Genomic DNA, 56,726 nt, shown 5'->3' on the forward strand with positions numbered 1-56,726 from the left:
GCCGGGCTGGTGACCACAGCCCGCCCTATGGTTCTGGGTCGATCGTCGGGCTGGGACTCGTGGCCACGGCCCCGTGGCTCTGAGTCGATCGCCGGGCGGCCGGGCTGGTGACCACAGCCCGCCCTATGGTTCTGGGTCGATCGTCGGGCTGGGACTGGTGACCACGGCCCCGTGGCTCTGAGTTGATCGCCGGGCGGCCGGGCTGGTTGGGCTGGTCGGGCTAGGACTCGTGGAGGCAGGCGGGCCAGCCTCGGCTGAGGAGGTCGATGACGATGTCGAGGGTGCGGCGCGGGTCGGGGGTGTTCCGCGCCAGGTCGGGGATCTGCAGGACGTAGCGCGCCAGGAGCCGCGCGGTGAGGTCGTCGGCGGGGAGGCCCGACTCCTCGGCGATGGCGGCGGCGAGGGCGTCCTGGCCGTTCGTCCAGGAGCGGAGCGCGTAGTCGCGCAGGTCCGGGGTGGCGCTCACCAGGTCGAGGACGCGCTGCTCCGCGGGCGTGGGGTCCTCCTTGAACGGCCCGCGCTGGGAGAGGAGGCCGCGCAGCGCGTCCAGGACGGTCTGGCCCGGCGCCCGGTCGTGGACGGCGTCGGTCAGGGACGCGATCCTGGCCGCCCGATCGCCGGGGAAGACCAGGCTGACCTTGCCGTCCGGGAAGTACTTGAACAGGGTCGCGATCGAGGTGTCGGCGGCATCGGCGATCTCACGGACACCCACGTTGTCGTAGCCGCGCTCGGTGAACAGCGCGACCGCGGCCTCGATGATGGCCCGCCGGGTCTGGGCCTTCTTGCGTTCGCGCAGGCCCGGGGGCCCGGCCGGGGCCGCGGACCGTGCGACCGCCGGGGCCCGGTCGGACGCCGGACGGCTCAGCTCGGGAGCGGGCCACCCGTTGGCCAGCAAGGTGAACGCGGCCTCGATCACGCGACGCGGATCGTCCTGCCCACGCGGCCGCAGCCGATCCAACGCAAACCGCGCAACAGCCCGCGCCGCAACCTCCGCCCGCGCCGCGTGATCCGTCCGCGCGGCGACATCGGGCCACGCCGTGTCATCCGTCTGCGCCGGGTCATGCGCCTGCGCGCCGAGATCCGTCTGCGTGGTGGCGTCCGTTTGCGGAGTGCTCGCGTCCGGGCCTCCGCGCGGCGAGTCGTCCGGGGCCGGGGCTTGCGGCTCTGTTTCGGTCAGGGCTTGGGCCAGTTCTCTCTCGTGGTCCAGCCACATTCGGTCGGCGTAGTCCTGGAGGGCCGGGGTGCTGGTGACGAGTTCGGCGAACGCGGCCGTTCGCGGGTCGGCGGAGCGTTCGCGGAGCCGGGCCAGTCGCCAGTCGCGCAGGGCGTCCAGCGGCGGGACGCCCTCGGGACGGTCGCGCACCGCCGACACCAGGGCGGCCCGGATGTCGTCGTCCCGGTCGAAGACCAGGGACTCCTTGGTCGGGAAGTGCTTGAACAGGCCGCTCGTCGACACATCGGCGGCCTCGGCGACGTCCTTGACGCTGACCTGGTCATAGCCGCGTTCGAGGAACAACTCCAGCGCGGCGTCGGCGATCGCCTGCCTGGTCCGTGCCTTCTTGCGCTCCCTGCGCCCCATGGTCGCCTCGGTCATGCCGCCAGTCTAGCGCTGCGCGCAGAACCACTCTCAGAGTAGAGTCGTTATAGTTTTTGAATGAGACCACGAGTATGCTCGTTTCCATTCTGCTTCGGAGGTGATCGGCCATGACGACGACGGCCGTACCGCAGGCGTTCGCCCGCACCGGACGCGAAATCCGCGTCATCTTGTTAGGCGTCATGCTGGCGATGCTGCTGGCGATGCTCGACAACGCGATCGTCGGCACCGCGATGCCCACGATCGTCCGGGACCTCGGCGGCCTCGACCACATGGCCTGGGTCGTGACCGCCTACACGTTGATGACCGCGATCTCCACACCGGTGTGGGGCAAGCTGGGCGACCTGTTCAGCCGCAAGACGGTCTTCCTGACCTCGATCGCGGTGTTCCTGGTCGGGTCGCTGCTGTCCGGGGCGGCCTGGTCGATGACCGCCCTGATCGGGTTCCGCGCGCTGCAAGGGCTCGGGGCCGGCGGCCTGATGGTCGGCGCGTTCTCGATCATCGGCGCGCTGGTGCCGCCTCGGGAGCGGGGCCGCTACCAGGGGATGACCGCGGCGGTCATGGCGATCGGCACCATCGGCGGCCCGCTGCTCGGCGGGATGGTCGCCGACCAGTTGAGCTGGCGGTGGGCCTTCTACCTCAACCTGCCGCTCGGCCTGCTGGCCTTCGGATGGTCGGCGATGCTCCTGGACCTGCCCGCGACCCGCCGGAAGGTCACGATCGACTACGCCGGGATCGGGGCGCTGGCGATGACCATCGGGGCGCTCGTCCTCGCGGCGACGTGGGGCGGCGTCCAGTACGCGTGGACCTCGGGACCGATCCGTGGCCTGGCCGCACTGGCGATCACGGGTGCGACGATGTTCGTGCTGGCGGAGCGGCGGGCCGCCGACCCAGTCATCCCGTTGCGCATGTTCGCCAGCCGCAACTTCACTCTCGCCTCCGCGCTGTCGCTGGTCACGGGTGTGGTGATGTTCGCCGGGGTGCTCTATCTGCCGCTGTTCCAGCAGACCGTCCAGGACGCGTCCGCCTCGTCGTCCGGGCTCCTGCTGCTGCCGATGATGATCCCGATCCTGTTCACGACGCAGCTCGTCGGACGGGTGATGAGCGGGACCGGCCGGTACAAGATCTTCCCCGTCCTGGGCGGCGTGGCGCTCACCGCGGGCGCGGTCTGGCTGTCCGCCGTCGACGCCGGAACCGGCCGCTTGGCCACGGGCGCCGCCATGGCGCTGCTCGGCCTCGGTCTCGGGCTGACCATGCAGCTGACCGTCACCATCGCGCAGAACAGCGTCGACATGACCGACATAGGCGCGGCCTCCGGCACCGTCACCCTGTTCCGCACGATCGGCGGCTCACTGGGCATAGCCGCGTTCGGCGCGATCTTCACCCGCTCACTGGACGGCCGCACCCCCGCCGCGGGCCCCGCCTACCTGGACGCCGTAGCCCACGGCACCGCGAAAATCTTCCTGGCAGTAGCCGCGGTGAGCGCCACCTGGCTGACCATCTCCTGGCTGATCACCGAACACCCCCTACGCACCGCCCCCGCCTCCAAGCCCGATGAGAGGCCCGCCCCGATCCCGATGACTCAGTCCGCTCGCTGAACTCTGTGCCTCGCCTCGGCGCCCCCGCCGGGGTTCAGGCGTGGAAGGCGTCCGACGCGGGAGTGCCCAGCGGGTCAGGGGGTGCCGAGCATTAGGGTTTTGCCGGTTTTGTAGAGGTGGGCGGGGACGCGGGCGGGGTCGAGCAGGTGTTGGAAGGCGACGCCCAGGTCGAGGGCCACGGCCAGGGCGGCGCGGTCGTCGGCGGCCAGGCCGTCGGTGGGTTCGAGTTCGCTGGCCATCTGGGCGCGGCGTTCGGCGTACCAGTCGGCGATGCGCCAGCCCGCGGCGTAGTCGCGCATGCCGTAGAGCCAGAACTCGACGAGGAGCAGGGCGAGGCGCCGGGGACGGTCGTCGGGGGCGTGGCGGGTGGGACGGTCGGTGGGGTCGGCGTCCTCCTCGGCGGTGCGGATCTCGTCGCAGACGTCGCTGCGGGACGGATCGCTGGTGAAGCGCTCCATCAGGGCCAGCAGCAGGTCGGTCTTGCCCGCGAAGTTGGAGTAGACGGCGCCCTTGGTGAGGCCCGCGGCCGACGCGATGTCATCGAGAGAGGCGCCGTGGATGCCGCGTTCCGCCCATAGGCGTTCGGCGGCGGTGAGCAGGGCGGTTCTGGTCTGCTCCCGGCGATCCCGGCGCGGCGGAGTGCCGCCGCCGGACGGGCGCGGAGCGTGGAGGCCCCCCGCTCCGGTCGAGTCACCCTCGGGCCGGTTGTCACCGTGGGTGTCCGTCATGTGCTGTTCCCTCCCAGTGTGGCCTTCGATACGTCCCTCGCCCCCTTGTACGGTCTTCTGAGCCCGGGGACTGGATGTTGTGCCGTGGTCGGTGGGCTGCATGTTGTGTTGTGGTCGGTGGGCTTCGGTTCTCCTGGGTCGGGCGTGGTCGGGGGACGGGTGACGCGGGCGTGGAGCGAGATTCTCTCTTCGGAATACACCGGGTAAGCATGGTCAGTCCGTCGGTTGCGTAATTCGACCTGAGTTGGAACGGTCCGGTCAGGTTGAGGTGTCAATGGGGGATGGAGACTGCGCTGGCGCGTGGGGCACATCACTCCGCAGGCTGCGTTACTTGCGGGTAGCCAAGAGAGGGCGGGGGGTCATACGCTGCCTGTATGGCATCCCCGACGGTCTCCGCCGAAGGCGCGGCGGAGCGCACGCTGCCGCAGACTCTGATCGACCGGCTGGTCTCGCACGTGGTGTCGAACGGCGCCGAGACCGCGACGATCACCGGGCCGTTCACCGGTGCGCCCCTCGCGACCGTTCCGCTGTCCAGCGCCGACGACGTCCGGAAGGCGTACGAGCGGGCGCGGGCGGCGCAGCGGGCCTGGGGCGCGCTGCCGGCGGCGGAGCGGGTCAAGCCGTTCCTGCGGCTGGCGAACGCGCTGGTCGACCGGCGCGCGGAGATCCTCGACGTCATCCAGCTGGAGACCGGCAAGGCGCGCCGCCACGCGATGGAGGAGTTCCTCGACGTGGCGCTCTGCTCGCTCTACTACGCGCGGCGGGCCCCGAAGCTGCTGAAGCCGCGGCGCAGGCAGGGCATGATGCCGGGTCTTACGCGCGTCCATGAGTTGCGGCACCCGAAGGGCGTCGTCGCGCTGATCGCGCCTTGGAACTATCCGTTCGCGCTCGGGGCGAGCGATATCGCGCCCGCGCTGATGGCGGGTAACGCGGTGATCCACAAGCCGGACACGCAGACCTGCCTGTCCAGCCTGTGGGTGCTCGATCTGCTGATCGAGCTCGGGCTGCCGCGCGATCTGTGGCAGATCGTCGTGGGCGACCCGGCCGACATCGGCGACCCGCTCGTGGAGAACGCCGACTACGTGTCGTTCACCGGGTCGACGCGCGGCGGGAAGGCGATCGCGGAGAAGGTCGCGCCCCGGCTGGTCGGGTACTCGCTGGAACTCGGCGGCAAGAACCCGATGATCGTCCTGCCGGACGCCGACGTGGAGCGCACCGCGCGGGGCGCCGTGCGCGCGTGCTTCACCAACGCCGGGCAGCTCTGCATCTCGATCGAGCGCATGTACGTTCACGAGGACATCTACGACAGGTTCGTCCCCCGGTTCGTCGAGCTGGTGAAGGGGATGAGGCTCGGCGCCGGGCTGGACTTCCAGGCCGAGATGGGATCGCTGACGTACAAGCGGCAACTGGACGCCGTGACGCGGCACGTCGACCAAGCCGTGGAGGCGGGCGCGACCGTTCTGGCCGGAGGCAAGGCCCGTCCGGACGTAGGGCCGCTGTTCTATGAGCCGACCATCCTCGCGGACGTCGACGGCGATATGGACCTGTGCGCCAACGAGACGTTCGGGCCGGTCGTCGCGGTCTACAAGTACCGGGACGAGGACGAGGTCGTCGAGCGGGCGAACGACACGCCCTATGGGTTGAACGCCTCGATATGGACGAAGGACCTGGCGAAGGGGCGCCGTCTCGCCGCCCGCATCCAGGCGGGGACGGTCAACATCAACGACGGGTACGGCGCGGCCTACGCGTCCTACGACTCGCCCATGGGCGGGATGAAGCAGTCCGGTGTGGGACGGCGGCACGGGTCCGAGGGGCTGCTGAAGTTCACCGAGGCGCAGACGGTCGCGAGCCAGCACATCATGGACCTGGAACCGCCGGGCGCCATCGGCTACGACCGGTTCGCCGACATGATGGCGACCGGGATCAAGCTCATGAAGAAGCTGCGGATCAAGTAGGGATCGCCCGTGAAGCATGACTTCGACGTGCTCGTGGTCGGGTCGGGATTCGGCGGCAGCGTGTCGGCGCTGCGGCTGACCGAGAAGGGCTATCGGGTCGGGGTGATCGAGGCGGGCCGCCGCTTCGACACGAACCCGTCCGGGGCGCCCGGGTCGCGGTATCCGGCGCTGCCCAAGACGAACTGGCGCATCGCCCGCTACCTGTGGGCGCCCGCGCTCGGGTTCACCGGCATCCAGCGGATGCACCTGATCCGCGGGGCGAAGTCGAGCCGGGTGCTGGTGCTGGCCGGGGCGGGCGTGGGCGGCGGCTCGCTCAACTACGCCAACACCCTGTACGTCCCGCCGGAGCCGTTCTTCAAGGACCGGCAGTGGGCGCACATCACCGACTGGCAGGACGAGCTCGCGCCCTACTACGAGCAGGCGAAGCGCATGCTCGGCGTCGTGCAGAACCGGACGACCACCGAGGCCGACAAGATCATGAGGCGTGTCGCCGACCGGATGGGCAAGGGCGACACGTTCGTCAAGACACCAGTCGGCGTGTTCTTCGGACGGGGCGCCGGAGTGGAGAGCGCCGACCCGTACTTCGGCGGCGCGGGCCCGCGGCGGCGCGGCTGCCTGGAGTGCGGCGAGTGCATGACGGGCTGCCGCCACGGCGCGAAGAACATGCTCACCGAGAACTACCTGTATCTGGCGGAGAAGGCGGGCGCGCGGGTGATGCCGCTCAGCCGCGTCACGTCCGTCAGGCCGCGGCAGGGCGGCGGCTATGAGGTCGACATCGTCCGGACGGGTTCGTTCGGCCGCAACCGCAAGACGCTCACCGCCGAGCAGGTCGTGTTCGCCGCCGGAACGTACGGGACGCAGAAGCTCCTGCACAAGCTGAAGGCGACGGGCGCGCTGCCGCGACTGTCGGACCGGCTCGGCGCGCTGACCCGCACCAACTCGGAGGCGATCCTCGGCGGCGGGCGCGCGAACGGCAAGCCGGGGCCCGACTTCTCCAAGGGCGTCGCGATCACGTCGTCGTTCCACCCGGCGCCGGACACGCACATCGAGCCCGTCCGGTACGGGCGCGGCTCCAACCTGCTCGCAGGTCTGCAAACCCTGCTCGTGGACGGTGACCGTCCGGGCGAGAAGCACAAGCCCCGCCTGCTGAAGTTCGTCCGCGAGGCGGTGCGCCGCCCGCGCGACCTGATGCAGCTCGCGGACGTGCGGCACTGGTCGGAGCGGACGGTCATCGCGCTGGTCATGCAGACCCGCGACAACTCGATCACGCTGCGCCCGAAGAAGGGCCCGTTCGGCTGGGACGTCCACTCGTCCGCCGGGCACGGCGAGCCCAACCCGACGTGGATCCCGGAGGGGCACGAGGCGACCCGGCTGATCGCCGACGAGATCGGCGGGATGGCGGGCGGCACCTGGGGCGACCTGTTCGACGTCCCGATGACGGCGCATTTCCTCGGCGGGTGCGCGATCGGCGACTCGCCCGAGTCGGGGGTGATCGACGCATATCACCGCGTGTACGGGCACCCGGGCCTGCATGTCGTGGACGGCTCGGCCGTCTCCGCCAACCTGGGCGTCAACCCGTCTCTGACGATCACGGCGCAGGCGGAGCGCGCCATGTCGCTCTGGCCGAACCGGTCGGAGGACGATCTCCGCCCCGCGCTGGGCGAGCCGTACCGGCGGCTCAACCCCGTCCCGCCGAAGAACCCGGCCGTCCCGGCCGACGCGCCGGGAGCGTTGAAGCTCCCGATCATCGACATCACCTGACGCCGCCGTCCCCGCTGAATCCGACATCGCCGCCGCCTCCCCGAACTCGACTCCTGAATTCTCGGCGGGGCGACGACGACACGGCACTAGAACGGGGTTCTGTGGAAAAGTCGGTGAGCTCCGAGCGCAGAACGGGCCGGGTGGGCCGGTCAGGCCCACCCGGCCCGTTCTAGCGGGGGTCGATCGTCGGCTGGACGGTCATGACCGTCCGGCCGGGGTGCGGGTCAGCTTCCTGACGCGCGGTATGCGGACCACTGGCTCTGCATGCGCGCCGTCTGGCCCGCCGTGAACTCGGTCATGCAGGAGTCGTAGCTGTAGTCCATGTAGTTGTGGATCGGGTCGACCCCAGGCGAGGTGCAGGTGTCGCGGCCGGTTGGGCAACCCGAGGCCGGGCTCTGCTCGGCGGGGGTGTCGGAGACCTCGTCTCCAGCGCCCGTGCAGCCGCCCTGGAACGTGTGGTACAGCCCCATCCAGTGACCCACTTCGTGGGTGCCGGTGTCACCTTCGTTGTAGTTGCCGAGAGTGCCGCCCGGGACGCTCTGATAGTGGATGACCACGCCGTCCATCTTGGGCTGCGAGCGGTAGCTGCTCGGGAACGTGGCCCAGCCGAGGAGGCTGCTGCCCAGGTCGGCGGTGTAGAAGTTGAGGTCCTGGGCGTTGCCGACATGCAGGGCGTTCTTCATGGCGGCCTCGTTGGCCTGCGGGTCGGAGAACCAGGCGGAGTTCTGCGTCCGCTTGATCTCGGCCAGGGTGAACGTCACGCCGCTGCCCGCGTAGGCGCTGTTCATGACGTCGATCTGCTTGTTCAGGGTCGCGTCGGGCACGTTGCCCGCACTTCCGTAGACGACCTGGAAGTGCACGCGGACCGTGATGGCCGAGGTCTTCTTGTTCCGCAGCTTGCTAAGACGGTTCTGGAAGTCCTTCTCCATCGCCGCTACCTGGGCGGTCCCAGGCTGGTTGGGCTCGACGGCGTGGGTTCCGGCGCGGACGCGGGCCTGGGCCGACTGGTCGGCGCACAGGTTGGACGGCGCCGTCGGCGCCGCGAGGGTGGCGGGGGCGGTGGGGGCGTACGTCGTGACGGCTGCGGCCAGACCGAGAACGGCCGCGATTCCGGCGCGTTTCATGAAACTCCTTGGGGGTGACGCGAGCGGGAGCGCGCGCAGGGGAGCGGAGTCATCGCTGGAACCAGCCTGGATGCGAACAACCAAGGCGTCTTTGGCAAACCTGAACGAATCAGGTCGCTCAACGCTGAATGCGGCACCCTAGCGCGGCGGCGTAGCGTGGCCCGCGTGGACGTCGACGGGGAAGTGGAACGGCTCCTGGCCGAATTTCGGGCACAGGCCGATCCGGTGCGCGCCGAGAGCGAGAAGCGCTATCTGAAGAGCGACTTCGTGCATATCGGCGTCACCGTCCCGGCCCTGCGGAAGGTCGCCCTGTCGGCGGTGAAGACCAAGCCGACCCGAGACGAACTCATCGCGCTGGCGCAGAAGCTCTGGGACGTGACAGACGAAGGCCGTCCCGTGCATGAGGCGCGCATGGCCGCGATGGAGGTACTCGCCAAGCGAGCGGCCCTCCTGGAGCCACCCGACATCGCCCTGGGTGAACGCCTTATCCGTGAGTCGTCGAGCTGGGTGTACGTGGACCATCTCGCCGAGAAAATCGTCGGCGGCCTGGTCGTCCGGTATCCCGACCTGGGGACGGTCCTGGACGCCTGGGTCAGCGACCCCTACATGTGGATACGTCGCACGGCGATGCTCGCCCTGCTCGCGGGCGTCCGTGCAGGGGCACCGGATCTGGACAGGATCGACCGGTTCGGGGACGCGCTCATCAACGAAAAGGAGTTCTTCATCCGCAAGGCCCTCGGGTGGGTGTTGCGGGAGTTGTCGAAGAAGGACCCTGAGTGGGTGGTGGCCTGGGTCGAGCCACGCGCGGACGTCATGTCGGGCGTCACGCTAAGGGAGGCAGTCCGAAGACTGCCTCCCGAAGACGCGAAACGCATAACCAGCCGTTAGGCGCGGTAGGCCGTCCACACGTTGTGGATACGGCCGCCCTGTCCGGCGGTGAAGGACGTCATGCACGTGTCGTAGCTGTAGTCCATGTAGTTGTGGATGGGGTCTTCGCCACTGGACGGGCACGTGTCCTTACCGGCGGGGCAGCCGTTGGTGGGGTCGCGCTCTGCGGGGGTGTCGGCGACGCGGTCGCCCTGCCCTCCGCAGCCGTCCTGGAACGTGTGGTAGAGCCCGAGCCAGTGGCCGACCTCGTGCGTGGCGCTGAATCCCTTGTTGAAGTTCTCGATGGATCCGCCCGGCATGCTGCCGTAGTGGATGGTGACACCGTCCATCTTGGGCTCGGCGCTGTACTTCCAGGGGAAGGTCGACCAGCCGAGGAGGTCGCCCCCGATGCGCGCGCTGTAGAGGTTCAGTGTGCTCTTGCCGCCCTGCCGCAGTCTCGGCTTGTACGTCCGCTCGTAGCGCTCGGGGTCGTTGAACCAGTCCGCGTTGTCCGTGCGGGTCACGGCACGCAAGGTGAACGAGACGCGGGTGTTCGCGCCTCCGTTCTGTCCGCCGTAGGACGCGTTCATCGTGTCGATCTGGCTCCCGATCGCCGCGGCGGACACGTTGCCCGACGAACCGTCGTGCAGCACATGGAAGTAGACGGGAATGGTGATGGGGGAGGCGCCGCGCAGGTCGCGTCCGGTCGACTGCCCACGCGGGTTCTGCTCGGGGGCGAGGCCGAGGCCGTCCAGGATGCGGTTGAGGTTCTGCTCGACGCTGGCGGCCTGCTCCAGGGAGAGGTCGTTGCGGTCCCTGACGTGCGGGCTGCCGGGCCGCAGGCGCGCGTTGGCGGGGGACACGTCGGCCTTGACGCAGTCGCCCGTGCGCGCCGCCTCCTGGCGTACCGCCTCCTGACGCACCGGGCGCGGGGGCGAGGCGGTGGTGGACGGCAGCGCCGGAACGGCGGCGGCGAGCAGGACGGTTGCGGCGAGCAGCTTCACGGCACTCCTAGGGAGGACGCTTGCGGACGGGAACGAAGTGAACACAGTGCGTTATCAACAGGTATCAGAGCGAAGTGCTGCAGCGAGTGTGATCAAGGTAAATGGATGCCGACCGTTATAGGACGATCGCACCATGTGATGGTCTCGTCCGAAGCGTGCTCATGGTCCGGCCCGGCGCCCGGCGGCCGGGACGCGCGCGACCGGTCGCAGGCGGGGGCCCCGTAGACTGGGGGAATCGTTCCGGCCCGTGCGAAAGGCGTTTCTTGGTGGCCGCAGACCAGTCCTTCGACACCGTTCTCGTCGTCGACTTCGGCGCGCAGTACGCGCAGCTCATCGCCCGGCGCGTCCGCGAGTGCCATGTGTACAGCGAGATCGTGCCGTCCACGATGACGGCGGCGGAGATGCTCGCCAAGCGGCCGAAGGCCATCATCCTCTCGGGCGGGCCGTCGTCCGTCTACGAGGAGGGCGCCCCCAACGCACCGGACGGGTTGTTCGACCTCGGCGTCCCCACGTTCGGCATCTGCTACGGGCACCAGGTGATGGCCCAGGCCCTGGGCGGGACGGTCGAGAACTCCAATGTCGCCGAGTTCGGTGGGGCGACCGTAGCGGTGACGTCCCCGGGCATGCTGTTCGCGGGGTTGCCGCATGAGCAGGCGGTGTGGATGTCCCACCGCGACTTCGTGAGCCAGGCGCCGTCCGGTTTCGAGGTCACCGCCAGTACGGACGTCACCCCTGTCGCGGGCATGGAAGACCGCGAACGTGGTTTCTTCGGCGTCCAGTTCCACCCCGAGGTCATGCACACCGAGCACGGCATGGAGTTGCTGCGCCGGTTCCTGTACGAAGGGGCGGGCTGCCGTCCCAACTGGACGATGGTCAACATCGCGGACGAGTCGATCGAGGCCGTCCGGCGGCAGGTCGGGACGAAGCGGGCGATCTGCGGGCTGTCCGGCGGGGTCGACTCGGCGGTCGCCGCCGCGCTCGTCCAGCGGGCCATCGGCGACCAGCTGACCTGCGTGTTCGTCGACCACGGGCTGCTGCGCAAGGGCGAGGCGGAGCAGGTCGAGAAGGACTTCGTCGCCGCGACCGGCGTGAACCTGCACGTCGTGGACGCGCAGGAGCGCTTCCTCGCCGCCCTCGACGGCGTCGCCGACCCCGAGCAGAAGCGCAAGATCATCGGCCGCGAGTTCATCCGGGTGTTCGAGGAGGCGGCCCGCCAGGTCGTCGGCGAGGACGCTGCCGAGCCGGTGGAGTTCCTCGTCCAGGGCACCCTCTACCCCGACGTCGTCGAATCGGGCGGCGGCACGGGCGCGGCCAACATCAAGTCGCACCACAACGTCGGAGGTCTCCCGGACGACCTCCAGTTCCAGTTGGTGGAGCCGCTGCGCACGCTTTTCAAGGACGAGGTCCGTGCGCTCGGTGAGCAGCTCGGTCTGCCGTCCGAAATCGTCTGGCGGCAGCCTTTCCCTGGGCCGGGCCTCGGGATCCGCATCGTCGGCGCCGTCACCAAGGAGCGCCTCGACATCCTCCGCGATGCCGACTTCATCGCTAGGACCGAGCTGAGCAACGCTGGCCTCGACCGTGACATCTGGCAGTTCCCGGTGGTCCTGCTTGCGGACGTGCGCTCCGTAGGGGTCCAGGGAGACAGCCGTACTTACGGCCACCCCATCGTGCTGCGTCCGGTGACGAGCGAGGACGCGATGACCGCCGACTGGGCCAAGCTCCCCTACGAGCTGCTCCAGCGCATCTCGACCCGCATCACCAACGAGGTGAGGGAGATCAACCGGGTCACGGTGGACATCACGTCCAAGCCCCCGGGCACCATCGAGTGGGAATGACGACATGAGCAAGGCCCGGACGGAAGCGTCCGGGCCTTGGCGTTTTCGTCGTCAGACGGTGGCGGGGGCCAGAGCTGCCTCTGCGTCGAGCGTCGCGGCGGCGGCGTTCACCACGGCCGCAATGCGAAGTGCCTCCTGCACGTGCTCACGGGACAGGCCCGCTTCCCGGACGACCTTCTCGTGCGACTCCAGGCAGCGTCCGCACCCGTTCACGGCGGACACGGCAAGGCACCACAGCTCGAAGTCCGTCTTGTCCACGCCGGGACGCCCGATGATGGACATGCGCAGCTTCGCCGGAAGGGTCGCGTACGTCTCGTCACCGATCAGGTGGGTGGCGCGGTAGTAGACGTTGTTCATGGCCATGATGGACGCGGCGGCCTTCGCGGCCTCGAACGCCTCCGCGGACAGGTGGTCCCCCGCCTCCTCGGCCAGTTCCCTGATGACGACCGTGCTCCGGGTGGCGAGCGCGCTGGCCAGGACGGCGCCCCACAGCTGCTGGTCGGTGAGCTGCGAGGTGGACGTCACCGAGCCCAGGTTGAGCTTGGTGTCCTTCGCGTATCCCGGGAGGGCGCTCTTCAGCGCGTCAACGCTCATCTTCGTCCGTCCTTTCCTGTGAATCCGTGCGAACGGCCGGTCACGAAGGCGCGTGACCGGCCGCTGTCGATCCGGTGATCGGGTCAGGCCCCGGCGCCTGCGAGGAGCTTGTTGGCGTCGAGCGTGTCCTCACCCTTGTTCCAGTTGCAGGGGCACAGCTCGTCGCTCTGCAGCGCGTCCAGGACCCGCAGGACCTCCTTGACGTTCCGGCCGACGGAACCGGCGGTCACCATGGAGAACTGGATCTCGTTGTTGGGGTCGACGATGAACGTCGCGCGCTGGGCCACGCCGTCCTCGGTGAGGATGCCGAGCGACTCGCACAGGTCGCGCTTGACGTCGGCCATCATCGGGAACGGGATCTCGCGCAGGTCCGGGTGGTCCTTGCGCCAGGCGAAGTGGACGAACTCGTTGTCGACCGACGCGCCGAGCACCTGGGCGTCGCGGTCGGCGAAGTCCTCGTTCAGCCGTCCGAACTCGGCGATCTCGGTCGGACAGACGAACGTGAAGTCCTTCGGCCAGAAGAACACGACGCGCCACTTGCCCTCGTAGGACTTGTGGTGGATCGTCTCGAACGCGTGCTCGGCGTCCAGCGAGACGCAGGCGGTGAGCTCGTACTCGGGGAACTGGTCACCGACAGTAAGCACGAATGCTCCTTCGTCATGAGTTGCGGGGCGCCTCCGCAGGTGAGGCGCGGGAAAGCCGCGTTTGCTCCGAGCGGCTGATGTCACTCAGCGTGCCCCGACCTAGCTGAAAAGAGAAATCAATCTGTCTCATCTCACTGATAGGCATTGCCTATCTGTGGCGCGCGCGACGCTGTGACCAGGGATGAGAGCGACTCATGACCGAGGGGCGCGGTTCGGCGGTAGATGCACATCACACTGATACGCCCAAAACGGACTTCTAGCTCCGTGGCGGGCAAGTGTAGCGCCTCACACGGTAAAGGGCGGCGCGACCGTGGCCGTGCCGCCCTTCGGCTCCGGGGCGGGTCAGTCGGTGGCCGGGACGATCTCCCACAGTTGGCCGTGCTCGGCGCCCGCGGGCTCCAGTACCGCCCTGTCCTCGTCCTGGGTCCAGACGAGATTCCGGCCGGGCAGTTCGATGACGTACCGGCCCTCGGCGACCCGCCGGATGGCCCAGGTCGTCGATCCCTCGTGGAGGCCGACCAGTCGGCCGTCGCGCACCACGGCGCGGTTGTCCGAGCCCACGTTGTCGATGGTGAACACGTTTCCCGTCCCGGTGATGCGCCAGACCTCGTGGTCGCCCGCGTGGCTGCGGTCGACGATGATCGGCGTGGGCGCGGACGGGTTGATCCCGGGGAAGTTCTTCGCCGACTCGCCCTCGTCGGCGTTCACGATCCGGTAGGTCTGCGGGGCGCGGGCCAGGGCGTCCGGGCCGCCCACGGCCAGGGCGCCCATCAGGATGAGGGCAGCGGTCAGGAGTCTTCCGGTGGTGCGTACGGTGCCGCGCATGATCGTCCTCCAGTTCCGGTCGGAGATGCGTCACCGCCCGACATTACCCTCTGTATTCAGATCATGACCCTGAGTTTGCCGAGGGTGACCAGGGGCTCGCGCCGGCGCTAGGGCGCCTCGGCCCCGCGCCCCTATGACGGGATGTCGTTTTCGTGGGGTGGTTCTATGTCGAGTACGGCCCACACGCATTTTCCTTCGTGTTCTGGGCGGCAGCCGTAATACTTGGACAGGGAGGCAATGATGCCTAGGCCCCACCCCCCTGGGTCGGACGCATTATCCGGAATGCGTTGGGTCGGCATCCTCAGGTCGGGTGCGGACGTCTTCGGTCTTTCCTGGGACGAGTCCCAGACCCCGATACGGAGACCCTCCTCCACGAGGGCCAGGCGGAGACTGATCGGTGCATTCGGGGTAGCGCGGACTGCGTTCGTCAGCAATTCCGATGCGACCAGGACCGCGTCGTCCACCGTGCTCTGGGGGAGCTCCCATTGGAGGGTCTGCGCCTCCACGATGAGACGTCCTTGCCGTGGCACGTCGGGTGTCGCCAGGAACCCGCGACGGAGTGCCAGGGGACCGGCGGACGTCCCCTCCACCAGGGCGCTCACCACTCGCACTCCCGTGCCAGGGCGTCCTGCTCAGCCATGAGGCCGCCCAGCGTGAACAGGTCGCCCGCGGTGAGCGTGGCGACCAGACGGCTGTCACGCTTCCGGATCGACTTGGGATTGCGGAGGTGCACCGTCCACAGGCCGTTCTCGCGGGCCTGATAAGGCTCCGCCCATCGCCCGCGCGGCGGCCCGACGGCCGGGAGGGGGTCCGTTTCGTCTATGAAGTCATCCTTGCGGAATTTGTCGATTCCCATTCCGTGATCGCCTCTGCCGTCGGTCATTCCCGTGATTTCCGCGCAACAGATTGACGGCGACGACTTATGGTTGTCATCATTGCCGCAGACATCAGAAAAACGAGGAAGTGCGGAGGTGTCCCGACCGTGGTCCGCCCATCCCCCGACCCGCACGAGTCCATCCATGGCTTCCTGGCTTACTACCTACGGTTCCTGCGCACTCGGCACAACGCGACCCAGGCCGACGTGGCGAAGATCCTGAGCTGTTCGATCGGCCAGGTTTCCAAGTACGAGTCAGGCGACAAGCAACTCGGCACGAACGAATGCAAGGCCCTGGACGCCGCCTGGAACACCGGCGGCGTCTTCAAGATCTGGCTCGGCTACGCCAAACTCGGCATCGACGCCAACGCCCCGTCCCGTCTTGACCGCTACCAGCGCAGGGCCACGCAGCACTGCATCTACTCCGGCAACGTGATCCCGATCCCCTTGCAGACGGAGGACTACGCGAGGAGCCTGCTCGGCGCGGGCCACGACGCCGGGCTCATCGAGGACATCGAAACCGCCGTTGGCCGACGGATGGAGCGCCAGGCGGCGATCTTGGACGGCCAGCCCGATCTATGGGTCGTCATGGACGAGGTCGCTCTCCGCCCAATGGGAACGCCTCAGGTCATGGCCGATCAGTGGGCCAGGCTGGTGGAAATGAGCAAGCTGCGCCACGTCTCCATCCGTATACTTCCGATGTCGGCTACGCCGCATACCGGCGTGGATGGTTCGTACTGGTGCTTCACGTTGCCGGGCCGTCGCCTGGCGGCTCATTCTGGAAACGCACTGGGTCTGGGTCGAGTTATCGACGATCAAACAGAGGCCGCCGAAGTCGCGACGCGCTTTCAGCGTCTTGCGGCCCGTGCGTGGAACGAAGACCAGTCGCGTGAGCACCTAGACCGGATGGGTGAGTCCTATGGCGGCTTGGCGCAAGAGTAGTTACAGCCACACTCACGGAACCTCTGACTGCGTGGAGTTGGCTGACCTGTCGCGGGGGATCGGCGTCCGGGACAGCAAGGACCCCGAAAGTCTGCCCTTGGTCGTGAGCCGGGAGCAGTTGGCCGTGTTGGTCGTCCAGATCAAGAACGGCGGCTTCGCCGCATCCTGAGCGTCGGCCCGTGATGGGCTGGGGTGGCGTGAGGGGTTGGGTGGGGCACGGGTAAAGTCGCTGGCGGGATGGCGAACAGTAGACCTACGGTGGCGCAGCTGCGGGCGTTTGTGGCGCTCGCGGAGCATCTGCATTTTCGGGATGCCGCTGCTGCGCTGCGGATCAGTCAGCCTGCGCTGTCCGGGGCCGTCGCCTCGTTGGAGGAATGCGTTCAGGCGCGGCTTGTGGAGCGCACGACGCGGAAGGTTCTGCTGACGCCCGCTGGGGAGCGGGTCGCGCGGCAGGCGGAGGTCGTGCTCTCCGAGTTGGACCGGCTGGTGGACGAAGTCAACGCGGTCCGGGGTCCCTTGGTCGGGCCGTTGCGGGTGGGTGTTATTCCGACCGTTGCGCCTTATCTGCTGCCCGTGGTGCTGCCCAGGCTCGCGAAAGAGTTCCCTGATCTGGAGCTTTCGGTGCGTGAGGAGCGGACCGATCCGATCGTCGCGGAGCTTCTCGCGGGGCGGCTCGACGTTGTCGTGCTGGCGTTGCCCACGCCCGCGGCCGGGGTGACCGAGCTGGCTCTCTATGACGAGGACTTCGTGCTCGTCGCGCCCGCCGACTTCGACCTCGGCGACCTGGAGCGGCCGGACGGCGTGCACCGGGAGGCGCTGTCGCGGCTGGACGTGCTGCTGCTCAACGAGGGCCACTGCCTCCGCGACCAGGCTTTGGACGTGTGCCGGGACGTCGGCGCGCGTCCGGCGGCGGCCACGTACGCGACGAGTCTCGCGACGCTCGTGCAGCTCGTGTCGGGCGGGCTCGGGGTGACGCTCGTCCCGGAGACGGCGCTGCCGGTCGAGACGCGCCGCGCGCCTCACCTGGGGCTGCACCGGTTCGCGACGCCCGCGCCGTTCCGGCGGATCGGGCTCGGCTTCCGGTCGGCGTCGCCGCGCGCGGACGAGTTCGGGACGCTCGCCGCGAGCATCCGGTCCGCCGTCGCGGAGGCGGGGATCGCGGAGGGCGTCCGGCCCGCCTGAGCCGGTTTTTCGGACCGCGCGGACGTTCAGCGGCCGGTAAAGCGCGGGCATGCAGGGTCAAGTCTGCGTCAGAGGACGGCCTGGCAATCGCGATGCGCTTTCGGGTGACCACATCGCGTCATCATGCTCGTGGGGCGAGGAGGAGGCCCCATGTTCCCGAAGCTCAGCGTCGTGGTCCCGTTCCACAACACGGAGGAGTTCTTTCAGGAATGCCTGGAGTCCCTGGCGGGGCAGACGCTGCACGACCTTGAGGTCATCCTGGTGGACGACGGTTCCACCGACAACGGCGCGGTTCTCGCCAAGGAGATGTGTGCGCGGGACCCCCGTTTCCGGCTCGTCACGCGGGACAACGAGGGGCCGGGCCCAGCGCGCAACGCCGGGGTGCGTCAGGCGAAGGGGGAGTACCTCGCTTTCGCGGACGCCGACGACATCGTCGAACGCGACGCCTACGCGCGCATGGTCGGATCGTTGGAGCGGACGGGGTCCGACCTGGCGTCGGGCAACGTCCACCGTATGGACGCCGACCGGACGTGGCAGTCCCACCTGCACGACCGCGTTTTCACCGACTCGTGTTCGCGGACGCACGTGTCGTCCAAGCCGCTGCTCATGCGCGACCGGACGCCCTGGAACAAGGTGTACCGGCGTGACTTCTGGAACCGTACCGCCCTGGAATTCCCCAGGGGCTACTACGAAGACCCGCCCGTCACGATGCGCGCCCACGCGCTGGCCCGTTCCGTCGACCTGCTGAGCGAGGTCGTCTACTACTGGCGCAAGCGCCCCGGCTCTATTACCGAGGACCGCTACGACTGGGACAACATCACCCAGCGCCTGGCGTCCGCCCGTGTGTTGCGGGACGGGATGGCCGAGTACGCGCCACGGCTCCTCAACGCCTACGACGAGCACGCCCTCATCCCCATCGAATTGCGTGTGCTGTTCGAGGCCCTGCCTAAGACGGACGACGAGAACCGCGAAGAACTCGTCTCCATCGGTGCGGACCTCGCGCGGAGGGTCTCCCCGCGTGTGTTGAAGGGGTTCCCGGCCGTCACACGCCTGCAACTGCACCTGTTGTGCAGGGAGATGCTGCCCGAACTGCTGGAGGTGCTGCGGTTCGTCCAGCTCAAGAAACCCGGGGACGCGCCGCGCGTAAGGCGCGGTCTGCGGCGACGCTGGTACGCCGAATATCCGTTCTTCGAGGACGAGGAGCGGGCCGTCCCGCGCCACGTGTACGACGTGACGGCCGAGTTGCGACCGGTCGCGGCGATCGACCGGTCGGCGTGGGTGGACGGACGGCTCCGCATCGAGGGCCACGCCTACATCCGGCACCTGGACTCCTCCACCGAGGACGGGTCGCGCATCCGGGTGTGGCTGCTGGCGTCGAACAAGCGGGGGTTGAAGCGCGTCCCGGTCACGCGGGTGCGCAGGCCGGACGTGACGGCGCGGTCGCGGCAGTCCGCGGTGTCCTACGACTGGTCCGGGTTCGTCGCGGACATCGACCCGGCGACGCTGCGCATGTACGGGCGCTGGCGGGACGTCGACTGGGTGCCGTGCGTCGAGATCGTCAACGGCGGGACGCGGCGGCGCGCGCGCTTCGGCAACCCCCGGCTCACCTCCCTGCTGTGGCCGCGCGACCGGGAGTGCGCGCCGGGCGTCCGCGTCCAGGGCGTCGCGGGACGGCACCGGTTCGTGCTCCAGGTCAGGCGCACAGCCGCGGCCATCACCGGCGCCCGGGTGGAGGACGGCGAGCTGTGGCTGGACGGCTGGAGCCGCGCCCCGCTGAGCGAGCGTCCCGAGATCATGGCCGCGCCGAGGGCCGGCCGGGGCGCGGTGACCGGGCCGATCGAGCCGGTCGGCGGCGACGGCCGGTTCCGGGCCAGGCTGCCGCTGGACAGGCTGAGCCTGCGGCCCGGCGACTGGGACGTCACCCTCCCGGGCGGCATCAAGCCCTACCTGGGCGAGGACGCTGCGGGCGCCGCCTTCGCCACCGCGACCGGCAAACTGGAATTGGCGAGGTCGCGGCGGAGCACGATGCGGATCGTCGTCCGGGAAAAGGTTCTGGTCGTCGATGAGATGTCGTGGTCGTCCGATGGGGCGCTGCTTCTCGGCGGGTCGTGCGCCGATCCGCTGGAACGGCCGGAATCGCTGATCCTGCGGCGGCGGCGGTCGTCCGAAGAGCACACGGTCACCCTGCATTGGGCGGGCAGCCGGTTCGCCGCCAAATTCTCGCCCGCGCGCATGCGGGTGCTGGGGCAGACGCGCCCGCTCATCTCCGGCCGGTGGGACGCGGCCACCGTGATAGACGGCCGGGAACGGCCGGTCGTCATCAGGCGGCACACGCTCCGCGACATTCCCGAGCCGTTCGAGGCGGGCCTGCACATCGTCACGATCCGCGCGCAGCGGACCGACCAGTTGCAGTTCCTGGTCGAGACGGCCCTGGACGACGACGAGCGCGGCGCCTACGCGCAGAGCCGGATCCAGTCCGGGCATTACCGGCGGCACCGGAACCTTCCCGTCCGCGAGCTGGCCGTCTTCGACGCCTACAAGGGCCGCCAGTTCTCGTGCAATCCGCGCGGCATCTACGACGAGCTCCGGCGGCGCGGCACGGACCTCGAATGCGTGTGGGTCACCGAGAACGGCCAGTTCGGCAAGCCGGTCGGCGCGCGCACCGTTCTCGCCGGGTCGCGGGAGCACTACGAGGCCCTCGCCCGCGCCCGCTACATCTTCGGCAACTGGTCGCAGCACGAATGGTTCGTGAAACGCGACGACCAGACGTACGTCCAGTGCTGGCACGGCACGCCGCTGAAGAAGCTCGGCTACGACGTCAAGCAGATGCCGTACAAACGGACCGAGGGCGTCGACTGGATGGAGTACGACGTTCCGCAGTGGGACGTGCTCCTCTCGCAGAACACCTTCTCCGTACCGCTGTTCCGGCGCGCCTTCGGCTACAACGGCGAAATCCTGGTCAGCGGATATCCGCGCAACGACGTGCTGAGCAGCCCGCGGCGCGCCGAGATCGCGGCGGCGGTGCGGCAGCGGCTCGGCGTTCCGGAGGGGAAGAAGGTCGTCCTCTACGCGCCGACGTGGCGGGACGACTTCCACCACGCCATCGGCAAGCGCGCGTTCCGGCTCGAATTCGAGCTCGACCGGTTCAGGGCGGCGCTCGGACACGACCACGTCCTGCTGCTGCGCACGCATTACCTCGTCACCGACAAGCCCAGGCTGCGGCCCGGCGACTGCGTCGTCGACGTCTCCGTCTACCCCGACATCTCAGAACTGTTCCTCGTCAGCGACGTGCTCGTGACGGACTATTCGTCGGCCATGTTCGACTTCGCCGCCACCGGGCGGCCGATGGTGTTCTTCACCTACGACCTGGAGCGGTACCGCGACCACGTGCGCGGTTTCTATTTCGATTTCGAGGCGGAGGCCCCGGGGCCTTTGCTCGGCACCACGCAGGAGGTCGTCGACGCCCTGCGCGAGCCGGTCGCGCTCGACGCCGGGTTCCGGGCGGCCCGCGCCGCCTTCGCCGCCCGGTACTGCCCGCACGACGACGGCCAGGCGGCCGCCCGCGTGCTGGACCGGGTCGTCCGGTCCGCCCACTGAAAGAACCCCATCACGGAGCCACAGTGTCACCTCAGCGCAACCCCGCCAAGATCAGCGTCGTCGTCCCCTTCCGCGGTACCGGGGACCATTTCGAGGACTGCCTGGAATCGCTCGCCGGGCAGACGCTCCACGACATCGAAGTGCTCCTGGTGGACGAGGAACCCGACGATGGCGCGAAACGGGACGGCGCGAAACGGGGAGGCGCGAAACGGGGAGGCGCGGACCTGGGCGGCGCGTCCGTCGCGGAGGAATTCGCCGAGCGGGACGAGCGGTTCGCGCTGCTCCGGGCGTCCGGTGAACTGTCGGCCGCCGACACCGGTGCGGAGCAGGCGAAGGGCCGCTATCTCGCCTTCGTCGAGAGCGAGGACGCGCTCCCGCCATATGCGTGCGAACTGATGGTCGGCACGCTGGAGAGGACGGGTTCCGACCTCGTCGGCGGAAACGTCATGTACGTGGACGGGAACCAGGCGCGCCCTTCTCCGCTGCACGCCGTGCCCTATGCCACGACGATGGAGAAGACGCACGTCACCCGCCATCCCGCCCTTCTCCAGGACAGGACGGTGTGCAACAAGGTCTTCCGCCGCGTTTTCTGGGACGCGCACCGCTTCGACCTTCCGGCGACGACCCAGGACGCGCTCACCGCCGCGCAGACGCAGGTTCTCGCCTCGGCGGTGGACGTTCTCGACACGACCGTCTATTACCGGCGGGACCGCACGGGAACGGCGACGCGCGCCCGGTACGACCCGGCGGAGATCACCGAGCGGATGAGCCTCATCACGGCCGTCCGGAAATTCCTCGGGGACCACGCGCCGGAACTGCTGTCCTTCCACGACCGGTACGCGCTGGATCTGGACGTCCGCGCGCTGATCCTCGCCCTTCCGGAGGCCACCTGGCAGGAGCGCGAGCGCCTCGGCGAACTGGGCGCCGCCTATGTCGAACTCGCCGGGCGTACGGCCGCCGCCGGACTGGCGTCGATAAGGCGGCTGGAGACGTATCTGCTCGGTGAGCGGATGCTGCCGGAACTGCTGGAGGTGGTCCGTTTCGAGGAGGCCGGTCTTAGGAACGTTCCGATCGTGCGGCGGGGGCGCGTCCGCCAGCGCTGGTACGCCGAGTACCCGTTCTTCCACGGTGCGAAGAATGACGGTGTGGAACGCGACATTCCCGCGGACGTGTACGACGTCACCGACGAGATCCGCCTTTTCGCGGACGTCGACCGCGTCGAATGGGACGTCGACACCCTGATCGTCGAAGGGCACGCGCATTTCGACAGGTTCGACGTGTCCTCGGTGAGCGATTCCCGGATCCGCGTCTGGATGCGCGACGTGAAGACCGGCAAGGAGATCCGGCTGCCGGTGGAGCGGATCGCGTGCCCGGAGGCGACGATCCGCTCCGACCAGCCGTCCGTCTCCTACGACGAGTCCGGCTTCTCGGTCCGGGTGGAGCCGGAATACCTCCTGGACGGCGACGAATGGCGCACGGCGACCTACGAATTGTTCGTGGAGGTGACCGCGCAGGGGCGCAAGGCCGTCCAGCGGCTGCCCGCGACCGCCCCGGCCGTGCGCTGGACGTCCGCCCGCCAGGTGGACGAGCACGTCGCCGTCCAACCGGCGGCGGGGGAGGACGACGTGTTCGTCGTCCACGTGAAGCGCGCCAAGGCCGTCGTCACCCGCATCCGGCGTACCGGCGACGTGCTGGAACTGTCCGGATGGACCCGAAGGGCACTCGGCACCGGGGCCGCCGTCGTCGCGGCGCGGCGACACGGCGGCGGCGGTGCCGAGGTTCACGGGGAGGTGACGTTGCGCCAGTCGTCCGTGCTGCGCATGGCGGGCGGCACCGGATTCGACTTCACGGCCACGTTGCCCATGCAGTCCCTCGTCTCCGTGCCGGACGACGTCGGAAATCCAGGACGACCGCATCTGCGCGACCTCATCGACTGGGACATCAGGCTCACGGGCGAGGGCGGGCCGATCCGGCTGACCGTCGCCAGCAACGTGGCCGCCGTCCGCTACGTCCTTCCAGGGCGCGGACGTGAATTCGCGTTGACCCGCACCGCTTTCGGCAACCTGCGTGGGATCGAGCGCAGTGTTCGTCCCGTAGTGACCAAGGCGGAGTGGGACGAGCAAGGGCTCCTCACTCTTTCCGGTGACTTCGCCTGCCCCAAGACCAAGCCGGACTACTTTGTCCTGCGCCGCCGGAGGTCCGGGGACGAGCACCGTGTGCCCGTCACCTGGGACGGCCTCCGCTTCACCGCCGCGTTCAACCCCGCGACGATGACCGTGTTCGGGACCGACCTCCCGCTGAGCACCGGAACGTGGGACGTGCTGGCGCGCGCGCAGACCGGCGAGGTGTCGGTCGTGGTCGAACGGGAGAAGATATCCCGCCTCCCTGAGTGGCACCGTGCCGGAACACACGAGTTCGAGGTCGGTGTCCACCAGAAGGACGCGCTGTTCCTGCGCAGCCGTCCTGGTCTGGACGAAGACGAACGTGGTGCGCGCGCTCAGGTGCTCCTCCAGCAGCACGACTATCCGGTGTATCTGCGGAGCCCGGTCGCTGATGTCGCGGTGTTCGACAGTCACGGCGGTACGCAGTACAACTGCAACCCCAAGGCCGTCTACGAAGAACTGATGCGCCGCAAGCCGGAGTTGGAATGCGTGTGGATTTCCCAGGACGGGCAGTTCGCAGTGGACGGAAAAGCCAGGACCGTCCTGTCCGGGAGTCGTGAGCACTACCGCGCTCTCGCCCGCGCCCGTTACATCGTCACCAACCATGGGCTGCCGCCGTGGTGCGTCAAGCGCGAGGGGCAGACGTTCGTCCAGACGTGGCACGGCACGCCGTTGAAGCGTCTCGGCTACGACCTCAGGGACATGCCCTACCGGCGCACGGAACGGTTCGACCTGGTGGAGCGCGAGGTGGCGCGGTGGGACGTGCTGCTGTCCCCGAGCCCGTTCGCCACCCAGACCATGCAGCGCGCGTTCAGGTATGAAGGCGAAGTCCTGGAGACGGGATATCCGCGCAACGACGTCCTCAGCACGCCCGAATGGGAGAGCGTCGGGGGTGAAATCCGTAAGCGTCTCGGAATCCCTGACGGGAAGAAGGTCGTCCTCTATGCGCCGACCTGGCGCGACGATCGGTTCCACGCGCCTGGCGTGCAGGGATTCTCCCTTGAGCTGGACATCCGCACGATGCGGGACGTCCTAGGCGACGACCATGTGCTCCTCATTCGGGCGCACCATTTCGTCACGGACAAGGAGCGTCACGCAGGGGACGGGTTCGTCATCGACGTGTCCCGTTACCCCGACATCGCCGAGCTGTACATGGCGTCGGACGTGCTGGTCACGGACTACTCGTCCGCCATGGTCGACTACGCCATTCTCGGACGTCCGATCGTGGTGTACGCCTACGACCTGGAGCGCTACCGCGACCATGTCCGCGGCCTCTACCTCGACCTGGAGGCTGACGCGCCCGGACCGGTCGTGACCACCTCGGCGGACGTCGCCGACGCCGTCCTCCAGGCCCCGGACGGCGAGGACCGCTACGCGGACGTCTACGACCGCTTCTTCGTGAAGTACTGCCCGCACGACGACGGGCAGGCGTCGTCGCGGGTCGTCGACCGCGTATTCGGCGACGTGCTCGGCGGGTGACCCGCTTTGACACGCGCCGGGACGTTCCCCAACCATCGGGAGAGTGACTTCCGGAGCCGCGATCGGTGACCTCGTCCGCGCGTCCAACGACCTGACCGCCCGCTGGGCGCGGGACGCCTGCGACGGAACGACGACCGTGCTGTCCGGGGCGGGGGCGTGGCCGCTGCTCGCGTTCCTCGCCGCCGCCGCGCGCGAGCCCGGGCGAAGCGAACTCCAGCAGGCGGTCGGGGTCGACGCCACCGGAGCGGAGCGGCACGCGCGCGACCTGTTGGCCCTGCTTGCGGGCGGGACGGCCGCGACGGCCGCGCTCGGCGTGTGGACGCTGGCCGACCTGCCCGTCGAGCAGTGGTGGCGGGATGCCGTCCCGGCCGACGCGCGCGGCGAGCTGACCGGCGACCCGGCCGCCGACCAAGCCCGGCTGGACGAATGGGTCACGCGGAACACGGGTGGTCGGCTGACCGGAATGCCGGTCGAGGTGCGGGACGACACCGGCCTGATCCTCGCGACCGCGCTGAGCATCGCCACGCGCTGGCGGGAGCCGTTCGAGGACGCGCCGCTCGTCCCGGACGACGGCCCGTGGGCGGGACGCGACCGCCCCGCGGCGGGCCTGTTCGTCAGCACGCCGGAGGTCGACCGCCTCGCCCTGGCCGAGACGACCCCGGCGGGCCCGGTCACGCTCCTGACCGTGCACGGCGAGGACGACGTCGACGTGATCCTCTGCCTGGGCGAGCCCGGACGTCCTGCGGGCGAGGTCGTCGGCCACGCCTTGGCCGCCACGGACGGGCGGTACCCGGCGAGTCAGGGCGCTGAGCTGGTGGAGAAGGCCACGCCCGGTGTGCGTGTTCGGACGATCGCCGCGTTCGAGCCCGGGACCAGGCTGAACGTCACCGCTGCGCGGTTCGATGTCGCGGCTTCGCATGACATGCTCGCCCGGGCTGGGGTTTTCGGACTGGCCACCGTCTCCACGCCGGACCCGCGCGGCCATCTCCCTGGGATCAGCCCGGTGCCGCTGGCCATCGCGCAGGCCGTGCAGGACGTCAACGCCACGTTCAGCGCCGAGGGGTTCCGGGCCGCGGCCGTCACGGCGATGTCCGCGGCGGTCATGGGCGCGCCGATGGCGGAGGCGCGGGCGCTGGACGTGCGGTTCGACCGGCCGTTCGGATTCCTCGCCCGGCACCGTCCGAGCGGGCTCGTCCTGCTCGCGGGATGGGTCGCCGAGCCGCAGGACTGGCCGGACGGCACCGTCTGATCACCCCGGGCGGCGGGCGCGGGCGAACAGGCGCGTCCCGGGCCAGCCGGATACTGGTGGGCATCGTTCCAGCACGGCCGACAGCCGCAGCACCTCGTTGACCAGCGGATGCAGCGGCGCCAGGTCCTCTCGCCGCGCCGTGCGGTGCCTGCGGAGGCGTAGGACGGGACGCAGCAGCACGCCTCGGCTCCACACCCGCTCCACGACCAGCCCCGCGCCCTCGATCAGGTCGATCAGCGCGCGGCGCGAGTAGCGGCGGACGCGGCCGAGCGCCACGTCGTGCGCCGACCACAGCGCCATGTCGCACGCGACCGACACGAGCGCCGTCCCGCCGGGACGCAGCACGCGGGCGATCTCGGCGGCGGCGCGCTCGTCGTCCTCGACGTGCTCCAGGACGTCCAGCGCGAGAGCCAGGTCGTACCCGGCGGACGGGAGCGGCAGGTAGCGGGCGTCGCCCTCGTACGCCTCCACGCCGTGCGCGCGGGCCAGCTCGACGGCCGCCGGGCTCATGTCGATCGCCGTGGCGTGCCAGCCGTGCTCGGCGAGGACCCGGCAGGACGTCCCGGCCGCCGCGCCGATGTCGACGGCCGTCCCCGGCACGCTGAACCGGAGCAGCTCCGCGGACAGCGCGTCGCGGCGCGTCCGGTACCACCAGTTGCCGTCCTCGATCCGCGCGATCCGGCGGAGCTCGATGGTGTCCACGGGACAAGCCGACGGCACGCGCGGCGGCGCGGGCCACCGACGCCGCCGTCCGGCGGCGGATCGTTGACCCGCGCTTTCCGCTCTCTTCGGCCGGGCGTCAGCGGCCGGGCGTCAGCGCCAGCGGCGCCGACCGGCGCGCCGCCTGCGCGCCAGGAACCGGACGGCCAGCAGCACCGCGACGACCCCGCCGACCGCGGGCACCGCCCGCTTCGCGACCGAGGGGCCCGCGACCTCCAGCAGGTCGATCGCGTCGTCGTCGCGGGCGACGCGCAGCGGACGCTCCCGCTTCCGCTCCACCGGCTCGGGTTCGGGCTCGGCCTTGCGCTCCGGCGGCGTGATGTCGGAGACGGGGGCCAGGGTCTCCGAGGTGGCCGGGCCGGGCTTGTCCGCGGGCTTCTCCGCGTCCACGGCCTTGGCCTTGCCCTTGGCCTTGTCGTCCTTGGCCTTGTCGGCGGGGGGCTCCTCGGCGGGAGCCTCGTCCGCCGGTGCCTTCTCGGCCTCTGCCTTCTTGGCCGGGGTCTTTTCGGCTGGAGTCTTTTCGGCCGGTGCCTCCTCGATCGGAGTGGGGGTCTCCGGCGGGGCGGCGGCCTCGGGTGCGGTCTCCGTCTTGGGCTCGGCCTTCTTGGTCTCCGCCTTGGGCTCGGCCTTCTTGGTCTCGGCCTTGGGCTTGGCCTCGGGCTCAGGCTTGTCGGGGGATTCCAGTTCCTCCGCCAGCGCCTTCGCGAAACGGGCGATGACCTTGGAGCCGACCTCGGACAGGATGTTGCGGCCGAACTGCGCGGGCCGTCCCGTCACGTTCAGCTTCGTGTGGACGGTCACCCGGGTCGTGCCGTCCTTCTCCTCGTGCAGCTTCGCCTGGACGGTCGCCGACGCCGTCCCCGAGCCGCGCGCCTCCTTCGCGGACGCCTCCAGCGTCACCGTCCGGGCCGACTCGTCCGCCGACACGATCCGCGCCGTGCCCCGGTAGGTGATGGTCATCGCGCCGACCTTCACCTTCATCCGGCCCTTGTACTCCTCGCCCTCGACGGAGTCGAGCGTCGCGCCCGGCATGCACGTCGCGACCCGCTCCACGTCGAGCAGCACCGACCAGGCACGCTCCACCGGCACGGGGACGGCGAAATCGTGGTCGAGCTCCATGATCGTTGTCCTTATCGTCCGGAGAACTTGCCCGTCACGCGACCTTACGGCGGTGGCCGGGCAGCCCGCCAGTCGGGGCCGGGCACCCGGACGGGTACCCGGCCACGCGACGTGCAATCAGGCCGCGGCGGCCGCCGCGAGCGCCCGCGCGGTCAGCACGGTCGCGAGATGCGACCGGTACTCCGACGATCCGTGCAGGTCAGACGGCGGCTCCGTGCCGTCGGCGGCGCGCTCGCCCGCGGACCGGAATGAATCGTCCGAAAGCGGACGGCCGCGGACGGCGTCCTCCACCGCGCCGGCCCGGACGGGCGACGGCCCCATGTTGGTCAGCGCGACGCGGGCCTCCGCGACCGAGTCCCCGTCGCGGCGCACCGCGCACGCGACGCCGACGATCGCCCACGCCTGCGCCGTCCGGTGGAACTTCTCGTAGTGGACGCCCCAGCCGGGCCCGAGCTTCGGCACCCGGACGCCGACGAGCAGCTCGTCCGGCTCCAGCGCGGACGTCATCCAGTCGACGAAGAACTCCGCCGCCGGGATCTCCCGCTCGCCGCGCGGGGACCGGACGAGGAGCACCGCGTCCAGCGCCAGCGCGACGGCCGGGAGGTCGCCCGCCGGGTCCGCGTGCGCCAGCGAGCCGCCGAACGTCCCGCGATGCCGGACGGCCGGGTCCGCGACGGTCTCCGTGGCCCGCGCCAGCAGCGGGAGGTGCGCGCGGACGAGCGGGTCGCGGATCACCTGGTGGTGGGTGGCCATCGAGCCGATGACCACGGCGTCGCCGTCGTCGCGGATCTCGCGGAGCGCCGCGATCCGGCCGAGGTCGATCAGCGCGTCGGGGATCGCGAGCCGCAGCCGCAGCAGCGGCATCAGGCTCTGCCCCCCGGCGAGGACCTTCGCGTCCTCGCCCGCGTCGGCCAGCGCCCGGACGGCCTCGTCGACCGAGCGGGGGCGCGCGTAGTCGAACGCGGCGGGGATCACTGGGCACCTCCGGCGGATCCGAGGCCGCCGCCCGCGCCGGGCTCGGCGGTGTCCGGTTTCCGTTCGGCGCGGATGGCCCGCCAGACGCGCTCGGGCGAGCACGGCATCGGCACGTCCTTCACGCCGAAGGGGCGCAGCGCGTCCACGACCGCGTTGACGACGGCCGGGGTGGACGCGATCGTGCCCGCCTCTCCGACGCCCTTCACGCCCATCGGGTTGGACGTCGCGGCCGTCTCCGTCCGGTCGGTGGTGAACTCCGGAAGGTCCGCGGCGGACGGGACGAGGTAGTCCGCCATGGTGGTCGTGGTCAAGTTCCCCTCCTCGTCGTACACGGCCTCCTCGAAGAGGGCCTGCGCGATGCCCTGCGCCAGGCCGCCGTGCACCTGCCCCTCGACGATGAGCGGATTGACGACCTTCCCTACGTCGTCCACGGCCACGTACTTGCGGATCTTCACCATTCCCGTCTCGGTGTCGACCTCGGTGGCGCACAGGTGCGTGCCGTGTGGGAAGGAGAAGTTGTCAGGGTCGAATGTGGCGTCGGAGTCGAGCGAGGGCTCGATCCCCTCTGGCAGATCGTGTGCCGCCCATGCGGCGAGCACGACTTCCTGGATCGTTTTGCCCTCCTGCTGGACGCCGCGCACGCTGAACCGTCCGTCGGAGAACTCAAGGTCCTGTTCGGCGGCCTCCAGCAGATGCGCCGCAACCTTGCGCGCCTTGTCGACGACCTTCTCGCACGCCGAGTACAGCGCGACCCCGCCGACCGCGAGCGAACGCGACCCGTAGGTGTCCATTCCCCTCGGGGATATGGCGGTGTCGCCGTGCAGGACGCGCACGTCCTCGAACGGGACCCCGAGCCTGTCCGCGGTGATCTGCGCCCAGGCCGTCTCGTGGCCCTGCCCATGCGCGGACGAACCCGTCACCACCTCGACCTTGCCGGACGGCAGGACGCGCACCGAAGCGTGCTCCCAGCCGCCCGCCCCGTACGACAGGGAACCGAGGACACGGGACGGGGCCAGCCCGCACATCTCCGTGAACGTCGACACCCCGATGCCGAGCTGGACCGGGTCGTTCCTTTCACGACGTTCGGCCTGCTCCGCGCGGAGCTTGTCGTACTGGAAGAGTTCCAGCGCCTTGTCCGTCGCCGCCTCGTAATTGCCCGAGTCGTAGGTGAGCCCCGCGATCGTGTCGTAAGGGAACTCTTCGTGCGCGATCCAGTTGCGCCGCCGTACCTCGATGGGGTCGAGGTCCAGTTCGGCGGCCAGTTCGTCCATGATGCGCTCGACGGCGTAGGTCGCCTCTGGACGGCCCGCACCCCGGTAGGCGTCGGTCGGTGTCTTCGTGGTGAAGACGCCGGTACAGGTGAACGAGTACGCGTCCATCTTGTAGATGCCGTTGAACATGAACGCGCCCAGCAGCGGGATGCCCGGCGTGACGAGCATCAGGTACGCGCCCATGTCGGCCAGCAGATCCACCTTGAATCCGCGGATTCGTCCGTCGCGCTCTGCGGCGAGCGTGAGCCGCTGTATCTGGTCGCGTCCGTGGTGGACGGTCATGTTGCCTTCGCTGCGCGACTCCGTCCACTTGACGGGACGTCCCAGCCGCCGCGCCAGCAGAAGGGCGAGGACTTCCTCCCCGTACACCTGGAGCTTGGAGCCGAAGCCGCCGCCGACGTCCGGTGCGACGACCCGGATACGGTGCTCCGCGATTCCGGTGACGGTCGCCAGCATCAGCCGCAGAATGTGCGGGATCTGCGTGGCGGAGTACAGCGTGAAGTCGTCGGCCTCCGGCACGCACAGCACCGACCGCGGCTCCATCGCGGACGGGATCAACCGCTGCTGGACGTACTCGCGTGCGATGACGACGGGTGCGTCCCTAAGTGCGGCGTCGATGTCGCCGTTCTCGAACACCCACGTGTAGGACTTGTTGGTGCCGAGCTCCTCGTGGACGAGGTCGGCCCCGTCCGCGACGGCCTCGTTCATGTCGACGACCGGCGGCAGCGGCTCGTAGTCGACGTCGATCTCCTCCAGCGCGTCGGCCGCCGCGTACTTGTCGCGGGCCACCACGCACGCCACCGGCTCCCCGACGTACCGGACCTCACGCACCGCCATCGGCGGGTGGTCCGGGTGCTTCATGTCCTCGGTCACGACCCACGCGCAGGGCAGCGAGCCCTGCTCGTCGGCGAAGTCCGCGCCGCTGAACACCGCGACCACGCCGGGGCTCCGCGCCGCCTCCGACGTGTCCACGCGGGTGATGCGCGCGTGCGCGAACGGGCTGCGCAGGAACGCCACGTGCAGCGTCCCGGCCGGGGCGAGGTTGTCGGTCCAGCGCGTCTGGCCGGTGATGAGCCGGGCGTCCTCCGACCGCTTACGCGGCGACCCGACCTCCGCCCTACCCTCCTGCACAGTCACGGCCTGCTCCTTTCCTGGGGCGCGACCCCCAGACCCCCGGGAGGGCGACGCCATGATCCTCGCTTCGCTCCGGTCATGACGTCACCTCCCGCTCGGCCGGCTCGCGCATCTCCTTGGCGGCGCGCCGGACGGCCTTGACGATGTTCTGGTAGCCGGTGCACCGGCAGAGGTTGCCCTCGAGCCCCTCCCTGACCTCGTCGTCGGACGGGTCGGGGTTCTCCCGCAGCAGATCCAGCGATGCCATGATCATGCCGGGCGTGCAGTAGCCGCACTGGAGCGCGTGCTCCTCGTGGAAGGCGCGTTGCATCGGGTGCGTCGTCCCGCCGGCGCCGAGGCCCTCGACGGTGGTGACGTCGGCGCCGTCCGCCTGGACGGCCAGCACGGAGCAGCTCTTCACGCTCTCGCCGTCCAGCAGGACGGTGCAGGCTCCGCAGTTGCTGGTGTCGCACCCGACCGGGGTACCGACCTTGCCCAGCCGTTCGCGCAGATAGTGGACCAGTAGGAGGCGAGGTTCGACGTCGTCCTCGTACGTCGCGCCGTCGACCTCGACACGGATACGTGGCATGCGTTTCTCCCAGGGACGTCTCGGGGTGGACAGAGTCCGTTCTACGGAGAGACGCCCCTGGGGAGGGGCACGCTGATCCGGCCAAGTCATCGAGGCCACCTCCACGGAAGGCGACCATACGAACCTATGCCGGGGTTGAATTCTGTACTAGTCCTCGGCCCGCTTATTTACCGAGGTGTGCCCAACTGCTGGAGGCTTCCGCACGCGGCGGAGAACCGCCAGGTCAGACCGCGTCCTTCGGCGCGCCGCCGTGGGCGAGGAACAGCGCGCGGGCCGTGTGGTCGCCGTAATCGCCGTCCGCCGAGAGCTTGTCGCCGTTCTCGTCGCGGTGGTCCTTCTGGAAGTCGACGACCGTGCTCTTGGTGTCGCGGCCGAACTCGCCGTCCACGTTCAGGCTGGAACCGAGGCCGTTGAGCGCGTCCTGGAGCCATTTCACGCGGCCCCCGCTGGACCCCTCGCGCAGGACCGGCGACCCCCACGGGACCCGGACGCGCCGCAGCGCGACGGTGGACTGGACGTCCCAGAACGTCGGCCTCGGCGGCGCGGACGGTCCGTAGGCCGGACGCCCGTACCCCGCGATGACCCCGGCCGCCCGGACGCGGCGCTTGACCGCGTCGTCGGTGTTGGCCTCGATCGTCTGGAGCCGCCCGCCGCCGAGGACCTTCTCGACCACGCCGACGTGGTCGACCGCGGAGATGCGGTCGGTCGTGCCCCAGTCGAAGAACACGATGTCGCCGGGCTTGGCCCTGTTGACGTTGGCGGTCGTGCCCGCGTGCCAGCGTCCGGCCTTCTTGAAGTCCTCGGCGTGCCAGACCGTGTAGGCGCGGTCGCCGCCGAGCAGGACGGCGGCCGCGTTGCCGCTGTGCCGCGCCCAGTAGGTGACCGCCATGTCGCACCAGGACGCCGACTCGAACTCGGACCCGTGCCTGTCCGCGTACTCCCTGGTGATCTTGTTGGGACGGCCGGACAGACCGAGCGACTTGCGGGCCTCCTTGATCATCCCGGTGGCGCTCATCCGGCGTCCTCCTCACCGGACGCGTCGTCCTCGTCGGCGCCCGCGCCGCGGAAGACTCCGTCCGCGTCCGGGGCGCCGTACAGCTCGGTGAGGATCTCCTCCTCGTCGGGCTCGGTCGCGCGGTGGACGGCGGGGTTCACGTCCACCTCGTCCATATGGGCGGCTTCTGTCGTGTCTGTACGGTTTTCGGGGGTCATTGCTCCTCCTGGAGCGTTCCGCCTTGTCCGCCCCGTTCCGTGGGCGGCTCTCAACAGACGGTAATGGCCGCACGTCAAGGTATTCCGGGTTTCGCCGGAAAACGTCCTCGTTTGCTGGTCCACCGTTCCCGCTGGGTAAGGCGGGGGTCATGGCCCGTTCATGATCGGCCGACATCGGGATTTTCGGAGGGTATGGGCCATCGCATGGTGTTCTTCTCGTCCCGACTGGGATGTCTGGGATCACTCGCGGTGACCCTCGTTCTCACCTGGATCGCGTTCCTGATCCTGAACCGCTGAGGGGTCAGCGGCGGGGGACGAGCGTCTCGGTGTGCAGGGCGCGGCCGTCCAGGTCACGCAGCCGGACGGTCAGCGTCGCCGCGTCCCCGTCGATCTCGACCTCGCCGAAGAACTGGAAGCCCTCGGCGGGGGACGTGTTCGCGTGCGGCGGCGCCTGGACGAACTTCGCCACCGGACCGAACGTGCCGTCGAGCTTGTTGGGACCGAACGCGCCCGCGTTCAGGGGGCCCGACACGAATTCCCAGAACGGATCGAAATCCTTGAAAGAAGCCTTGGCCGGGTCGTAGTAATGCGCCGCCGTGTAGTGGACGTCCGCGGTCAGCCACACCATGTTGCGGACGCGGTGCCGCCGCGCGTACGACAGCAGGTCCGCGATCTCGCGCTCGCGGCCGAGCGGGACGCCGTCGTCGCCCTGCGCCGCCGCCTCCTGCGCGGTGCCGTCCGGGACGACCAGCCCGATGGGCAGATCGGCCGCGATCACCTTCCAGGTGGCGCGGGAGTTCCGCAGTTCGTGCTTGAGCCAGGCGGACTGCTCCCTGCCGAGCAGACCGTCCCGCTGGGTGGGTGACGTGTTCGCGTCGTTCGGCGACTTGTAGGTGCGCATGTCGAGCATGAAGACGTCCAGCAGCGGACCGTAGGAGACCTTGCGGTAGAGGCGTCCGCCGCGCGCCGCGCGTACGGCGGTCGGCGTGTACTCGAACATCGCGCGGCGGGCGCGGGCGGCGAGGACGTCCACGCGCTTCTCGGTGTACTGCGGGAGGTCGAGGATCTCGCCGGGGTACCAGTTGTTGAGGGTCTCGTGGTCGTCCCACTGGTAGAGCATCGGGACGTGCGCGTTGAACGCCCTGAGGTTGGCGTCCTCCAGGTTGTAGCGGAACTGGCCGCGATATTCGGCGAGGGTCTGCGCGACGGCCGATTTCTCAGCGGTGACGATGTTGCGCCAGGTACGCCCGTCCGGGAGCTTCACCGTTTCGGTCAGCGGGCCGTCCGAGTAGACGAGGTCGCCGCTGCACAGGAAGAAGTCGGGGTCGACGCCGGACATCGCCTTGAAGATGCGGTAGCCGCCGAACTCGGGGTTGATGCCCCAGCCCTGCCCGGCCAGGTCGCCCGACCAGACGAACCGGACGTCGCGCGCCCGCGTCGACGCGGTGCGCAGGCGTCCGGCCACCGGCTCGGACGCGAGGCCGCGGTCGAGGTCCGCCAGCCGCACCCGGTAGTGCAGCTCCTCGCCGGACGGCAGGCCGCGCAGGAACGCCTTGCCGGTGAGGTCCGTGTCGGGGGTGAGGACGGGCCCCGGCAGCGTCCGCGCGTCGCGCAGGTCGGGACGGCGGCCGACCTCCACCAGCATCCGCGCCGGCCGGTCCGACCGCGCCCACACGACCGCCTCGCGCGCCGTGACCTCGCCGCTCTGCACGCCGTGGGTGAGGCGCGGGCGCCCGCCGCGCAGCAGCGCGGGGGCCTCGCGGCGGCCCGGCAGCGCCGCCGCCGGGCCGCCGGTCAGCAGGGCGAGCGCCGCCCCGCCGGTCGTGACGAGCCCGCCGCGCAGCACGCCGCGCCGATCGAAATCCCGGTCCGTTCGACGGTCCATCGGTCCCCGCCCCTTCGTCAGGCCCCTTGATCAGGGTGTTCCTTGATCCGCTACCGGACGCATGGTCCGCGCGCGGGGCGGCTTCCGGATGGACGCGCGGTGATCGGCTTGACAAGGTTCGGTGACCGCGTGTCTCCTTGTACGCATGTTCGCGCGCAATCTCTCCGAGAGCCCCGTGGCCCTGGGCCGCGTGGCCAGCGCGCTGTGTCCTTCGTGTTGTCGCTGAACCCGCTCTCCCTTTCCAGCCGACATCCGTACACGAAGGACCTCCGATGGTTCCCGATCTCACCATGCGCGGCCAGGACGATCCGCACGGCCGCGTCATCGCCGCCCGCCCGCCCACCGTCGGGCAGCTCGCCGTCCGCGTCAGCGACCTCGCCGGACGTCCCGGACCGTGGTGGCGGCTCGTCCGCTTCGACGCCGCGGGCCCGGTGCACGTCCCGCTGGACGAGGCGACGTGGCTCACCACCTGGCCGCCCGGTTCCGGCGCGACCGTCCACGCCCAGGTCGGCACGCTGATCGCGGGCGAGCTGGCGGAGGTGACGATCGCGGAGTGCGGCGTCACCGAGCGGCCGTTACGGGCCAACCGGGTCAGGGTGCACGCGGGCCCGCACACGCTGACGAACCCCGGCCCGGCGTTCGCGGTCAGCCTGCACGCGGGCGGGACGCCCCCGGCCGTCCCGGCTCAGCGGTCGTCCGCCAGGTAGGGGGACGCCGCCTCCCGCCCGATGACGGGCAGCAGCGCGAAGTAGGTGAGGGACGGCAGCAGCGACGGCAGCTCCGCCGCCTCGCCCGTCTCCATCTGGACGTGGATCGCGCTGGAGATCCCGCCGACGATCGCGTCCACGACGGCCACCGGGACCTGCTCCTTGGAGAGGGACGACCCGCCGCACTCGCCGGGAACCGGGCGGGGGGCCGGGCAGGGCGGGGAGAAGAACGTGCGGAAGCGGGCGAGGTTGTCGATGCGCGCCTGCCTGACCTGCGGGCCCGCCGCGTTCACCTCGACCAGCGACGCCCGCGCGAACCTCGGCTCCCGGGCGAGGAGGGCCAGCATGGTGCGCAGCGCCGCGTGCACGCCGTCCGGCCAGGTCGGCGCCGCCTCGTACGCCTCCGTCATGCGGCGCAGCAGGATGCCCATGCCGCGCTCGTACGCGGCGAGGAAGCATTCGTCCAGGTCGGCGAAGTGGGCGTAGAACGTCTTCTTGGTGACGCCCGCCGCCTCGGTGACCCGGCTGATCGTCGTGTGCCCGAACCCCCGCTCGGACACGACCTCGACGAAGGCGTCGATGAGCCGCTCGCGCTGGATCCCGGCGACGGTCTCGGGGGACAGCCCGTGCCGTCCCGGCTTGATCGCCCGCCCCGGGTCGAGCGCGGACCGGGAGCCGGGCAGCACCTCGGCGCCCTCCGCCTCCGCCGCGCCGGGCCGACCTGACATCACACCTCGTTCCCGCCGGTCACTTGCCGTCGGGGTCAGGCTACTCGGCGTCGACGCGGCGCGGCCGGGCGGCCCGCGGGGACGTCAGCGGAGGTCGCGGCGGCGCCCGCGGGTCAGCACCCGGACCGTCCCGACCAGGCCGAGCCCGATCAGCACCACCGGGACCAGGACCGTCGCGCCGAGCGGACGCCCGTCCGAGAGGCCGTCGGCGAGGAACACGCCCGCGAGGGCGAGGAAGAACAGCCCGGTGACGGGCCCGGCCGGGTCGAACCGGCGGCGCCCGCCGCGCGCGGGCTCGCCGTGTTCGGGGTCGCGGCGCGCGGGGTCGCGGGGGTCAGCCACGGCGCACGTCCACGTCCCCGACCTTCCCGCGGATCCGCAGGACGATCACCGGCGGCTCGCCGGTCCCCCTGACCTCCGGCTCCAGCGTCTGGACGGCCCTGGCGTACGGCCCGCTCGTCGTCCGCTCCCCGATCCGCAGGTCGCCGAGCGAGATCCGGGCGTCCAGCAGGACGCGCGCGGTCGGTGGCACCGTCACCCGCAGCCCGCCGAGCGCCACCCGGGCGTCGATCGAGACCCGCTCACCGGCGGCCATCGGCAGCGCGGTGAGGTTCAGCTCGCCCTGCCCGACGCCGACCCGGTACACCTGGTTCGTCTGCGCGACGTCGGTCGGCCGCCACTCGATCTCGCCGTACTCGGCGTTCCTCGGCGCCTCGCCCGCGACCGACGTGGACAGCAGCGCGAGGGTCAGGACCGTCCCGGCGGTGGCGAGGCCGCGGGTGCGGACCCAGCCGCCGAGGACGAGCCCGAACCCGATGACGGCGAGCGCGGGCGCCATGACGATCAGCCAGGAGTCCGGGGCCGGGTACCGGTCGGCGACCGGGATCATCGCGGCCCCGGCGGCCATCGCGGCGAGCAGCGCGATCGCGGTGACCGGCGAGGCGCCCCGCTCGCCCCGCCGCCGCTTCACGGGGCCGCGCTCCACGGCGGGCTCCGAGGCGGGCTCCACGGCGGGCTCCGCGTCCGCCCGCGCCTGGGCCTCGGCCCGCGCCGTCCCGTACGCGGCCAGATCGATCATCCCCCCGGGGAGGACGCCGGGCGGCGTGTCCGCGGGCGGCCCGTCCTTGTAGAGGGAGACGCCGCCGGCCGGGACGGACTCCGAGCGCGTCCCCCAGGCGGCCGGCTCCGGCGGGTGCCCGGTGAGCCGCTCCGGCACCGACCGCGCGGCCGCCACCAGGTCGACGCCGCGCGAGCGCGCCACCAGCAGCACCAGCCCGCACACCACCAGGACGGCGATCGCGTCCGCGGACAGCCCGCCGAACACGCTGAACACGACGCCCGCGGCCAGCAGCGCGCCGAGGATCGAGAGGACGGCCTGCGCGTCGAACCAGCGCTTGAAGAACTGCTCCGCGAGCGACGACTCGCCCGGCTTCCCCGGCATCAGCAGCACCGCCGCGACGTAGAGCAGGACGCCCTGCCCGTGCGCGAGGACGAGGACCGCGAACCCCACGCGGAAGACGACGGGGTCGATGCCGGAATACCGGCCGAGTCCGGTGCACACGCCCGCCAGCACGCGGCGGTCCGCGTCGCGCGCCATCCGGTCGTAGGTGGTGGCGTGTCCGCCGCCGGCGGCGGTGGCGCCCGTTTCTGTTCCGGCCTGTCCGGTGTCCATGCCAGCAATGGTGGCGTGCCGGGCCCGGCCCGGGGTATCCGGGAGGTCCCTGATCCGACCCTGAGCCAAGCCGGGGGTCCGCCCCTGATGCGGATCACCGGCGGCCGTGTGACGATCGGTGACGTGGGAGAACCTTGGGAAGGGCGGCGATGAGCGAGGAGGCGGCCGGACGGCCGGGCGGAGCGTCGGCGGCGCCCCCGCCCGCGCCCGCCGCGCCGGTGCCCGGGCCGTCCGACCCGCCGCGCCGGCTGGAGCGGGCGGCGGAGGGCAAGCTCGTCGCGGGGGTGGCCCGCGGCCTCGCCGGGCACCTCGGCGTGGACGTGCTGATCGTCCGCGTCGCGTTCGTGCTGCTCACCATGGCGAGCGGGCTCGGCTTCGCCGCGTACGCCGCGTTCTGGCTGCTCGTCCCGAAGGCGGAGCGGCCGGAGCAGGAGGCCGGACGGCGCACCGGACGCGACTGGGGCCAGCTCCTCGCCTACAGCGCCGTCATGCTCGGCCTGGTCGCGCTGCCGTGGGGCGCGGGCGGCGGGCTCCTCCAGTTCGCGCTGTGGCCGTTCGCGGTCGGCGGCGTCGGCGCCGCGATCCTCTGGCAGCAGGCCGACCGCGACCAGCGGCAGCGCTGGACGCTCCCGCTCCGCCAGCGGTGGCTGCGCAGCCTGCTCGGGCTGCTGCTCGTCGTCGGCGGCATCGGCGGCTTCGTGGCGCAGAAGGTGGAGGCCGCGCAGGCTCGCTCGGTCGTCATCGCGATGCTGATCATCCTCACCGGGGTCGCGGTGATCGTGACACCGTGGGTGGTGCGGCTCTGGCAGGACCTCGACGCCGAGCGGCACGAGCGCATCCGCTCCCAGGAGCGCGCCGAGCTGGCCGCGCACATCCACGACTCGGTGCTGCACACGCTGACCCTCATCCAGCGGAACGCGCACGACACGCGGGAGGTGCAGCGGCTCGCCCGGTCCCAGGAGCGGACGCTGCGGACCTGGCTCTACCAGCCGCGCGCCGACCCCGACCAGACGTTCGCCGCCGCGATCCGGGAGGTCGCGGGGGAGGTGGAGGACGACCACGGCGTCCCGATCGAGATCGTCTGCGTCGGCGACACCGCGCTGGACGAGCGGCTCGGCGCCGCGCTCCAGGCCGCGCGGGAGGCGATGGTGAACGCCGCGAAGTACGCGGAGGCGCCGTCGGTGTCGGTGTACGCGGAGGTCGAGGGCGACGAGATCGCGATCTTCGTTCGGGACCGGGGCAAGGGGTTCGACCTGGACCAGGTCCCGGACGACCGGATGGGCGTCCGGGGGTCCATCATCGGACGTATGGAGCGCAACGGCGGCAAGGCCACCGTCCGCACCGCGCCGGGCGAGGGCACGGAAGTGCGTTTGGAGATGAAGAAATCGTGAGCGGAGCGACTCGCGGGAGGTCGTCCCCCCTCGAAGGAGCACAGCATGAGTGAGGCGTTGAAGAAGGTCGTGCTGGTGGACGACCACCAGATGTTCCGGACGGGTGTCAAGGCCGAGTTGGGCGGCGGGGTCGAGATCGTCGGGGAGGCGGGCGACGTCGACGAGGCCGTTTCGGTGATCAAGGCGGCGCGGCCGGACGTGGTGCTGCTGGACGTCCACCTGCCGGGCGGCGGGGGGATCGAGGTGCTGCGGCGGCTGCACGGGTCCGTCCCGTCGAAGTTCCTGGCGCTGTCGGTGTCGGACGCGGCCGAGGACGTGATCGGCGTCGTCCGGGGCGGCGCCCGCGGCTACGTCACGAAGACGATCTCCGGGCCCGAGCTGACCGACGCGATCGGACGGGTCGCGGACGGCGACGCGGTCTTCTCGCCGCGGCTCGCGGGCTTCGTGCTGGACGCGTTCGCCGCGACCGACGTCCCGGCCGTCGACCCCGAGCTGGACCAGATCACCCAGCGGGAGCGGGACGTCCTGCGCCTGATCGCCCGCGGCTACGCCTACAAGGAGATCGCGAAGGAGCTGTTCATCTCGGTGAAGACGGTCGAGACGCACGTCAGCAGCGTGCTGCGGAAGCTGCAACTGTCGAACCGGCACGAGCTGTCGCGGTGGGCCGCCGCCCGCCGCCTGGTCTGAGATCGACTCGCCCGAGGCCAACAGTGACTAATGCCCACTGCACTTCCGCTGGTAAACCTGTATTTGGACAAGTGTGAGCAAATCGTCATATCCGATTCTGGTCATGATGATCGTTGAGCGCGCCGGGGTGTGCAACAGTCCCTCTTCATGACGTATCCACCGCCCGGTAATAATCCGCCGCCGGTACCCGGCCAGCCGGATCTGAGCAAGCAGTCGCCCTATTCCGCGCCGCCGCCCCCGCCGCCTCCGCCCATGCCCGGCGGCCCCGGCGGAGGGTCCGGCTACGGCCCGCCGCCGCCGTCGCCGTCGCACGGCGCGCCGGCCGGCGGCAAGACCAGCGGGCTCGCGATCGCCGCGTTCGTGACCGGGCTCCTCGGCTGCTTCGGCATCGTCGGCCTCGTCCTCGGGTTCGTCGCGCTGCGGAACATCTCGCGGACCGGCGCGAAGGGGCGCGGGCTCGCGATCGCGGGCATCGTCCTGTCGTGCCTGTGGCTCGTCGGCGGCATCGCGATCTACGCGCTGCGCGGGGACGGCTCGTCCACGACCGGCGGGAAGTCGCCCACCACGTCCGCGACGAAGCCGCAGAAGATCGACGCGAAGAAGATGAAGGCGGGCGACTGCATCAACGACGACCAGGGCTCGTCGAACACCACCGCGACGGGCGAGCCGGTCGAGGTGGAGAGCGTGAAGATCGTCCCGTGCAACGGGCCGCACGACGGCGAGGTGATGGCCGTCTTCAAGCTTCCCGACGGCGGCATGCCCACCGACAAGACGATGGCCACGGTCGCCTCGGCCCAGTGCAAGCGGCTGATGGCGCCCCGGATCAACCGCGACCCGGCGCGGAACGGGCTCGCGACCTCCTACTACTACCCGACCGCCGACTCGTGGCGGGCCGGTGACCGCGAGGTGACCTGCGTCGCCGTGGCCGCCACCGAGGGCAAGAAGCTCACCCGCAAGCTGCACGCCTGACGGCCGGGCCCGCTGGGCGGCCGGCCCGCCGCCCCGGTCCGCGGCCGTGACCCCGACCATGACCGCGACCCCGACCATGACCGCGACCATGACCCCGACCGCGACTACGACCACGGCCGTGGGCGATCACGGCCGTGAGGTGCGGAGCGTTCCAACGACCATGGCCGCCATGTGCTCGACCGTCGCGACGCCCGCCTCCATCGTCGGGCTGTCGCCGCTGCACACGGCGACGAGGAAGTCGTGGTCCGGGCCGGTGATGCGGCCCACGCTGTTCACCGCCCAGCCGTGCCCCTGGTGGTAGACGGGCGTCCAGCCGTTCTTGAGCGCCACCCGCTCCCCGGGGCGCGCCGCCGCGCTGACCCCCCACGCCTGCTCGCGCAGCACCGAGCCCATCAGGCCGAGGATGTAGCCGCGTCCCGGCGCGCCGATCGGGCTCGTCTCCGACACCAGGGTCCGCAGCAGCAGCACCTGGTCGGACGGGCTGGTCAGCGACGAACCCCATGACCCGGCGAACGGCGTCGTGTCGCGCAGCCCGAGCCGCTGGTTCGCCCGCCGGACGCCGTCGCTGCCCCCGGCGGCGGAGTACAGCGCGTCCGCCGCCGAGTTGTCGCTCTCGCGGATCATGTGCCCGGCCAGCTCGCGCTGGTCGCCCGGCAGGCTCCGCCGCCCGCCCTGCCGTTGCAGGACGAGGCTCGCCAGGATGTCGACCTTCATGACGCTCGCCGTGACGAAGTCGCCCTTCTCGTTCTCCCCGAAGGACAGCCCGGTGCGCAGGTCGGTGGCCATGACCCCGGCCTTGCCCGGACGTCCCCCCACGTACGCGCGGACGCTCTGCCGCAGCGCCGCCGCGTCGAACGGGCGCAGGTTCGACATCGCCGTCCCGCGCTTGGCCGCCGCCGCCCGCGCCGACTCCGTCGCGCCCGCGACGACGCCCTCCCGCTCCGGCTCGTGCGTGACGACCCGGTGGGCGGTGACGCCCAGTGCCGTGGCGCCCGCCGCGACGGCGAGCACGATGATGTGACGTCGCATCGATCCCCCCGAATTCGTGCGACTTCCCCGGTGAGGGGTGGTGCCGGACGGGCTAGAGCGCGCCCGGAAGGCGGGCCGGGCAGCCCGGCTCGCAGCGCTCGGCGTGCAGCGCGACCCGGCGCGCGTAGGCGCGGAGCCTGCGCCGCAGCACCGCCCGCGTGAACGGCCCGGTGCCCGGGAACCCGTCGAACGCGCCGCGCCAGCGGATCAGCGTCGTCCCGGCGGCGTGCGGTTCGAGGGTCACGTCCGCGCGGAGCCCGCGCGGCGGCGGCCCGGTCAGCACGACGTAGCCGTAGTGGCGGGGCGGGTCCCAGGCGACGACCTCCTCGCGGCGCGGCCGGACCCGCCGGACGGCCCCGATCCCGTTCGGATGCTCGGTGCCCGCTTCCTCCCGCCGCGCGGCCCGCACCCAGAACCCGCCCCACTCGTCCCAGCTCTCCGCCACGCAGAGGTGCTTGAAGATCACGTCGGGCGCGGCCCTGGACGTGGCGGTGGCCTCGATCTCATGCGGCATGACGACCCCCCGTGTCCTGTCACAGAGGGCCACATGCCCGGACTGGGGACGATTACGGCATGTGAGGGAATGTATTTGGACCGTGAGGTCTCAATACTGGTTCAAGCCGTTTCATGCGTAATCTTCACGCGGTTTCGTCAAGCGGTGTCGACGACCTGAAATGCCTCGGCGAGGCGTCCCTCGGGGAACCCCGCGGCGGCGGCGTTCGCGGACAGCCAGCCGCGCAGCATCGCCGGCAGGCCGTCGCCCATGTGGGCGGTCTGGCTGGCGTGGGCGCGCAGCGCGTTCAGCTTCCGGTCGAAGTGCGCGGTGATGTCGACGTAGTGGTTCACGGACGGGCCGCCGCTCAGCCAGACCTCGCGGGCCGTCCAGGCTTCGAGGCCCTCGTCGGCGAGGAGCTCCGGGAAGGCGTAGGGGTTGCGCGCGTCCGGGTAGACGGCGTCGAGCGCGGCCGAGCCCACCGCCCGGTGGTCGGGGTGGCTCGGGTGGATCCGCTCGTAGTTGCGCTCGGGACTCGGCATCAGGACCCGGTCGGGCCGCACCCGGCGGATCTCGCGGGCGATGTCGCGGCGCAGGTCGAGCGTCGCCTCGACCCTGCCGTCGGAGTAGCCGAGCCAGCGGACGTCGCCGACCCCGACGCACTTGGCCGCCGCGCGCTGCTCGTCGCGGCGCAGCGCCGCCATCTCGGCGCGGGTGACGTCGTCGTCGAAGCCGCCCGCGTCGCCGTCGGTGACCATGAGGTACACGACCTCGATGCCGCGGTCCGTCCAGCCCGCGATCGTGCCCGCCGCGCCGAAGTCGACGTCGTCGGGGTGTGCCATGACTACCAGGATCCGCCGCAGCTCGCCGTCGTCCAGAACAGTGGTCACGGCTTCAACGATAAAGTCTGTGAACAGTTCGCGTGACCGGCCCCCCGGCCTGGCCGACGCCACCGGCGATGTGCGCACTATCTGGTGTTTCGTAGGAAGATCGGGGATTAGGTCTGGGATGCTGGCGTTAGCCAGGGTAGAGCTGAGACATGCGCAAACTCATCAACGCCCCGGCGGACGTGGTCTCCGACGCGCTGCGCGGCCTCGCCGCCGCGCATCCCTCGCTGCGCGTCGATCCGGGGAGCGGGACGGTCGTGCGCGGGGACGCGCCGCGCGCCGGGAAGGTCGGCCTGGTGTCGGGCGGCGGGTCCGGGCACGAGCCGCTGCACGCCGGTTTCGTCGGCCACGGGATGCTGGACGCCGCCTGCTGCGGCGAGGTGTTCACGTCCCCGGTGCCGGACCAGATCATCGCCGCGACGATGGCGGTGAACGGCGGCGCGGGCGTGCTCCTGATCGTCAAGAACTACACCGGCGACGTCATGAACTTCCAGCTCGCCGCCGAGCTGGCGGAGGACGAGGACATCGAGGTCGCGACCGTGCTCGTCGACGACGACGTCGCCGTCGAGGACAGCACGTTCACCGCCGGGCGGCGGGGCACCGGCGCCACCCTCTTCGTCGAGAAGATCGCGGGCGCGCTGGCCGAGGAGGGCACGGCGCTCGACGCCGTCGCCGCCGTGGCGCGCGAGGTGAACGAGCGCAGCCGGTCGTTCGGGGTGGCGCTGTCGTCGGTCACCGTTCCCGCCGCCGGGACGCCGACGTTCGAGCTGGGCGAGGACGAGATGGAGCTCGGTATCGGCATCCACGGCGAGCCGGGCCGCGAGCGCGTCGGGATCGGCACCGCGACGGAGATCGTGGACGCCGCGCTGACCGCGATCGACGCGGACATGCCGCTGTCCGGCTCCGAGGTGCTCGTGCTCGTGAACGGCATGGGCGGGACGCCGCTGATCGAGCAGTACGTCGCCTACGCGGCGGCGGCCGAATGGCTCGCCGGGCACGGCGCGACCGTCGTCCGGCCGCTGGTCGGACCGTACGTCACGAGCCTGGAGATGGCGGGCTGCATGATCAGCGTGTGCCGGGCGACGCCCGAGCTGGTCCGGCTGTGGGACGCGCCCGTCGAGACCCCCGGGCTCCGGTGGGGACGATGAGGAGCGCCGACCTCGCGGACTGGATCAGGCACGCCGCCGAGCTGGTCACCGCCGACGCCGACCGCCTCTCCCGCCTGGACGCGGACATCGGCGACGGCGACCACGGCCACAACCTCGACCGGGGCTTCCGCGCCGCCGTTGGAGCGCTCCCCGGCGACGACGTCCCACCCGGGAAGGTGCTGATCGCGGCGGGGCGGGCGATCGTGTCGAAGACGGGCGGCGCGTCCGGCCCGCTCTACGGGACGGCGCTCCGCCGCGCGGGCAAGGCCCTCGGCGACGCCGAGGAGGTCGACGCCGCCGCCCTCGGGGCCGCGCTCCGCGCCGCGCTCGACGGCATCCAGGAACTCGGCAAGGCCGAGCGGGGCGACAAGACGATGGTCGACGCGCTCGGCCCCGCCGCCGACGCCTACGACGCGGCGCTCGCGGACGGCTCCGGCCTCGCCGGATGCGTGCGCGCCGCCGCCGACGCGGCGGCGAAGGGGGCGGAGGAGACCGTCCCGATGCAGGCGCGGAAGGGGCGGGCGAGCTACCTCGGGGCGCGCAGCGTCGGGCACCTGGACCCCGGCGCGGCGTCCACGGCCCTGATCCTGGGCGCCCTCGCGGACGTCACGGGGGAGGGCTGACCGTGGTCGGGATCGTGATCATCTCGCACAGCCGCACGCTCGCGGAGGGCGTCGCCGAGGTGGCCCGCGCGATGGGCGTCGGGCAGGCCGTCGTCGAGCCCGCCGGAGGCGACTCCGAGGGCGGGCTCGGCACCAGCATCGACCTGGCCGAGGCCGCCGTCGCGGCGGCGGACGGCGGCGACGGCGTTCTCCTGCTCGCGGACCTCGGCAGCTCCGTCCTCACCGCCCGGACGCTGATCGAGGACGCCGAACGCGACGACCTGCTCCTCGCGGACGCGCCGCTGGTCGAGGGCGCGGTGGCGGCCGCGTCCATGGCCGCGACCGGCGCGGACCTCGCGACCGTCCACGCCGCCGCCGAGTCCGCGTTCGAGCACCGCAAGACGCGCTGAGCCGAGGCGGTCAGCCGTCCGGCCCCGGTTCCGGCAGGAGGTCGCCGAGGACGGACGGCGCGCCCGCCGTCGGGTCGCCGCGCACCTCGTACACGCGGGGCTCCCCGGCGGCGTCGGCGCCGGAGACGGTGATGCGGTAGGCCGGGAGGTCCGCGCCGATCTCGCCCTCGTCGCCGCGCTCGCGCGCGGCGGCGAGGGCGTCGACCGCCGCGCGGACGCGCCCGGCCCGCGCGGCGGGAAGGTCGGCGGTGTCGTACTGCGCGACGACGGTGTCCCGGCCGGTGAAACCGCCGGTGCTCTCGACCTTCACGCGCATTCCGCCCGCCGCCTTCCCACCATCTCGACCCTGTGCTGCTCGACCCTGTGCTGCTCGACCCCGTGCTGCTCGACCCTGCGCTACTTGAACGCGCGGCGCAGCTCGTCGAGTTCGCCTCGGAGGATGTCATCGTCCTCCAGCGGGCCCCGCTTGGCCAGCCGCTCCGGCGGGACGAACTGGTACTCGGGCATCTGCATCGTGCCGCAGCAGCGCGACCTGTCCTGCTCGGCGCGCAGGCTCGCGGACAGCTCGTCGTGCGCCTCGACCTCGGTGACGTCCTGCCCGTCGCCGGTGTACTCGGCGTCGGACATCCGCATCACCCCGCTCATCAGGTCGGTCAGCGGGGTCGGGGCCGTCGTGATCTCGCGGACGGCGAACCGGTTGCGGATGAACGTCCGGTAGATCGCGGGGTCGCCGCGGCCCGCCGAGACCTGGAGCAGCTTGTTCGCGACGTCCACGTACCTGGCGCCGGTCGCCGGGGACGCCACGATCGCGTCGAACAGCAGCCGGCACAGCCGCGCCGCCACGTCGATCAGCACGATCGTCGGGTCCTCGGTGCGCCGCCTGCGCCCGAGCTCGAACGCGTAGACGTCGGCCAGCACGTCGTACACCGCGCCGGTGAACACCTGCGAGATCGCGTGGACCTCGTTGCTGACCTGGCTCAGCGTGAGGTCGTTGTCGGCGTTGCGGAGGCCGGTCGACATGCCGAGCGCCCTGCCGAACTCCTCGGCGAGCGCGGGCAGGAACGACTTGTCGTGCAGGTTGGCCTTGGTGAGCGCGACGAACGCCTCCGCCTGGTCCGGCTGCGCCAGCGTCAGGAAGATCGCGGTCAGGTCGCCGAACGACTCGTGCAGGCCGCCCGTCTGCGGCGGGTTGCCCGCCGACAGCCAGCCGGGCTTGAGCCCGTCCAGGATCGCGTGGCCCGTCTCGTGGGAGACGATGTCCAGCGACCGGCACGTGAACACCACGTTCGACGGCGGCTGGCCCTGCGGCGTGAAGAAGAGGAACTTCAGCGCCTTGGACGTCCTGGTGTAGAACGCGTTCGCGCCCGTCCCCGCGTGGGGGAACACCGTGATGCGGTCGGTGTTGCCGTTCACGTTCCACGCGAACGGGATCGGGTTCCCGCCGTTGTGCCTTTCGTACATCGCGAGCGTCTGCCGGACGACCGCGAAGGCGTGCGCGCAGTCGAACTGCGGCGTGTTGGGCGTGAAGATGAAGTCGCCCCCGGCGTTGCGGGCGACCGGCGTGACCCCGGACAGGTCGGTCTGGACGCGGGCGTCCGCCGGGCCGTTGAGCACGACCGTCGGGACGAACACCGGCCTGACCCCCAGCTCGGTCACGGACGGGTCCTGCTTGTAGATGAGGAACCTGTGCCCGGTCGGGGTCGGCACCGGGATCGGCACCGGCCGCTCGACCGGACGGGTGTCGGCCTCGGCCGCCCCTTCGACTCGGAACCGCGGCGCGAGCCGTCCGGCATGCGCTTCGGGGACCTCCGTTCCCCCTGCCGGACGGCCTTGCGATAGGTGGGACTGCTCCTGGTGGACCGTCATCGACTCCACCTTTCCCATCACCGTGCGTGGACCCCTGCTGGCCCTACGCGGTCGCGGGAGGGCGTGCGGCACCGAAGTGATCCGGTCGTGGAAGCTCCGGGCCGTCGCGTCCCCGGCGCGGGACGCGAACCTCTCCCCTCGATTCACGCTCCGCTGGTCACAAGACCGAGTCAAGCGGGAAAGGGGTTTCCTGACCCGGTTGTCCTCATCCGGACTGGTGACCTTGGTGGACGTCCTGCCACGCACGAGGATCGGCGGGACGCCGAAAACGTCGGCCGCGCGCCGTAGACTCGCACATGATGTCGAAGACCGAAGCCAACCCCTTGCTCGACGGCCTCAACCCGCAGCAGCGCGAGGCCGTCCTGCACTCCGGCGGCCCCCTGCTGATCGTCGCGGGCGCGGGCTCCGGCAAGACGCGGGTACTCACGCACCGGATCGCGCACCTGCTCGGCGAGCGCGACGTCCATCCCGGCCAGATCCTCGCGATCACCTTCACGAACAAGGCCGCGGCCGAGATGAAGGAGCGGGTGGACGCCCTGGTCGGGCCCCGCTCGCGCGCCATGTGGGTGATGACGTTCCACTCGGCGTGCGTGCGCATCCTGCGGCGCGAGGCCAAGCGGCTCGGCTTCCCGACGACGTTCTCGATCTACGACCAGGCCGACGCGAACCGGCTGATGGCGCTCGTCTGCCGCGAGCTCGACCTCGACCCGAAGCGGTACCCGCCGAAGTCGTTCAGCGCGCAGGTGTCGAACCTGAAGAACGAGCTGATCGACTACGAGACGTTCAAGGCGCGGGCGTCCACGCACATGGAGCAGACGCTCGCCGAGGCGTACGAGATGTACCAGGCGCGGCTCCAGCAGGCCGGCGCCATGGACTTCGACGACCTGATCATGCTCACGGTCAACCTGCTCCAGGTCTTCCCGGAGGCCGCCGAGCACTACCGGCGCAGGTTCCGGCACGTCCTCGTCGACGAGTACCAGGACACCAACCACGCGCAGTACGAGCTGGTGCGCGAGCTGACCGCCCCCATCTCGGTTGCCGGGGGGTCTGGGGGGGCGTCCCCCCAGGAGGAGCAGGTGGAGGGGGTCGGCGCGGCCGAGCTGTGCGTCGTCGGCGACGCCGACCAGTCGATCTACGCGTTCCGCGGCGCCACGATCCGCAACATCCTGGAGTTCGAGCGCGACTACCCCGACGCGACGACGATCCTGCTTGAGCAGAACTACCGCTCCACGCAGACGATCCTGTCGGCCGCGAACGCGGTCATCGAGCGCAACGCCGACCGCAAGCCGAAGAAGCTCTGGTCCGACCAGGGCGAGGGGCACAAGATCGTCGGCTATGTGGCCGACAACGAGCACGACGAGGCCGCGTTCGTCGCCCGCGAGGTCGACCGGCTGTCCGACGACGGCGAGGCCCGTCCGGGCGACGTCGCCGTGTTCTACCGCACCAACGCGCAGTCCCGTGTCTTCGAGGAAGTGTTCATCCGCGTCGGGCTGCCGTACAAGGTCGTCGGCGGCGTCCGGTTCTACGAGCGCAAGGAGATCCGCGACGCGCTCGCCTACCTGCGCTGCCTCGCCAACCCCGAGGACGCCGTCTCGCTCCGCCGCATCCTGAACGTGCCGAAGCGCGGCATCGGCGACCGCGCCGAGGCGTGCGTGGAGGCGTACGCGTCCCGCGAGCGCATGTCGTTCTGGCAGGCGCTCCGCGTCCCGGACGAGGTGCCCGGCCTGGCCACCCGCTCGCTCAACGCCGTCCGCGACTTCGTCGCCCTGCTGGACGAGCTGCGCGCCGCCGCCGAGACCCTCACCCCCGCCGACCTGGTCGCGGAGGTGCTCAAGGCCAGCGGCTACCTCGCCGAGCTCCAGGCGTCCAAGGACCCGCAGGACGAGACCCGCATCGAGAACCTCCAGGAGCTGGAGGCCGTCGCCCGCGAGTTCGAGGAGCGCCTCGACGGCGAGCCCGCCGAGGGCAGGCTGCCCGAGTTCCTGGAGCAGGTCGCGCTGGTCGCCGACGCCGACTCGATCCCCGGCGGCGCGAAGGGCGGGCCCGTCCCGCCCGGCGAGCAGCCGGAGCAGACCGACGACGGCGTCGTCACGCTGATGACGCTGCACACGGCCAAGGGCCTCGAATTCCCCGTCGTCTTCCTCACCGGCATGGAGGACGGCGTCTTCCCGCACCTGCGCGCCATGAGCAACCCCAAGGAGCTCGAAGAGGAGCGCCGCCTCGCCTACGTCGGCATCACGCGGGCGCGGCAGCGGCTCTACGTCTCGCGGGCCGCGATGCGCAGCTCGTGGGGCGCGCCGCAGGTGAACCCGCCGTCCCGGTTCCTCGGCGAGGTGCCGCGGCCGCTGGTCGAGTGGGAGCGGGAGGCGTCCTCGACGTCCGGGTCGGCCATGTCGCGGATCGCGGCCCGGCCGGGGGTGCGCTCGCCGGGGAACCGTCCCGTCCCGTCGCTGTCGCCCGGCGACAAGGTCACCCACGACGCCTTCGGGCTCGGCACGGTCGTGTCCGTGTACGACGACGGGCAGAAGGCGAGCGTCGACTTCGGCGGCGAGTACGGCGTCCGGACGCTCGTCCTGCGCTACGCCACCATCGAGAAGCTTTAGGGCCGCCGCGCCAGCAGGTTCGCGGGGAGCGTGTGCAGGACGGTCTGGTCGTCCTGGTTGAGCAGCTCGGCGCGGGTGCGGACGATGCCCCGGTCCGGCTTGGACCGCGACGCCCGCGCCTCCAGGACGGCGACGCGCAGCCGCAGCGTGTCGCCCGGACGGACGGGCGCGGGCCAGCGCAGCTCGTCCACGCCCGGGGAGGCGAGGCTCGCCACCCGCGACAGGAAGTGGTCCGCGAACAGCCGCATCATGATCGAGCCAGTGTGCCAGCCGCTCGCGATGATGCCCTTGAACGGGCCGGTGGCGGCGAAGTCCGGGTCGATGTGGATGGGCTGCGGGTCGAACCGGCGGGCGAACTCGACGATCTCGTCCTCGGTGAGCGTGACGTGCCCGTACTCGTACGTCGCGCCGGTCTCGTAGTCCTCGAAGTAGCGGTCGGTGATGGGCGTGGGGAAGTCGCCGCCGAGGGCCCGCGTGCTGATCGTCATGCGTCCCAGGATGCCGGGTCCGCCCGGCGATCACGCGACCGGGAGCGGCTGAAATCGGCCATACGGTATACGGCAGACGGTCAGTCCATAACCCCCGGGAGGCCCCATGTTCGCTCACAGGCTCGCCGACGACGCCGAGCTGCGCCCGCTGGAGCCGTGGCAGGCCGCCGAGTTCGCCGAGCACGTGGCGCGGGTCCGCGACGACATCGTCGAGTACATCCCGTGGGGGCGGCTGATCGTGGACGAGGCCACCGCCCGCGCCTACCTCGACTCCTACGCGGAGAAGCAGGCGAGGGACGCGGGCCGCATCTACGGCATCTGGACGGACGGCGTCCTCCAGGGCGGCACGCTGTTCCGCACGTTCGACGCCGCGATGGGGGTGTGCGAGCTGGGCGTGTGGCTGGCGGCCGAGGCGCGCGGCCGCGGGCTGATCACGACGGCCGCCCGGCACATGATCGACTGGACGTTCGGGGCGCGCGGGATGCACCGGGTCGAGTGGCACTGCGACCGGCGCAACACGTCCAGCTCGGCGGTGGCGCGGCGGCTCGGGATGACGCGCGAGGGCGTCCTGCGGGAGTCGTACCTGCTCGGCGGCACCCGGCGGGACGTCGAGATCTGGGCCGTCCTCGCCGACGAGTGGCACTCCGCCTGATCCGGCGGCGTTAGGGCGGCGGGACGGGCAGCGGCCGTTCGATCGCCGTCAGGCCGAGCAGGACGATCGACGCCGTCCAGCCGAGCGGCGCCGGGCCCGCCGGCCTGCCGGTCGCGCCGACCTTCTCCGGCAGGACGCCGATCGACGTGCGGTTCGCGGAGAGCCAGCTCAGCCAGGTGGCCGCCTCGTCCGTCCGGCCGGACGCGGCGGCGTTCAGGCCGAACAGGGCGGTCTCGGGCGTCCAGGCGACGTCCGGGTTGCCGGACCAGCCCTCGCCCGGCAGGACGCCCCCGTTCGGCAGCTTCTGCCTCGCCTGCGCCTTGGCGATCGCGGCGGTCACGGTCGCGTCGGCGGGCGCGAACGGCGGCGCGATGAAGGTGACCGAGGTGTCCATCGAGCCGTGCGGGACGGGCGAGCGCGGATACCCGTAGGGGGCGAACTGCCTGGCCACGGCGTCCGACACGCGCTGGGCGGCGCGCCGCCACTCGGCGGCCTTGGCGGACTCGCCGCGCGTCCGCGCGAGGTCGGCCGCCGAGCGCAGGCCCGCGAGCACGGGGCCGACGACGCCGAGGGTCGGGCGGCGCGGGTCGCGCTCGCGCCGGTGGTCGCGCTCCCAGTAGTCGGACGAGGCGGGCGGCAGGCCCTCGGCGTCCAGCGTCCGGGACAGGTGGTCGGCGGCGCGCAGCACCATCGGCCACAGGTCGCCCGGCATGTCCCAGCGGGCGTCGGACGACCGGGCCTGGACGCTGAAGAACCACGTCGCCCACAGCACCCAGCCGAGCGAGTCGAGCTGCGGGGCGCGGCCGTCGGCGACGGCCGTCCCGTCCGGGTTGTAGCGGGCGGCCCACATGCCGCTCTCGTTCTGCGCGCGGGCCAGGAACCGCAGCACCCGCCGCGCCTCCGCCGGATGCCCGGTGACGGTGAACGCGGCGACGGCGAACGCCGAGTCGCGCGGCCAGCAGTACCGCCACTGGGCGTACCAGGACGCGAGCGACGCCCCGTTCGGACGGGTCAGCAGCCGCAGGTCGAGCAGCGCCCGCGCGGCCATGTCGCGGTAGCCCCGGTCGGCCCCGGTGGCCGGGTCGGGCCCGCCGGTCGGGACGCCGCCCGACGCCAGCCAGGCGTTGTCGGACCGCACCGCCCGCGCGACCCTCGGGTCGGACGGGTCGACGGTGATCGGCGTCTCCCCGCCGGCCGGCATCAGCCGGACGCGCCCGTCCGCGAGCCGGACGACGGAGCTGCCCGGCAGGTAGGAGGCGCCGTCGCCCTGGTCGGGCGACAGCGGGACGCTCGTGAACGGCCAGCCGCCCCCGCCGACGAGCCCCGGGCTCGCCCAGCCGGAGCCGCCGCCGTCCGGCACGTTCGCGCCCGCGGTCGCGACCATCGCGGCGGCGATGAGCAGGGCGGTGACGCGGCGGATCGTGCGCGCGCCCGCGCGCCGCCGGGTCCGTCCGCCCGCCGGGGGGCGCCGCCGCTCGGACCTCTCCGGCCGCGTCGGCGGCGGGACGAGAACGGCCGCCTCGACGGAGGCGGCCGGGGCGGGGACGGGCGCGTCGGCGGGCGCGGCGGGCGCGTCACGCTCCTCCGCCATCGCCATGTGTTCGCCCCCCTTTACCGCTGCCGCCGCCCGCTCTTCATCGTCGCAGCGAAAATAAGTACATCAAACTACGTCATTCGGTTCATCCTCCTCACGTGCCACTCGTGCCCTCCCCCTAGGGGGGACACACCCGCGGTTTGGTAACACTCGCTGACAACGGGACCCGGCGGCCTCATCACGGAAGAGGGTTGACTAGGCTGCATCGACGGAGCGGACCGCAGAGTGCCGGCCGCACGGACACCCGTGTAACCCCCACTCGTTGTGGTCATTCGGCTGTCGATCCGCAAAAAGGACGCCTCGTGGACCTGTTTGAACATCAGGCGAAGGAACTCTTCGCCGAGTACGGGGTACCGGTGCCCACCGGCAAGGTCGCCCATACTCCCCAGGAAGCCCGGGACATCGCGGCGGAGCTGTTCGCCGCGGGGAGCTCGAAGGTCGTGGTCAAGGCCCAGGTGAAGACCGGGGGCCGCGGCAAGGCCGGCGGCGTGAAGCTGGCCGACTCGGCGGACGAGGCGCAAGCGCTCGCCGAACAGATCCTCGGCATGGACATCAAGGGCCACACGGTCCACAAGGTCCTCGTCGAGGAGGGCAGCGCGATCGCGCAGGAGTACTACTTCTCCTTCCTGCTCGACCGGGCCAACCGCACCTTCCTCTCCATCTGCTCCGTCGAGGGCGGCGTGGAGATCGAGGAGGTGCCGCACGACCGGCTCGCGATGGTGCCGGTCTCCCCGCTGGACGGCGTCGACCGCGCCAAGGCCCGCGAGATCGCCGAGCGGGGGCGGCTCCCGCAGGAGGCCCTGGACGGCGCCGCCGAGCTGATCGAGCGGCTGTGGGCCGTGTTCCTCGACGAGGACGCCTCCCTGGTCGAGGTCAACCCGATGATCCTCACCGCCGGCGGCGAGGTGAAGGCCCTCGACGGCAAGGTCTCCCTGGACGACAACGCCGCGTTCCGCCAGGACCACGACAAGTTCGAGGACAAGGCCGCCGCCGACCCCCTGGAGGCCGCGGCGAAGGCCAAGGACCTCAACTACGTCAAGCTCGACGGCAGCGTCGGCATCATCGGCAACGGCGCGGGCCTCGTCATGTCCACGCTGGACGTCGTCGCCTACGCGGGCGAGAAGTTCGGCGGGCAGAAGCCCGCGAACTTCCTCGACATCGGCGGCGGCGCGTCCGCCGAGGTCATGGCGAACGGGCTGGAGATCGTCCTGTCCGACGCGGCCGTCAAGTCGGTGTTCGTGAACGTCTTCGGCGGGATCACGGCCTGCGACGCGGTCGCCAACGGCATCGTGTCGGCGTACCAGCTGCTGGCCGACCGCGGCGAGACCGTCAACCGCCCGCTGGTCGTCCGGCTGGACGGCAACAACGCCGAGCTCGGACGCAAGATCCTCAATGACGCGGCGCTGCCCGGCGTCCAGCAGGTCGACACCATGGACGACGCGGCCTCGCGCGCCGCCGAACTCGCGGCAGGTGCATGAGCAATGGCCATCTGGCTCACCGAGAACAGCAAGATCATCGTGCAGGGCATCACGGGCTCCGAGGGCACCAAGCACGGGCGCCGGATGCTCGCGTCCGGCGCGCAGGTCGTCGGCGGCGTGAACGCCCGCAAGGCCGGGCAGACCGTCGAGTTCGACGGCACGACCCTCCCGGTGTTCGGCACCGTGAAGGAGGCGATGGCCGAGACGGGCGCCGACGTGTCCGTCGTGTTCGTCCCGCCGAAGTTCACCAAGGACGCCGTCGTCGAGGCCGTCGACGCCGAGATCCCGCTGTGCGTCGTGATCACCGAGGGCATCCCGGTGCACGACACCGCCTACTTCTGGGCGTACGCGGAGAAGAAGGGCAACAAGACGCGGATCATCGGGCCGAACTGTCCCGGCATCGCGTCCCCCGGCAAGTCGAACGCGGGCATCATCCCGGCCGACATCACCACGCCCGGCCGCATCGGGCTCGTGTCCAAGTCGGGCACGCTGACCTACCAGATGATGTACGAGCTGCGCGACATCGGCTTCTCCACCTGCGTCGGCATCGGCGGCGACCCCGTCATCGGGACCACCCACATCGACGCCCTCCAGGCGTTCCAGGACGACCCCGACACCGACGGCATCGTCATGATCGGCGAGATCGGCGGGGACGCCGAGGAGCGCGCCGCCGCCTACATCGAGCAGCACGTGACGAAGCCGGTCGTCGGCTACGTCGCCGGGTTCACCGCGCCCGAGGGCAAGACGATGGGCCACGCGGGCGCGATCGTGTCCGGCTCCGCCGGGACCGCGCAGGCGAAGAAGGAGGCCCTGGAGAAGGTCGGCGTCCGCGTCGGCAAGACCCCGAGCGAGACCGCCGTCCTGATGCGGGAGATCATGAAGAACCGCTGACCCGTTCTCCTGGGGACCACCCTGGAAGCGCGTCAGGATCGTGTCGAAAGACGCCTGAGCCGGGACGTTCCGGCCGGGCGTCTTTCGCGTTCCGGCGGCCTCTCCCGGGACGGGCGGCGGCGCACGAAATGACAAAGGCGACACGCCGGGCGGGCGGCCCGCCGGGAACCGGACGTGGTGCCAGCATGGACCGGTGACCGACACGACCCCCGGGCAGCGCCCGAAGCGGGAGCCGCCCGCCCGGATCCCGGACCGGAGCACCGGCGGAGCGGCGGCGGCCGGACGAACCGCCCGGCGCGCGGATCGCGGGGAGCGCACGGAGCGCGGGGGCCGCGAGGGGCCGCGCGGGCAGGCGCCCGGCGCGTCCCGGCCGCTGTACGTGACCGGGCTCGTCGCCGCGCTGTGGTGCATCGGGATCGGGCTCGCCGTCCTCACCACGATCACGCTGATCGGCTGGATCGCCGCGCCGAAGACCGCGCTCGGCCACGGCATGTCCGGCGTGTTCCGGACGGCCGTCAACTTCTGGCTCGTCTCCCACCACGCGGGCTTCTCCTACGGGCACGGCCGCGTCGGGCTGCTGCCGCTCGGCGTCCTCGTCCTGCCGGGGGCGCTCCTCTACCGGGGCGGCGGCTGGATGATCAGGGCGGCCGGGCTGCCGCACCGGCCGCGGACGGAGGTCGTGCGCGTCGCGGTGGCGCTGGCCGTCCCGTACGCGGCGCTCGCCGGGCTGCTCGCGCTGGCGGCGGCGTCCCCGGAGGTGCGTCCCTCGGCGTGGCAGGCGCTCGTCGCGTGCTTCCTGGTCGCGGTGATCGCGGGCGGGCTCGGCGCGGCCCGCGCGGTCGTCGCGGCGCAGGTCGCGGCGGACGCGCGCGGGGAGCGGGTCAGGTCCGGGCTCGGCGCGCTGCTGCGGCTGCTGCCGGACCGGCCGCGCTCGCTCGTGATCGGCGTCGCGGGGTCGCTCGGCGTCCTGCTCGCCTCGGGCGCGCTGCTCGTCGGGGTGTCGCTCGCCATGCACATGACCGAGGCCGACCACCTCTACGACATGCTCGCCCCCGGCGTGGTCGGCGGCGTCCTGCTGGTGCTGGTCGAGCTGACCTTCCTGCCGAACGCGGTGATCTGGGGGATAGCGTACGCGGTCGGCCCCGGCTTCTCCGTCGGCGCCGGGACGAGCGTCTCCCCGACCGGCGTTTTCCTGAACGCCGTGCCCGCCTTCCCGCCGCTCGCGGCCCTGCCCGAGCCGGGCCCGGCGCCCGCCCTGTCGCTGCTCGCGCTGGCCGCGCCGTTCGCGGCGGGCGCGGTCGGCGGCGTCCTCACGATCAGGTCGATGCCCACGCCGGTGTCGGAGGGTGCGCCGCTGTGGGGCTTCGTGTCCGGGGCGCTGACCGGCGCGGTGGCGGCGCTGCTGAGCGCCCTGTCCGGCGGCCCGCTCGGGGACGGGCGGATGGAGACGGTCGGGCCGTCCGCCTGGCAGGTCGGGCTGCTCGCGGCGCTGGAGGTCGGGATCTCCGCGGCGATCGCGGCGTGGGTGGCGAA

50 protein-coding genes (1 of these 50 running past the window's edge) are annotated in these 56,726 nt (G+C 71.2%); 23 read left to right on the top strand and 27 right to left on the bottom strand.

What is annotated here, in order from left to right; all coding sequences use genetic code 11:
- Positions 1 to 220: 220 nt before the first annotated feature.
- Entirely contained in the window at positions 221 to 1,594 is a 1,374-nt protein-coding gene (locus FXF68_RS38760) for a TetR/AcrR family transcriptional regulator (RefSeq protein WP_222870302.1), read from the bottom strand.
- Between the two features lie 110 nt (positions 1,595 to 1,704).
- On the opposite strand from FXF68_RS38760, the gene FXF68_RS38765 reads away from it, so the two are divergent.
- Complete coding sequence (locus tag FXF68_RS38765) at positions 1,705 to 3,192, top strand: MDR family MFS transporter (protein WP_148767819.1); 1,488 nt, start codon at positions 1,705 to 1,707, stop codon at positions 3,190 to 3,192.
- 74 nt (positions 3,193 to 3,266) lie between these two features.
- Here the strand turns inward: FXF68_RS38765 and FXF68_RS38770 are convergent, their stop codons facing one another.
- Positions 3,267 to 3,920, bottom strand: coding sequence for a TetR/AcrR family transcriptional regulator (locus FXF68_RS38770; RefSeq protein ID WP_148767820.1), 654 nt, complete (start codon positions 3,918 to 3,920; stop codon positions 3,267 to 3,269).
- Between the two features lie 374 nt (positions 3,921 to 4,294).
- Here FXF68_RS38770 and FXF68_RS38775 point away from each other — a divergent pair, with 374 nt between their 5' ends.
- Entirely contained in the window at positions 4,295 to 5,875 is a 1,581-nt protein-coding gene (locus FXF68_RS38775) for a succinic semialdehyde dehydrogenase (RefSeq protein WP_148767821.1), read from the top strand.
- A gap of 9 nt (positions 5,876 to 5,884) precedes the next feature.
- On the top strand, positions 5,885 to 7,636 hold the full coding sequence (locus FXF68_RS38780) for an FAD-dependent oxidoreductase (protein WP_148767822.1): 1,752 nt from the start codon (positions 5,885 to 5,887) through the stop codon (positions 7,634 to 7,636).
- A gap of 224 nt (positions 7,637 to 7,860) precedes the next feature.
- Here FXF68_RS38780 and FXF68_RS38785 read toward each other — a convergent pair whose 3' ends face one another.
- Positions 7,861 to 8,760, bottom strand: coding sequence for a zinc metalloprotease (locus FXF68_RS38785; RefSeq protein WP_148767823.1), 900 nt, complete (start codon positions 8,758 to 8,760; stop codon positions 7,861 to 7,863).
- A gap of 165 nt (positions 8,761 to 8,925) precedes the next feature.
- Between FXF68_RS38785 and FXF68_RS38790 the strand changes: the two genes are divergently transcribed.
- Positions 8,926 to 9,648, top strand: coding sequence for a DNA alkylation repair protein (locus FXF68_RS38790; protein WP_187438334.1), 723 nt, complete (start codon positions 8,926 to 8,928; stop codon positions 9,646 to 9,648).
- On the opposite strand, the gene FXF68_RS38795 is transcribed toward FXF68_RS38790, so the two are convergent.
- Positions 9,645 to 10,631: a zinc metalloprotease gene (locus FXF68_RS38795; RefSeq protein WP_246179181.1), complete on the bottom strand. Its 987-nt coding sequence runs from the start codon at positions 10,629 to 10,631 to the stop codon at positions 9,645 to 9,647. The two genes, FXF68_RS38790 and FXF68_RS38795, sit on opposite strands and share 4 nt — an antisense overlap.
- Before the next feature lie 263 nt (positions 10,632 to 10,894).
- Between FXF68_RS38795 and guaA the strand changes: the two genes are divergently transcribed.
- Positions 10,895 to 12,466 (top strand): glutamine-hydrolyzing GMP synthase, encoded by a 1,572-nt coding sequence (gene guaA, locus FXF68_RS38800; protein ID WP_148767825.1) that lies wholly within the window; start codon positions 10,895 to 10,897, stop codon positions 12,464 to 12,466.
- Between the two features lie 51 nt (positions 12,467 to 12,517).
- Here the strand turns inward: guaA and ahpD are convergent, their stop codons facing one another.
- The 5 genes from ahpD to FXF68_RS38825 form a co-directional block, all read right to left on the bottom strand.
- A complete protein-coding gene (gene ahpD / locus FXF68_RS38805; RefSeq protein ID WP_148767826.1) occupies positions 12,518 to 13,060 on the bottom strand; it encodes an alkylhydroperoxidase, AhpD family in 543 nt (180 codons plus the stop codon).
- Between the two features lie 83 nt (positions 13,061 to 13,143).
- On the bottom strand, positions 13,144 to 13,704 hold the full coding sequence (locus tag FXF68_RS38810; protein ID WP_148767827.1) for a peroxiredoxin: 561 nt from the start codon (positions 13,702 to 13,704) through the stop codon (positions 13,144 to 13,146).
- A gap of 342 nt (positions 13,705 to 14,046) precedes the next feature.
- Complete coding sequence (locus tag FXF68_RS38815) at positions 14,047 to 14,529, bottom strand: RICIN domain-containing protein (protein WP_148767828.1); 483 nt, start codon at positions 14,527 to 14,529, stop codon at positions 14,047 to 14,049.
- A 131-nt stretch (positions 14,530 to 14,660) separates the two neighbouring features.
- Positions 14,661 to 15,140: an ATP-binding protein gene (locus tag FXF68_RS44885; RefSeq protein ID WP_148767829.1), complete on the bottom strand. Its 480-nt coding sequence runs from the start codon at positions 15,138 to 15,140 to the stop codon at positions 14,661 to 14,663.
- Positions 15,128 to 15,412 (bottom strand): hypothetical protein, encoded by a 285-nt coding sequence (locus FXF68_RS38825; RefSeq protein ID WP_148767830.1) that lies wholly within the window; start codon positions 15,410 to 15,412, stop codon positions 15,128 to 15,130. The genes FXF68_RS44885 and FXF68_RS38825 overlap by 13 nt, the downstream gene beginning before the upstream one ends.
- 198 nt (positions 15,413 to 15,610) lie before the next feature.
- Between FXF68_RS38825 and FXF68_RS38830 the strand changes: the two genes are divergently transcribed.
- The 6 genes from FXF68_RS38830 (at position 15,611) to FXF68_RS38855 (ending at position 26,014) form a co-directional block, all read left to right on the top strand.
- Positions 15,611 to 16,345 carry a DUF5753 domain-containing protein gene (locus tag FXF68_RS38830; RefSeq protein WP_148767831.1) on the top strand — a complete coding sequence of 245 codons (735 nt, stop codon included), beginning with the start codon at positions 15,611 to 15,613 and terminating at the stop codon, positions 16,343 to 16,345.
- A gap of 31 nt (positions 16,346 to 16,376) precedes the next feature.
- Complete coding sequence (locus FXF68_RS38835) at positions 16,377 to 16,514, top strand: DUF397 domain-containing protein (protein WP_246179183.1); 138 nt, start codon at positions 16,377 to 16,379, stop codon at positions 16,512 to 16,514.
- 68 nt (positions 16,515 to 16,582) lie between these two features.
- Positions 16,583 to 17,527 (top strand): hydrogen peroxide-inducible genes activator, encoded by a 945-nt coding sequence (locus FXF68_RS38840; protein ID WP_148767833.1) that lies wholly within the window; start codon positions 16,583 to 16,585, stop codon positions 17,525 to 17,527.
- A 150-nt stretch (positions 17,528 to 17,677) separates the two neighbouring features.
- Positions 17,678 to 21,124: a bifunctional glycosyltransferase/CDP-glycerol:glycerophosphate glycerophosphotransferase gene (locus FXF68_RS38845; protein WP_148767834.1), complete on the top strand. Its 3,447-nt coding sequence runs from the start codon at positions 17,678 to 17,680 to the stop codon at positions 21,122 to 21,124.
- A 23-nt stretch (positions 21,125 to 21,147) separates the two neighbouring features.
- Positions 21,148 to 24,765: a bifunctional glycosyltransferase/CDP-glycerol:glycerophosphate glycerophosphotransferase gene (locus tag FXF68_RS38850; RefSeq protein ID WP_187438337.1), complete on the top strand. Its 3,618-nt coding sequence runs from the start codon at positions 21,148 to 21,150 to the stop codon at positions 24,763 to 24,765.
- Between the two features lie 43 nt (positions 24,766 to 24,808).
- Positions 24,809 to 26,014, top strand: coding sequence for a serpin family protein (locus FXF68_RS38855; RefSeq protein WP_148767836.1), 1,206 nt, complete (start codon positions 24,809 to 24,811; stop codon positions 26,012 to 26,014).
- On the opposite strand, the gene FXF68_RS38860 is transcribed toward FXF68_RS38855, so the two are convergent.
- The 8 genes from FXF68_RS38860 to FXF68_RS38895 form a co-directional block, all read right to left on the bottom strand.
- On the bottom strand, positions 26,015 to 26,716 hold the full coding sequence (locus FXF68_RS38860) for a class I SAM-dependent methyltransferase (RefSeq protein WP_148767837.1): 702 nt from the start codon (positions 26,714 to 26,716) through the stop codon (positions 26,015 to 26,017). It lies immediately after the preceding gene.
- 111 nt (positions 26,717 to 26,827) lie between these two features.
- The gene (locus FXF68_RS44295) at positions 26,828 to 27,853 is read right to left on the bottom strand and encodes an SRPBCC family protein (protein ID WP_246179184.1); all 1,026 of its coding nucleotides are present in this window, start codon (positions 27,851 to 27,853) and stop codon (positions 26,828 to 26,830) included.
- A gap of 117 nt (positions 27,854 to 27,970) precedes the next feature.
- Positions 27,971 to 28,828 (bottom strand): FAD binding domain-containing protein, encoded by an 858-nt coding sequence (locus FXF68_RS38870; RefSeq protein WP_148767838.1) that lies wholly within the window; start codon positions 28,826 to 28,828, stop codon positions 27,971 to 27,973.
- Positions 28,825 to 31,236, bottom strand: a complete 2,412-nt coding sequence (locus FXF68_RS38875; RefSeq protein WP_246179185.1) for a xanthine dehydrogenase family protein molybdopterin-binding subunit — start codon at positions 31,234 to 31,236, stop codon at positions 28,825 to 28,827. Before FXF68_RS38875 ends, FXF68_RS38870 begins: the two co-directional genes overlap by 4 nt.
- 73 nt (positions 31,237 to 31,309) lie before the next feature.
- Complete coding sequence (locus tag FXF68_RS38880; protein WP_148767840.1) at positions 31,310 to 31,801, bottom strand: (2Fe-2S)-binding protein; 492 nt, start codon at positions 31,799 to 31,801, stop codon at positions 31,310 to 31,312.
- A gap of 223 nt (positions 31,802 to 32,024) precedes the next feature.
- Positions 32,025 to 32,816: a CHAP domain-containing protein gene (locus FXF68_RS38885; protein WP_148767841.1), complete on the bottom strand. Its 792-nt coding sequence runs from the start codon at positions 32,814 to 32,816 to the stop codon at positions 32,025 to 32,027.
- Positions 32,813 to 32,971, bottom strand: a complete 159-nt coding sequence (locus FXF68_RS38890) for a hypothetical protein (protein ID WP_246179186.1) — start codon at positions 32,969 to 32,971, stop codon at positions 32,813 to 32,815. Before FXF68_RS38890 ends, FXF68_RS38885 begins: the two co-directional genes overlap by 4 nt.
- 343 nt (positions 32,972 to 33,314) lie before the next feature.
- On the bottom strand, positions 33,315 to 34,898 hold the full coding sequence (locus FXF68_RS38895; protein ID WP_148767843.1) for an alkaline phosphatase D family protein: 1,584 nt from the start codon (positions 34,896 to 34,898) through the stop codon (positions 33,315 to 33,317).
- A gap of 272 nt (positions 34,899 to 35,170) precedes the next feature.
- Here FXF68_RS38895 and FXF68_RS38900 point away from each other — a divergent pair, with 272 nt between their 5' ends.
- Positions 35,171 to 35,605 (top strand): cupin domain-containing protein, encoded by a 435-nt coding sequence (locus tag FXF68_RS38900; RefSeq protein ID WP_148767844.1) that lies wholly within the window; start codon positions 35,171 to 35,173, stop codon positions 35,603 to 35,605.
- Here FXF68_RS38900 and FXF68_RS38905 read toward each other — a convergent pair.
- The 3 genes from FXF68_RS38905 to FXF68_RS38915 form a co-directional block, all read right to left on the bottom strand.
- Positions 35,584 to 36,333, bottom strand: coding sequence for a TetR/AcrR family transcriptional regulator (locus FXF68_RS38905; RefSeq protein WP_148767845.1), 750 nt, complete (start codon positions 36,331 to 36,333; stop codon positions 35,584 to 35,586). The genes FXF68_RS38900 and FXF68_RS38905 overlap by 22 nt on opposite strands.
- 84 nt (positions 36,334 to 36,417) lie before the next feature.
- Complete coding sequence (locus tag FXF68_RS38910) at positions 36,418 to 36,675, bottom strand: hypothetical protein (RefSeq protein ID WP_148767846.1); 258 nt, start codon at positions 36,673 to 36,675, stop codon at positions 36,418 to 36,420.
- Positions 36,668 to 38,005, bottom strand: a complete 1,338-nt coding sequence (locus tag FXF68_RS38915; protein WP_148767847.1) for a PspC domain-containing protein — start codon at positions 38,003 to 38,005, stop codon at positions 36,668 to 36,670. Before FXF68_RS38915 ends, FXF68_RS38910 begins: the two co-directional genes overlap by 8 nt.
- A 149-nt stretch (positions 38,006 to 38,154) precedes the next feature.
- Between FXF68_RS38915 and FXF68_RS38920 the strand changes: the two genes are divergently transcribed.
- From FXF68_RS38920 to FXF68_RS38930, 3 genes are all read left to right on the top strand, one after another.
- Positions 38,155 to 39,396 carry an ATP-binding protein gene (locus FXF68_RS38920; RefSeq protein ID WP_148767848.1) on the top strand — a complete coding sequence of 414 codons (1,242 nt, stop codon included), beginning with the start codon at positions 38,155 to 38,157 and terminating at the stop codon, positions 39,394 to 39,396.
- Between the two features lie 45 nt (positions 39,397 to 39,441).
- The gene (locus tag FXF68_RS38925) at positions 39,442 to 40,083 is read left to right on the top strand and encodes a LuxR C-terminal-related transcriptional regulator (RefSeq protein ID WP_148767849.1); all 642 of its coding nucleotides are present in this window, start codon (positions 39,442 to 39,444) and stop codon (positions 40,081 to 40,083) included.
- Positions 40,084 to 40,230: 147 nt separating this feature from the next.
- Entirely contained in the window at positions 40,231 to 41,052 is an 822-nt protein-coding gene (locus FXF68_RS38930) for a DUF4190 domain-containing protein (RefSeq protein ID WP_148767850.1), read from the top strand.
- Positions 41,053 to 41,178: 126 nt separating this feature from the next.
- On the opposite strand, the gene FXF68_RS38935 is transcribed toward FXF68_RS38930, so the two are convergent.
- The 3 genes from FXF68_RS38935 to FXF68_RS38945 form a co-directional block, all read right to left on the bottom strand.
- A complete protein-coding gene (locus tag FXF68_RS38935; protein ID WP_148767851.1) occupies positions 41,179 to 42,081 on the bottom strand; it encodes a serine hydrolase in 903 nt (300 codons plus the stop codon).
- A gap of 52 nt (positions 42,082 to 42,133) precedes the next feature.
- Positions 42,134 to 42,595, bottom strand: coding sequence for an SRPBCC family protein (locus FXF68_RS38940; protein ID WP_148767852.1), 462 nt, complete (start codon positions 42,593 to 42,595; stop codon positions 42,134 to 42,136).
- Between the two features lie 137 nt (positions 42,596 to 42,732).
- Positions 42,733 to 43,416, bottom strand: coding sequence for a PIG-L deacetylase family protein (locus FXF68_RS38945; RefSeq protein ID WP_148767960.1), 684 nt, complete (start codon positions 43,414 to 43,416; stop codon positions 42,733 to 42,735).
- Between the two features lie 197 nt (positions 43,417 to 43,613).
- Here FXF68_RS38945 and dhaK point away from each other — a divergent pair, with 197 nt between their 5' ends.
- From dhaK to dhaM, 3 genes are read left to right on the top strand one after another with little or no spacing between them, the layout of a single operon-like run.
- On the top strand, positions 43,614 to 44,609 hold the full coding sequence (gene dhaK / locus FXF68_RS38950) for a dihydroxyacetone kinase subunit DhaK (protein WP_148767853.1): 996 nt from the start codon (positions 43,614 to 43,616) through the stop codon (positions 44,607 to 44,609).
- On the top strand, positions 44,606 to 45,232 hold the full coding sequence (gene dhaL, locus FXF68_RS38955) for a dihydroxyacetone kinase subunit DhaL (protein WP_148767854.1): 627 nt from the start codon (positions 44,606 to 44,608) through the stop codon (positions 45,230 to 45,232). Before dhaK ends, dhaL begins: the two co-directional genes overlap by 4 nt.
- 2 nt (positions 45,233 to 45,234) lie before the next feature.
- Positions 45,235 to 45,621: a dihydroxyacetone kinase phosphoryl donor subunit DhaM gene (gene dhaM / locus FXF68_RS38960; protein ID WP_222870303.1), complete on the top strand. Its 387-nt coding sequence runs from the start codon at positions 45,235 to 45,237 to the stop codon at positions 45,619 to 45,621.
- A 10-nt stretch (positions 45,622 to 45,631) separates the two neighbouring features.
- On the opposite strand, the gene FXF68_RS38965 is transcribed toward dhaM, so the two are convergent.
- Together FXF68_RS38965 and FXF68_RS38970 are read right to left on the bottom strand one after the other, a co-directional pair.
- The gene (locus FXF68_RS38965) at positions 45,632 to 45,937 is read right to left on the bottom strand and encodes a protealysin inhibitor emfourin (RefSeq protein WP_148767855.1); all 306 of its coding nucleotides are present in this window, start codon (positions 45,935 to 45,937) and stop codon (positions 45,632 to 45,634) included.
- Between the two features lie 80 nt (positions 45,938 to 46,017).
- Positions 46,018 to 47,487, bottom strand: a complete 1,470-nt coding sequence (locus FXF68_RS38970) for a gluzincin family metallopeptidase (RefSeq protein ID WP_148767856.1) — start codon at positions 47,485 to 47,487, stop codon at positions 46,018 to 46,020.
- A 299-nt stretch (positions 47,488 to 47,786) separates the two neighbouring features.
- Between FXF68_RS38970 and pcrA the strand changes: the two genes are divergently transcribed.
- Positions 47,787 to 50,090 (top strand): DNA helicase PcrA, encoded by a 2,304-nt coding sequence (gene pcrA / locus FXF68_RS38975; RefSeq protein ID WP_187438338.1) that lies wholly within the window; start codon positions 47,787 to 47,789, stop codon positions 50,088 to 50,090.
- Here pcrA and FXF68_RS38980 read toward each other — a convergent pair.
- Complete coding sequence (locus tag FXF68_RS38980; protein ID WP_148767857.1) at positions 50,087 to 50,578, bottom strand: MaoC family dehydratase; 492 nt, start codon at positions 50,576 to 50,578, stop codon at positions 50,087 to 50,089. The two genes, pcrA and FXF68_RS38980, sit on opposite strands and share 4 nt — an antisense overlap.
- Before the next feature lie 106 nt (positions 50,579 to 50,684).
- On the opposite strand from FXF68_RS38980, the gene FXF68_RS38985 reads away from it, so the two are divergent.
- Positions 50,685 to 51,230 carry a GNAT family N-acetyltransferase gene (locus tag FXF68_RS38985; protein ID WP_148767858.1) on the top strand — a complete coding sequence of 182 codons (546 nt, stop codon included), beginning with the start codon at positions 50,685 to 50,687 and terminating at the stop codon, positions 51,228 to 51,230.
- A 10-nt stretch (positions 51,231 to 51,240) separates the two neighbouring features.
- Here FXF68_RS38985 and FXF68_RS38990 read toward each other — a convergent pair whose 3' ends face one another.
- Positions 51,241 to 52,827, bottom strand: coding sequence for a glycoside hydrolase family 15 protein (locus FXF68_RS38990; RefSeq protein WP_246179187.1), 1,587 nt, complete (start codon positions 52,825 to 52,827; stop codon positions 51,241 to 51,243).
- A gap of 299 nt (positions 52,828 to 53,126) precedes the next feature.
- On the opposite strand from FXF68_RS38990, the gene sucC reads away from it, so the two are divergent.
- The 3 genes from sucC to FXF68_RS39005 all read left to right on the top strand — a co-directional run.
- Positions 53,127 to 54,302 carry an ADP-forming succinate--CoA ligase subunit beta gene (sucC, locus tag FXF68_RS38995; RefSeq protein ID WP_148767859.1) on the top strand — a complete coding sequence of 392 codons (1,176 nt, stop codon included), beginning with the start codon at positions 53,127 to 53,129 and terminating at the stop codon, positions 54,300 to 54,302.
- A gap of 3 nt (positions 54,303 to 54,305) precedes the next feature.
- Entirely contained in the window at positions 54,306 to 55,193 is an 888-nt protein-coding gene (gene sucD / locus FXF68_RS39000; RefSeq protein WP_148767860.1) for a succinate--CoA ligase subunit alpha, read from the top strand.
- Between the two features lie 193 nt (positions 55,194 to 55,386).
- A protein-coding gene (locus FXF68_RS39005) for a cell division protein PerM (RefSeq protein ID WP_246179188.1) crosses the window boundary here: on the top strand, positions 55,387 to 56,726 show its 5' portion. Its footprint extends 571 nt past the window's final position; the window shows 1,340 of its 1,911 coding nt (coding positions 1-1,340); its start codon is at positions 55,387 to 55,389; its stop codon lies beyond the right edge, outside the window.

The organism is Actinomadura decatromicini, from assembly GCF_008121305.1.
GTDB lineage: Bacteria > Actinomycetota > Actinomycetes > Streptosporangiales > Streptosporangiaceae > Spirillospora > Spirillospora syzygii.

What these genes read in the sequence shown, in the direction of transcription:
- FXF68_RS38760 (WP_222870302.1), bottom strand. Translation starts at nt 1,594, where the DNA reads ATGACCGAGGCGACCATGGGGCGCAGGGAGCGCAAGAAGGCACGGACC.
- FXF68_RS38765 (WP_148767819.1), top strand. Translation starts at nt 1,705, where the DNA reads ATGACGACGACGGCCGTACCGCAGGCGTTCGCCCGCACCGGACGCGAA.
- FXF68_RS38770 (WP_148767820.1), bottom strand. Translation starts at nt 3,920, where the DNA reads ATGACGGACACCCACGGTGACAACCGGCCCGAGGGTGACTCGACCGGA.
- FXF68_RS38775 (WP_148767821.1), top strand. Translation starts at nt 4,295, where the DNA reads ATGGCATCCCCGACGGTCTCCGCCGAAGGCGCGGCGGAGCGCACGCTG.
- FXF68_RS38785 (WP_148767823.1), bottom strand. Translation starts at nt 8,760, where the DNA reads ATGAAACGCGCCGGAATCGCGGCCGTTCTCGGTCTGGCCGCAGCCGTC.
- ahpD (WP_148767826.1), bottom strand. Translation starts at nt 13,060, where the DNA reads ATGAGCGTTGACGCGCTGAAGAGCGCCCTCCCGGGATACGCGAAGGAC.
- FXF68_RS38815 (WP_148767828.1), bottom strand. Translation starts at nt 14,529, where the DNA reads ATGCGCGGCACCGTACGCACCACCGGAAGACTCCTGACCGCTGCCCTC.
- FXF68_RS38825 (WP_148767830.1), bottom strand. Translation starts at nt 15,412, where the DNA reads ATGACCGACGGCAGAGGCGATCACGGAATGGGAATCGACAAATTCCGC.
- FXF68_RS38840 (WP_148767833.1), top strand. Translation starts at nt 16,583, where the DNA reads ATGGCGAACAGTAGACCTACGGTGGCGCAGCTGCGGGCGTTTGTGGCG.
- FXF68_RS38845 (WP_148767834.1), top strand. Translation starts at nt 17,678, where the DNA reads ATGTTCCCGAAGCTCAGCGTCGTGGTCCCGTTCCACAACACGGAGGAG.
- FXF68_RS44295 (WP_246179184.1), bottom strand. Translation starts at nt 27,853, where the DNA reads ATGGAGCTCGACCACGATTTCGCCGTCCCCGTGCCGGTGGAGCGTGCC.
- FXF68_RS38880 (WP_148767840.1), bottom strand. Translation starts at nt 31,801, where the DNA reads ATGCCACGTATCCGTGTCGAGGTCGACGGCGCGACGTACGAGGACGAC.
- FXF68_RS38885 (WP_148767841.1), bottom strand. Translation starts at nt 32,816, where the DNA reads ATGAGCGCCACCGGGATGATCAAGGAGGCCCGCAAGTCGCTCGGTCTG.
- FXF68_RS38890 (WP_246179186.1), bottom strand. Translation starts at nt 32,971, where the DNA reads ATGGACGAGGTGGACGTGAACCCCGCCGTCCACCGCGCGACCGAGCCC.
- FXF68_RS38895 (WP_148767843.1), bottom strand. Translation starts at nt 34,898, where the DNA reads ATGGACCGTCGAACGGACCGGGATTTCGATCGGCGCGGCGTGCTGCGC.
- FXF68_RS38900 (WP_148767844.1), top strand. Translation starts at nt 35,171, where the DNA reads ATGGTTCCCGATCTCACCATGCGCGGCCAGGACGATCCGCACGGCCGC.
- FXF68_RS38905 (WP_148767845.1), bottom strand. Translation starts at nt 36,333, where the DNA reads ATGTCAGGTCGGCCCGGCGCGGCGGAGGCGGAGGGCGCCGAGGTGCTG.
- FXF68_RS38915 (WP_148767847.1), bottom strand. Translation starts at nt 38,005, where the DNA reads ATGGACACCGGACAGGCCGGAACAGAAACGGGCGCCACCGCCGCCGGC.
- FXF68_RS38920 (WP_148767848.1), top strand. Translation starts at nt 38,155, where the DNA reads ATGAGCGAGGAGGCGGCCGGACGGCCGGGCGGAGCGTCGGCGGCGCCC.
- FXF68_RS38925 (WP_148767849.1), top strand. Translation starts at nt 39,442, where the DNA reads ATGAGTGAGGCGTTGAAGAAGGTCGTGCTGGTGGACGACCACCAGATG.
- FXF68_RS38930 (WP_148767850.1), top strand. Translation starts at nt 40,231, where the DNA reads ATGACGTATCCACCGCCCGGTAATAATCCGCCGCCGGTACCCGGCCAG.
- FXF68_RS38935 (WP_148767851.1), bottom strand. Translation starts at nt 42,081, where the DNA reads ATGCGACGTCACATCATCGTGCTCGCCGTCGCGGCGGGCGCCACGGCA.
- FXF68_RS38940 (WP_148767852.1), bottom strand. Translation starts at nt 42,595, where the DNA reads ATGCCGCATGAGATCGAGGCCACCGCCACGTCCAGGGCCGCGCCCGAC.
- FXF68_RS38945 (WP_148767960.1), bottom strand. Translation starts at nt 43,416, where the DNA reads ATGGCACACCCCGACGACGTCGACTTCGGCGCGGCGGGCACGATCGCG.
- dhaK (WP_148767853.1), top strand. Translation starts at nt 43,614, where the DNA reads ATGCGCAAACTCATCAACGCCCCGGCGGACGTGGTCTCCGACGCGCTG.
- dhaL (WP_148767854.1), top strand. Translation starts at nt 44,606, where the DNA reads ATGAGGAGCGCCGACCTCGCGGACTGGATCAGGCACGCCGCCGAGCTG.
- FXF68_RS38965 (WP_148767855.1), bottom strand. Translation starts at nt 45,937, where the DNA reads ATGCGCGTGAAGGTCGAGAGCACCGGCGGTTTCACCGGCCGGGACACC.
- FXF68_RS38970 (WP_148767856.1), bottom strand. Translation starts at nt 47,487, where the DNA reads ATGACGGTCCACCAGGAGCAGTCCCACCTATCGCAAGGCCGTCCGGCA.
- pcrA (WP_187438338.1), top strand. Translation starts at nt 47,787, where the DNA reads ATGTCGAAGACCGAAGCCAACCCCTTGCTCGACGGCCTCAACCCGCAG.
- FXF68_RS38980 (WP_148767857.1), bottom strand. Translation starts at nt 50,578, where the DNA reads ATGACGATCAGCACGCGGGCCCTCGGCGGCGACTTCCCCACGCCCATC.
- FXF68_RS38985 (WP_148767858.1), top strand. Translation starts at nt 50,685, where the DNA reads ATGTTCGCTCACAGGCTCGCCGACGACGCCGAGCTGCGCCCGCTGGAG.
- FXF68_RS38990 (WP_246179187.1), bottom strand. Translation starts at nt 52,827, where the DNA reads ATGGCGATGGCGGAGGAGCGTGACGCGCCCGCCGCGCCCGCCGACGCG.
- sucD (WP_148767860.1), top strand. Translation starts at nt 54,306, where the DNA reads ATGGCCATCTGGCTCACCGAGAACAGCAAGATCATCGTGCAGGGCATC.